The 57,671-nt window shown below is 33.5% G+C and carries 46 protein-coding genes (2 of these 46 cut by a window edge); 25 read left to right on the top strand and 21 right to left on the bottom strand.

Annotation, left to right across the window (positions count from 1 at the left end; all coding sequences use genetic code 11):
• The 4 genes from rpsA to J2W95_RS04755 form a co-directional block, all read left to right on the top strand.
• On the top strand, positions 1-236 hold the final stretch of the coding sequence (gene rpsA, locus J2W95_RS04770) for a 30S ribosomal protein S1 (RefSeq protein WP_310004478.1). Its footprint begins 1,543 nt before the window's first position; only the last 236 of its 1,779 coding nucleotides appear in the window; the start codon falls outside the window, past its left edge; it ends in the stop codon at positions 234-236.
• Positions 237-418: 182 nt separating this feature from the next.
• The gene (locus J2W95_RS04765; RefSeq protein WP_310004477.1) at positions 419-3,931 is read left to right on the top strand and encodes a T9SS type B sorting domain-containing protein; all 3,513 of its coding nucleotides are present in this window, start codon (positions 419-421) and stop codon (positions 3,929-3,931) included.
• Between the two features lie 29 nt (positions 3,932-3,960).
• Positions 3,961-4,896 carry a PorP/SprF family type IX secretion system membrane protein gene (locus tag J2W95_RS04760; protein ID WP_310004475.1) on the top strand — a complete coding sequence of 312 codons (936 nt, stop codon included), beginning with the start codon at positions 3,961-3,963 and terminating at the stop codon, positions 4,894-4,896.
• Positions 4,897-4,906: 10 nt separating this feature from the next.
• Complete coding sequence (locus J2W95_RS04755; RefSeq protein ID WP_310004473.1) at positions 4,907-7,129, top strand: OmpA family protein; 2,223 nt, start codon at positions 4,907-4,909, stop codon at positions 7,127-7,129.
• A gap of 84 nt (positions 7,130-7,213) precedes the next feature.
• Here the strand turns inward: J2W95_RS04755 and pheT are convergent, their stop codons facing one another.
• The 6 genes from pheT to recG form a co-directional block, all read right to left on the bottom strand.
• Complete coding sequence (gene pheT, locus J2W95_RS04750; RefSeq protein WP_310004470.1) at positions 7,214-9,634, bottom strand: phenylalanine--tRNA ligase subunit beta; 2,421 nt, start codon at positions 9,632-9,634, stop codon at positions 7,214-7,216.
• A gap of 133 nt (positions 9,635-9,767) precedes the next feature.
• On the bottom strand, positions 9,768-10,631 hold the full coding sequence (locus J2W95_RS04745; protein ID WP_310004468.1) for a bestrophin family protein: 864 nt from the start codon (positions 10,629-10,631) through the stop codon (positions 9,768-9,770).
• Positions 10,632-10,657: 26 nt separating this feature from the next.
• A complete protein-coding gene (locus J2W95_RS04740) occupies positions 10,658-11,968 on the bottom strand; it encodes a TolC family protein (RefSeq protein WP_310004465.1) in 1,311 nt (436 codons plus the stop codon).
• Positions 11,969-12,119: 151 nt separating this feature from the next.
• Positions 12,120-15,218: an efflux RND transporter permease subunit gene (locus J2W95_RS04735; RefSeq protein WP_310004462.1), complete on the bottom strand. Its 3,099-nt coding sequence runs from the start codon at positions 15,216-15,218 to the stop codon at positions 12,120-12,122.
• Positions 15,219-15,286: 68 nt separating this feature from the next.
• Positions 15,287-16,345 carry an efflux RND transporter periplasmic adaptor subunit gene (locus J2W95_RS04730; RefSeq protein ID WP_310004460.1) on the bottom strand — a complete coding sequence of 353 codons (1,059 nt, stop codon included), beginning with the start codon at positions 16,343-16,345 and terminating at the stop codon, positions 15,287-15,289.
• Positions 16,346-16,606: 261 nt separating this feature from the next.
• Positions 16,607-18,715: an ATP-dependent DNA helicase RecG gene (recG, locus tag J2W95_RS04725; RefSeq protein ID WP_310004458.1), complete on the bottom strand. Its 2,109-nt coding sequence runs from the start codon at positions 18,713-18,715 to the stop codon at positions 16,607-16,609.
• Positions 18,716-18,905: 190 nt separating this feature from the next.
• On the opposite strand from recG, the gene J2W95_RS04720 reads away from it, so the two are divergent.
• From J2W95_RS04720 to J2W95_RS04710, 3 genes are all read left to right on the top strand, one after another.
• A complete protein-coding gene (locus J2W95_RS04720; protein ID WP_310004456.1) occupies positions 18,906-19,352 on the top strand; it encodes a NanQ anomerase/TabA/YiaL family protein in 447 nt (148 codons plus the stop codon).
• Positions 19,353-19,410: 58 nt separating this feature from the next.
• Positions 19,411-19,956, top strand: coding sequence for a DUF1697 domain-containing protein (locus tag J2W95_RS04715; protein ID WP_310004454.1), 546 nt, complete (start codon positions 19,411-19,413; stop codon positions 19,954-19,956).
• 83 nt (positions 19,957-20,039) lie between these two features.
• Complete coding sequence (locus J2W95_RS04710; protein WP_310004452.1) at positions 20,040-21,524, top strand: aminopeptidase P N-terminal domain-containing protein; 1,485 nt, start codon at positions 20,040-20,042, stop codon at positions 21,522-21,524.
• Between the two features lie 62 nt (positions 21,525-21,586).
• On the opposite strand, the gene J2W95_RS04705 is transcribed toward J2W95_RS04710, so the two are convergent.
• On the bottom strand, positions 21,587-22,324 hold the full coding sequence (locus tag J2W95_RS04705) for a Dph6-related ATP pyrophosphatase (RefSeq protein ID WP_310004450.1): 738 nt from the start codon (positions 22,322-22,324) through the stop codon (positions 21,587-21,589).
• Between the two features lie 101 nt (positions 22,325-22,425).
• On the opposite strand from J2W95_RS04705, the gene J2W95_RS04700 reads away from it, so the two are divergent.
• Positions 22,426-24,489 (top strand): M1 family metallopeptidase, encoded by a 2,064-nt coding sequence (locus J2W95_RS04700; protein ID WP_310004448.1) that lies wholly within the window; start codon positions 22,426-22,428, stop codon positions 24,487-24,489.
• An 83-nt stretch (positions 24,490-24,572) separates the two neighbouring features.
• Here the strand turns inward: J2W95_RS04700 and J2W95_RS04695 are convergent, their stop codons facing one another.
• Positions 24,573-25,094: a DUF7935 family protein gene (locus tag J2W95_RS04695; RefSeq protein ID WP_310004446.1), complete on the bottom strand. Its 522-nt coding sequence runs from the start codon at positions 25,092-25,094 to the stop codon at positions 24,573-24,575.
• 130 nt (positions 25,095-25,224) lie between these two features.
• Between J2W95_RS04695 and J2W95_RS04690 the strand changes: the two genes are divergently transcribed.
• Positions 25,225-25,992, top strand: coding sequence for a sulfite exporter TauE/SafE family protein (locus J2W95_RS04690; RefSeq protein ID WP_310004444.1), 768 nt, complete (start codon positions 25,225-25,227; stop codon positions 25,990-25,992).
• A gap of 39 nt (positions 25,993-26,031) precedes the next feature.
• Here the strand turns inward: J2W95_RS04690 and J2W95_RS04685 are convergent, their stop codons facing one another.
• Entirely contained in the window at positions 26,032-26,514 is a 483-nt protein-coding gene (locus tag J2W95_RS04685) for a hypothetical protein (protein ID WP_310004442.1), read from the bottom strand.
• A gap of 263 nt (positions 26,515-26,777) precedes the next feature.
• Between J2W95_RS04685 and J2W95_RS04680 the strand changes: the two genes are divergently transcribed.
• The 9 genes from J2W95_RS04680 to J2W95_RS04640 all read left to right on the top strand — a co-directional run bounded on the left by J2W95_RS04680 (position 26,778) and on the right by J2W95_RS04640 (position 36,280).
• Positions 26,778-27,317 carry a lipid-binding SYLF domain-containing protein gene (locus J2W95_RS04680; protein ID WP_310004440.1) on the top strand — a complete coding sequence of 180 codons (540 nt, stop codon included), beginning with the start codon at positions 26,778-26,780 and terminating at the stop codon, positions 27,315-27,317.
• Positions 27,318-27,666: 349 nt separating this feature from the next.
• Complete coding sequence (locus tag J2W95_RS04675; RefSeq protein ID WP_310004439.1) at positions 27,667-27,957, top strand: hypothetical protein; 291 nt, start codon at positions 27,667-27,669, stop codon at positions 27,955-27,957.
• Between the two features lie 135 nt (positions 27,958-28,092).
• The gene (locus J2W95_RS04670; RefSeq protein WP_310004437.1) at positions 28,093-28,512 is read left to right on the top strand and encodes a DUF1801 domain-containing protein; all 420 of its coding nucleotides are present in this window, start codon (positions 28,093-28,095) and stop codon (positions 28,510-28,512) included.
• Positions 28,513-28,566: 54 nt separating this feature from the next.
• The gene (locus J2W95_RS04665; protein WP_310004435.1) at positions 28,567-29,385 is read left to right on the top strand and encodes a glycoside hydrolase family 16 protein; all 819 of its coding nucleotides are present in this window, start codon (positions 28,567-28,569) and stop codon (positions 29,383-29,385) included.
• A gap of 284 nt (positions 29,386-29,669) precedes the next feature.
• Positions 29,670-30,536: a hypothetical protein gene (locus J2W95_RS04660; RefSeq protein ID WP_310004433.1), complete on the top strand. Its 867-nt coding sequence runs from the start codon at positions 29,670-29,672 to the stop codon at positions 30,534-30,536.
• Positions 30,527-31,108, top strand: coding sequence for a hypothetical protein (locus J2W95_RS04655; RefSeq protein WP_310004431.1), 582 nt, complete (start codon positions 30,527-30,529; stop codon positions 31,106-31,108). Before J2W95_RS04660 ends, J2W95_RS04655 begins: the two co-directional genes overlap by 10 nt.
• 442 nt (positions 31,109-31,550) lie before the next feature.
• Complete coding sequence (locus J2W95_RS04650; RefSeq protein ID WP_310004429.1) at positions 31,551-33,056, top strand: MltF family protein; 1,506 nt, start codon at positions 31,551-31,553, stop codon at positions 33,054-33,056.
• Between the two features lie 184 nt (positions 33,057-33,240).
• Positions 33,241-35,574: an ATP-dependent helicase gene (locus tag J2W95_RS04645; RefSeq protein WP_310004427.1), complete on the top strand. Its 2,334-nt coding sequence runs from the start codon at positions 33,241-33,243 to the stop codon at positions 35,572-35,574.
• Between the two features lie 85 nt (positions 35,575-35,659).
• The gene (locus J2W95_RS04640) at positions 35,660-36,280 is read left to right on the top strand and encodes an L-threonylcarbamoyladenylate synthase (protein ID WP_310004425.1); all 621 of its coding nucleotides are present in this window, start codon (positions 35,660-35,662) and stop codon (positions 36,278-36,280) included.
• A gap of 277 nt (positions 36,281-36,557) precedes the next feature.
• Here the strand turns inward: J2W95_RS04640 and J2W95_RS04635 are convergent, their stop codons facing one another.
• The 3 genes from J2W95_RS04635 to J2W95_RS04625 all read right to left on the bottom strand — a co-directional run bounded on the left by J2W95_RS04635 (position 36,558) and on the right by J2W95_RS04625 (position 39,018).
• Entirely contained in the window at positions 36,558-37,421 is an 864-nt protein-coding gene (locus J2W95_RS04635) for an OmpA/MotB family protein (RefSeq protein WP_310004424.1), read from the bottom strand.
• Positions 37,422-37,493: 72 nt separating this feature from the next.
• Entirely contained in the window at positions 37,494-38,489 is a 996-nt protein-coding gene (locus J2W95_RS04630; RefSeq protein ID WP_310004422.1) for a glycosyltransferase family 2 protein, read from the bottom strand.
• 55 nt (positions 38,490-38,544) lie between these two features.
• Complete coding sequence (locus J2W95_RS04625; RefSeq protein ID WP_310004420.1) at positions 38,545-39,018, bottom strand: type I restriction enzyme HsdR N-terminal domain-containing protein; 474 nt, start codon at positions 39,016-39,018, stop codon at positions 38,545-38,547.
• Positions 39,019-39,096: 78 nt separating this feature from the next.
• On the opposite strand from J2W95_RS04625, the gene holA reads away from it, so the two are divergent.
• The 4 genes from holA to ettA all read left to right on the top strand — a co-directional run bounded on the left by holA (position 39,097) and on the right by ettA (position 44,122).
• Positions 39,097-40,101 carry a DNA polymerase III subunit delta gene (gene holA, locus J2W95_RS04620; RefSeq protein ID WP_310004418.1) on the top strand — a complete coding sequence of 335 codons (1,005 nt, stop codon included), beginning with the start codon at positions 39,097-39,099 and terminating at the stop codon, positions 40,099-40,101.
• An 11-nt stretch (positions 40,102-40,112) separates the two neighbouring features.
• Positions 40,113-42,131: a type I pullulanase gene (gene pulA, locus J2W95_RS04615; RefSeq protein WP_310004416.1), complete on the top strand. Its 2,019-nt coding sequence runs from the start codon at positions 40,113-40,115 to the stop codon at positions 42,129-42,131.
• A gap of 69 nt (positions 42,132-42,200) precedes the next feature.
• Positions 42,201-42,383 (top strand): CAL67264 family membrane protein, encoded by a 183-nt coding sequence (locus J2W95_RS04610; RefSeq protein WP_310004414.1) that lies wholly within the window; start codon positions 42,201-42,203, stop codon positions 42,381-42,383.
• 47 nt (positions 42,384-42,430) lie between these two features.
• Positions 42,431-44,122 (top strand): energy-dependent translational throttle protein EttA, encoded by a 1,692-nt coding sequence (gene ettA / locus J2W95_RS04605; RefSeq protein WP_310004412.1) that lies wholly within the window; start codon positions 42,431-42,433, stop codon positions 44,120-44,122.
• Positions 44,123-44,458: 336 nt separating this feature from the next.
• Here the strand turns inward: ettA and J2W95_RS04600 are convergent, their stop codons facing one another.
• Together J2W95_RS04600 and J2W95_RS04595 are read right to left on the bottom strand one after the other, a co-directional pair.
• Positions 44,459-44,875: a thiol-disulfide oxidoreductase DCC family protein gene (locus J2W95_RS04600; RefSeq protein ID WP_310004410.1), complete on the bottom strand. Its 417-nt coding sequence runs from the start codon at positions 44,873-44,875 to the stop codon at positions 44,459-44,461.
• Between the two features lie 53 nt (positions 44,876-44,928).
• Positions 44,929-47,094 carry an endonuclease MutS2 gene (locus tag J2W95_RS04595; RefSeq protein ID WP_310004408.1) on the bottom strand — a complete coding sequence of 722 codons (2,166 nt, stop codon included), beginning with the start codon at positions 47,092-47,094 and terminating at the stop codon, positions 44,929-44,931.
• A gap of 180 nt (positions 47,095-47,274) precedes the next feature.
• Here J2W95_RS04595 and ung point away from each other — a divergent pair, with 180 nt between their 5' ends.
• Positions 47,275-47,946 (top strand): uracil-DNA glycosylase, encoded by a 672-nt coding sequence (gene ung, locus J2W95_RS04590; protein WP_310004406.1) that lies wholly within the window; start codon positions 47,275-47,277, stop codon positions 47,944-47,946.
• A gap of 67 nt (positions 47,947-48,013) precedes the next feature.
• Here the strand turns inward: ung and J2W95_RS04585 are convergent, their stop codons facing one another.
• The 6 genes from J2W95_RS04585 to J2W95_RS04560 form a co-directional block, all read right to left on the bottom strand.
• Positions 48,014-48,946, bottom strand: a complete 933-nt coding sequence (locus J2W95_RS04585) for a transglutaminase-like domain-containing protein (RefSeq protein WP_310004404.1) — start codon at positions 48,944-48,946, stop codon at positions 48,014-48,016.
• A gap of 126 nt (positions 48,947-49,072) precedes the next feature.
• Positions 49,073-50,197 (bottom strand): SDR family oxidoreductase, encoded by a 1,125-nt coding sequence (locus J2W95_RS04580; RefSeq protein WP_310004402.1) that lies wholly within the window; start codon positions 50,195-50,197, stop codon positions 49,073-49,075.
• A 77-nt stretch (positions 50,198-50,274) separates the two neighbouring features.
• Complete coding sequence (locus tag J2W95_RS04575; RefSeq protein WP_310004400.1) at positions 50,275-50,745, bottom strand: DUF4265 domain-containing protein; 471 nt, start codon at positions 50,743-50,745, stop codon at positions 50,275-50,277.
• Between the two features lie 3 nt (positions 50,746-50,748).
• Complete coding sequence (locus tag J2W95_RS04570) at positions 50,749-51,618, bottom strand: nucleoside phosphorylase (protein WP_310004398.1); 870 nt, start codon at positions 51,616-51,618, stop codon at positions 50,749-50,751.
• Positions 51,619-51,725: 107 nt separating this feature from the next.
• On the bottom strand, positions 51,726-52,055 hold the full coding sequence (locus J2W95_RS04565; protein ID WP_310004396.1) for a translation initiation factor: 330 nt from the start codon (positions 52,053-52,055) through the stop codon (positions 51,726-51,728).
• 71 nt (positions 52,056-52,126) lie between these two features.
• A complete protein-coding gene (locus tag J2W95_RS04560) occupies positions 52,127-53,077 on the bottom strand; it encodes an isopenicillin N synthase family dioxygenase (RefSeq protein ID WP_310004394.1) in 951 nt (316 codons plus the stop codon).
• Between the two features lie 178 nt (positions 53,078-53,255).
• Between J2W95_RS04560 and J2W95_RS04555 the strand changes: the two genes are divergently transcribed.
• Positions 53,256-55,232: an alpha-ketoacid dehydrogenase subunit alpha/beta gene (locus J2W95_RS04555; protein ID WP_310004392.1), complete on the top strand. Its 1,977-nt coding sequence runs from the start codon at positions 53,256-53,258 to the stop codon at positions 55,230-55,232.
• A 65-nt stretch (positions 55,233-55,297) separates the two neighbouring features.
• Here J2W95_RS04555 and J2W95_RS04550 read toward each other — a convergent pair whose 3' ends face one another.
• Positions 55,298-56,998: a putative transporter gene (locus J2W95_RS04550; RefSeq protein WP_310004390.1), complete on the bottom strand. Its 1,701-nt coding sequence runs from the start codon at positions 56,996-56,998 to the stop codon at positions 55,298-55,300.
• A gap of 286 nt (positions 56,999-57,284) precedes the next feature.
• Between J2W95_RS04550 and pckA the strand changes: the two genes are divergently transcribed.
• A protein-coding gene (gene pckA / locus J2W95_RS04545) for a phosphoenolpyruvate carboxykinase (ATP) (protein ID WP_310004388.1) crosses the window boundary here: on the top strand, positions 57,285-57,671 show its 5' portion. Its footprint extends 1,233 nt past the window's final position; 387 of the gene's 1,620 nt are visible here — the first part of the coding sequence; its start codon is at positions 57,285-57,287; its stop codon lies off the right edge, out of view.

Here is a 57,671-nt window from a genome sequence, read left to right as displayed (position 1 = left end):
AATTGAAAAAAGGAGATTCTGCTGATTTCAAAGTAATTGAATTCAACAAAGAATTCAAAAGAGTAGTTGCTTCTCACACTGCTATCTTCCGTGAAGAAGAAGAGAAAAACGTGAAAGCTGTTACTGAAAATACTTCATCTGCATCTACTACAAACGCACCAGCTGCAACTTTAGGAGATAACAATGATGTATTAGCTGCATTAAAAGCTAAAATGGAAAAATCAGAGAAAAAATAATTTCTTGATTTTTTTGAATATAGAAAGTCCCGCAATTTGCGGGGCTTTTTTTGTTATGACAAATACTATATTTTCATAATTTTTACTTATTCAACTTTTTTAACATTTTTCCCCAAACAAAAGATCAAAATTATGTGAAACTGTATGAAAATGTTTATATTTGGCGAAATAAAATAAAATTTATGGTTCCAAAACTACATTTTCCTACACATTTTGCATTTTATTCTTTTCTTACAATTTTCACTCTATTTTTCTGCTCCATTAATATTAATGCTCAATGTGCAGGTGATGACAATGTAATGCTTACTGTATGTGACATTACGAATCCTGCTAGCCAAGTTATTAATTTGTATACCGAATTAGGCGGAACTCCAACACCTAGAGGAACATGGAAAGATGATGATAGATCTGGTGGGTTGGACAAAACTACCGGTGTTTTAAATGCACAACAAATCAAAAAAAGCGGAATTTATCATTATATATATACCGTTGCAGGTGTTTCTGGTTGTGCTGATAATACTGCAGTTGTAACCGTAACTATTGGTGGATATACTGGAGTTCCTGGCCCCAATTCTTCAATTTGTAATACCGAAATTGCCTATAACTTATATCAGACTTTTAATGGTAATTTTTTGGCTCCCCAAACTGGTGGAACTTGGGTTGGAAATACGTCTAGCGTCGGATTAACTGATAACTTTTTGAATACAACTACTTTATACAATGGGCCTCCACCGCCTACTTACGAATATACATATTCAATAGCTGCTATCGGTACTTGTGCAGCACCCCCAGATGCTAAAGTTTTTGCTACAGTTTATCGTTCCCCATTACCCGGAACTCCTTCTGATTTACGCCTGTGTTCCAACGAACTAAGTGCTTATACCAATTTAAATTTAAATGATCAATTATCAGGAGAAGATGCTGGTGGAGTTTGGACTGAAATATCAACAGATGAAATCGATAATAATGATGATACTGATTCAACTATTAATATCCAAAATATTTACAATACCTCAGGCCCTGGAATGTATCATTTTATCTATACAGTATTCTCCGATAATAATGTTTGTTTTGATCAAACTTCGGATGTGTTTATAACTATAGAGAAATTACTTGATTACACAGGAGCAACTATAGCAATCAATCCGTCACTGCCTATTTGCGAAAATGAAGTTGCGACAACTACAGTTACTGCCACCATACAAAATGTTACAAATATTCCAGACGGAAGCTATAATGTGACATATACGATATCAAGTAATGGATTATCAAGAACGACTACCTCTAGTTTTGTGAATAATGTTTTGACGTTTTCAATAGCTTCAAACAATTTTACTCTTCCTAGAGATTATACTATAACTGTTACCAATATTGTCAGCAGTACAACACTTAATATTTGTAACAATATAATTCCTTTGATTTCGGGAGTTTTTAAAGTTAATCCAATTCCTAGAATCAATAGTGCTACAGTTACTATCGGTACCGTTTGTCAAACAGTAGAAGATGCCACTGTTACATTGTCGGATAATCATAATCTTACTGATGGTAATTATGATATTTTATACAATTTAAGTGATCCAAATTTAGCAACTGGAATTCCTGCTGTTATCAATGTTGTAGGAGGGATTCCTTCTTTTAAAATTCCGACGTCTTTAATTCCTAAATCTGGAAAAACAACCATTACCATTACAAATATCACCAATTCGACAACAGGATGTACCAATACATCGACAGCTAATAAAGAATTTACCATAAATCCTGCCCCTGATATTTCCAATTTAGCAGTGGCTATAAAAGATGTATGTCAAGGCAAACCAACAACCGTTGAATTAACTGGATTAGGTACTTTAACATTTATCGAGATAACGTATACTATTTCTGGGTTTAACACTATGGCTGCTCAAACAATTCCATTGGCAGTAGTGGCGGGTAAAGTAAGTTTTCCAATTCCTGTTACTGCTATTCCGAATGTTGGATTAACGACTTTTATCATTACAAATATTACCAATGCTTTAAACGGATGTCCAATACCAACAATAATTCCAAAAGATTTTACGGTAAATCCTATTCCTGCAACTCCAATTGCAGACGATGTACAATCTTTTTGTACATCTGACAATGCAACAGTTGCCAATTTGCAGCCACAAGGAAGTCAATACCAATGGTTTGATTCGGTATCAACTGTGCCTTTAATTAGTACAAAACCTTTGGTCACAGGAAATTATTCTCTCAAGGAAGTAAACGCATTGACGGGATGTGAATCGGCATTGAAGACGATTAGTGTTGTGATTAATGCTATTCCGCAAATAGATAATGCAATAGCTGTAATCGACCCAATTTGTCAAGGATCTAATGTTATTGTCAATTTTACAGCAGGTATTACGAATCTAACGGATGGTAATTATGATATCCTTTATAACCTAAGTGGCAGTAATCTGGCGGCAGGAGTTTCTACAATTTTAAATGTTGCAAATGGTATACCTAGTTTTACTATAAATTCAAACTTAATTTCAAATGCTGGAAATACTACAATCGTAATTACTAATATTACAAACACATTGACACATTGCACCAACACCTCGACATTCTCAGAAGTTTTTGTTGTAAATGCCATACCTGACGTCAGTAATATGATTGTCACTGTTAAAGATGGATGTTTGGGTCAGGACTTAAATGTTGAATTAACAGGATTAGTAAATTTAACCAATATCACTGTGAGTTATGCGGTATCTGGAGCTAACACAATAGCTTTGCAAACAATTCCTTTGATCGTAAATACGGGAAAAACCAGTTTTTTAATTCCAGGATCATCCCTTTCTGCAACAGGTGATAACACATTGGTCATAACAAATATAACAGGAAATAGTTGTTCTACCAGTATCAATACTATTTCCGAAGATTTTGCTATTAATACCATACCAAGTTCCCCAACTGCAGGGGATCAAAATTTTTGTGAAACCGATTTGAAAACGGTAGCAAACCTAGTTCCAAGCGGAAGCCAATACAATTGGTATGATACAACTACAAGTACAACACCTTTGGCATTGGACAACCTTTTGGCGACAGGAGATTATTTTGTCAAAGAAGTGAATACAACTACAAGTTGTGAATCAATAGTAACTCCAATAAACGTATTAATAAATACTGTCACAATACCCGTTTTAAAACCTAATGGAGAAGAATTTTGCGGAGTTGACAAACCAACTATTCTAAATTTATCAAACAATACCACTGCATCAACGAATTTAGCTTGGTATGATGCTGCGATAAATGGGGCCATATTTACAAACACTGATTTACTTTCAGAAGGTGTAACTTATTATGGTCTTGATTATGATACAACAACACAATGTTATTCCAGTCCATTGCCAGTAACCGTTTCTTTAACCGATTGTACTGCTACTTCTGACAATTTTTTTATTCCTGATGGATTTTCTCCAAATGGAGACGGGGTGAACGAAACTTTCCAAATTATTGATATCGAATTTCTATTTCCAAATTATACACTAGAAATTTTTAATAGATACGGAAATGTGTTATTCAAAGGCGACATCAACAAACCAGATTGGAATGGAAAAAATTCCAATTCAAGCTTTATAGATGGTGATGCACCAACTGGAGTTTATTTTTATATTATCAATTATAATAAAGACAATTTGCCTCCTAAACAAGGCCAACTTTATTTGAACCGATAATTCATTTTTTACCCAATAATTTTATTCTAATGAAAAAAATAATACTTTTTGTGTTTTTTTCCCTTTCCATACTAAAGGCAACAGCTCAGCAAGACCCACATTTTACACAATATATGAACAATATGAGTGTTGTAAATCCCGCCTATGCAACAGGAACTCCAGCAATACTAAATTTAGGAAGTTTGTATCGTTACCAATGGGCAGGAATCGAAGGAGCTCCAAAAACCCTAACCTTATTTGCCCACACACCAATAAACCAAAAGATTGAAGGTGGTTTCTCTTTAGTATCAGACAATATTGGTGATGGTGCCAAAAAGGAAACTAATTTCTTTGCCGATTTTGCCTATATTTTACAATTGAATGAAAAACAAAAACTTTCGTTTGGATTAAAAGCAGGTTTTTCATCAATAAGCACCAACTTTAATGGCTTTCGATTAAATAGCGGCGATATATCAACAGATAAAGCATTTGCAGAAAACATAAATGAAACGGTCCCAAATATTGGAGTAGGGGCTTACTATTTTACCGATAATTATTATATTGGACTTTCAGTTCCAAACTTACTTTCGTCAGAACACATCAAATCTAGACCTGACGTTAATTCCTTCGGGCCTCAAGAAATTCATACTTATTTCACAGGAGGTTATGTTTTTGACATTAACGAAGCTTTCAAATTTAAGCCTGCAGCTATGGCCATATTTGTAAAAGGAGCACCAGTTTCCGTGGATTTAACAGCTAATGTTTTGTATAATGAAAAATTTGAACTTGGAGCTGCTTATCGATTTGGTGATTCCGCAAGTTTATTAATGAATGTAAATGTAACTCCAAATTTGAGAGTTGGATATTCCTATGATTACGTCACTTCAAATCTAAGTCAATTTAGTTCTGGCTCACATGAAATTGTATTATTGTATAACTTGGATTTATTGGGTAAAGGATACGACAAATCACCTAGATTCTTCTAAAAAAGTAAACATGAAACGAATATTAATACTCCTTATCGTATTTTCAGTCCAATTTACACATGGCCAGCAGCAGGATTTACAAAGAGCAAACCTTTTGTTTGGTAAGACCTATTATAGTGCCGCAATTCCTTTGTATGAAAAAATTAGCATCAAAATCCAAACGAAAGAAGTAATTCAAAATTTAGGAGATTGCTACTTTTACACCAATGATTATGATAAAGCCCAAGCTCAATATGCTTCTTTAATCAGTAATAAAGAACTCAATGAGGACTTTTATTTTCGATATGCACAAACATTAAAAGCTAGAGGTAAATATACCGAAGCTAATGATGTTTTACGAAATTTTTATTTAGTCTCAAATAATACAGTTGCAATAGAAAAATTAGACAGAGACATCAAAAACTTAAAAAATGTCACAGCAATTGGAGAAAGATTTGAAATTCATAATTTAGCATTAAATACAATAAATTCAGAGTTTGGAGGAGTAGTTTTTGGTGATAATTTAGTATTTTCAGCTGTCAAAAAGAAACCCAATTTATTTGATAAAACCTATAAATGGAATAATGAATCATATCTAAATCTGGTTAGTATAGCATTAAAAAATGTGATTCAAAATGATTCTATTACAGCCTATTTTTCAAAAGATTTAAAATCCTCTATGCATGAATCAAATGCAATTTTCACAAAAGATGGCAAAACTATGTATTTTACCCGAAACAATTCAAACAATGGTAGGAGAGGAAAGAATACAGACAAAATATCAAATATTCAAATTTTTAGAGCTGAGTTTGTAAAAAATAAATGGACTAATATCGTCGCATTGCCTTTCAATAACCCAAATTATTCTGTAGAACATCCTGCTTTAAGTCCAGATGAAAAAACACTGTATTTTGCATCGGATATGCCAGGAACATTTGGTTCATTGGATATTTATAAAGTTTCCATAGACGGAATAACTTATGGAACACCAATAAATTTGGGAGATAAAATAAACACCTCAAAAAGAGATCAATTTCCGTTTGTTTCCAAAGACAATAAATTATATTTTTCTTCTAATGGACATGAAGGTTATGGCGGTTTAGATATTTTTGTTTCAGACATTAATGACAATTCTTATTCAAAAGCTGCTAATGTGGGAATTCCTGTAAACTCTGGTTATGATGATTTTGCTTATTATATAGATTCTGATATAAAGGAAGGTTATTTTTCTTCGGATAGACCCGGTGGAAAAGGGAAAGATGATATATATTCTTTGAAAGAAACCAAAGAACTACTTATCGAAGATTGCAAACAATATATTGCCGGTATAATAACTGATGTCGATTCCCACCTTGCACTAGAAAATGCGATTGTAATCTTGAAGAATGCTTCCAATCAGGAGCTTGAAAAAGCAATTACAAAAACCGATGGGAAATTTAGTTTTACAATAGAATGTGAATCTGATTATTCTTTATTCGCTACCAAAGAAAATTATACCGAAAATTCTAAATCATTCCATATTTCGGGAGAAAGAAATAAAACGAATGATGGTTCTATGGAAATTCGATCTATCGAAATTATCAAAAAGGAAGAGCAAGCGGCTATAGATAAAAAATTAGCAGCAGATTTGCTGGTAGCTCAACAATTGAAAGCAACCGAATTAGCTGCTTTGGAACAAAAAAAGAAAGACGATGCTATTGCGTTCCAACAAAAGAAGAGAGACGATGCCAATGCTCTTGAGGCCAAAAGATTGGCAGACAAGGAAGCAGCTGAGCAATTGAAAAAAGACAAACTGGCTGCTGACAAGAAAAATGCAGCAATAGCAGAAGCCAAGAAAAAAGAAAAAGCCGCCGCCATTGTGGCCGCCGAAAAAGATGTGATAAAAGACAAAGACCGATTAATCATCAAGACGGAACCTATCTATTTCGATTACGACCTGTGGTACATTCGAAAAGATTCCAAAAAGATATTGAATCGTGTCGTTGAATTAATGAACAAATACCCTGAAATGGTAGTAGAAATTGGTTCACACACCGACAATCGCGGAAACACAAAATACAACGCGGATCTTTCCCAGAATAGAGCCGATGCCACCAGAAATTACATTTTGGAACAAGGAATTCCTAAAAATAGAATTCTTGCCAAAGGTTATGGAGAGTCTGTTCCAATTATAAAATGTATTCCAGAAGATTCTTGTGATGAAGAACAACATGAATTAAACAGAAGAAGTGAATTCGTAATTAAGAATTTGTAAATTGTTAAACAAATTTACTTTCTAAACCAAAAAAAATCCTAATTCGTAATGAATTAGGATTTTTTTGTATCTACTAATAAAAGATTATCTCAAACTTGCTCCAAGTTCAGTTTCAAAATTCTTTATTAGTTTATTCATTATTTTATCAATCTGAGCATCTTCAAGTGTTTTGGCTGTATCTTGAATCATAAAGCTCAAGGCATATGATTTTTTACCTTCTGGTAAATTTTGTCCCTCGTACACGTCAAACAAATTCACATTTTTTAACAGTGATTTTTCTGTTTGTCTAGCAATGTTGTAAATCGCGTCATAAGTTACATTTTGATCTACCAATAAAGCTAAATCTCTACGAACTTCTGGAAATTTTGGAATTTCAGTGTATTTTATTTTGCTTGACATTAATTTTAAAACCGTAGCCCAATTAAAATCAGCGTAGAAAACTTCTTGTTTAATTCCGAAATGTTTTAAGATTGATTTCTTAACCACACCAAACTCCACTAAAGTTTCACTTCCCACACCAAATGCAATTCCCTCTGAAAACACATCCGAATTTACTGTAACACTTTTGGCATTTGATATTCCCAATCTTGAAAATACTCCTTCAACGTATCCTTTAAATAAAAAGAAATCAGAAGGTTTTTGGGTATTTGTCCAGTTTTCTTGGTTTCTATTTCCTGTTTGAAATAAAGTTAAATGCTTGATTTCCTCGTACCCCGAAAGAAATTTATGGTATGATTTTCCAAATTCAAATAATTTTAAATCGGAATTTTTACGGTTAATGTTGTACGATATTGCTTCTAATCCAGAAAACAATAAAGACTGACGCATTGTTGCCAAATCACTACTCAACGGATTTAACATCGTCACATTATATTCTTCTTTTAGCATTTCTGAAAGTTGCACATAAGAAGCTGTAGTCAATGAATTGGCCATCATCTCATTAAATCCTTGAGAATTCAATTGTGTTGCCACACTATTTTGCACTTTATAATCTTCATTTCGAGGAGAATTAGAAACTGTGGCATTCAATTTTTTAGAGAATACAATATTATTATATCCATAAACTCTCAAAATTTCTTCGATCACATCAATTTCTCTTTGAACATCAACTCTATAAGCAGGAATTACTAATCCTAAACCAGCATCCGAAACACTATTAATTTTAATCTCCAAAGAGGCTAAAATTTGTTTGATTGTATCTTTTGGTAATTCCTGACCAATAATGCGTGCAACATTTTTGAAATTTAAAAATACCGCAAAGTCTTCAATTTTCTTTTGATAAATATTTACAATATCAGATGTAATTTCTCCACCAGCTACTTCTTGTATTAATAAAGCTGCTCTTTTTAAAGCATATTCCGTAATCGTTGGGTCAATTCCTCTTTCAAATCTAAAAGAAGCATCTGTATTCAATTGATGTCTTTTGGCTGATTTACGAATACTTACTGGATTAAAATAAGCACTTTCTAAGAAGATTGAATTGGTTGTCTCTGTTACTCCTGATTTTTTCCCTCCAAAAACACCAGCTATGCACATTGGTCCTTTTTCGTCACAAATCATTAAATCTTCTTCATGCAAAGTTCTTTCCACGTCATCCAAAGTGGTAAATTTTGTACCAGCAGGAAGTGTTTGAACAATAATTTTTCCATTGATTTTGGCTGCATCAAATGCATGTAGAGGCTGTCCTAAATCATGCAATACATAATTAGTAACATCCACAATATTATTTTTAGGATTTATCCCTACTGCTTTTAATCTGTTTTTCAACCACTCCGGTGATTCTTTTACAGAAATACCAGAAATAGTTACTCCACAATATCTTGGCGCAAGATTGATATCTTTTACATCAACATCAATTTTCAAAGTTCTTTTGTCAACTCTAAAGTTACTTACTGATGGTGTTATTAATTCTACATTAATTCCAGTTTGGATCAGTCCTGCTCTTAAGTCACGCGCAGTACCTAAATGACTCATGGCATCGGCACGATTTGGTGTTAAGCCAATTTCAAAAACTTCGTCATTTTCTATTTTAAAAACGGTAGAAGCCAATGTTCCTGCAGCTATAGAATCATCCAGAATCATAATTCCGTCGTGACTCTCGCCAAGTCCTAATTCATCTTCTGCACAAATCATTCCATGACTTTCTTGTCCTCTGATTTTTCCTTTTTTTATGGTAAAAGAATTTCCTTCTTTATCAAACAAAACTGTTCCAATGGTTGCAACAGGAACTTTTTGTCCTGCATCAACATTACTGGCACCACATACAATTTGCAAAGGAACTCCATCACCTAAATCAACAGTAGTAATTTTCAATCGATCAGCATCTGGATGGGGAATGCAAGTAAGAACGTGTCCTACAACAATACCTTCTAATCCGCCTTTTACAGATTGGTATTTCTCAACGATTTCAACTTCTAGTCCTAAATCAGTTAGCAATCCAGCTGTTTCCTCAGATTTCCAATCTATTTTAAGAAACTGCTTTAACCAGTTATACGATATTTTCATATTTCATTTTTTTCAAGATTACTTCGTCCGTTCGTCCTACGGGCTCAGGCGCAAATATAATCAATGTTTCTCGAGGGTCAAAGTTAGTGAGCATCAAAAATTGATTCAATTGTAACAAATTTTGATACTGTTTTTATAAAATTTCTTCAATGTATTTTTTAATATTTTCGGCAATTTTTGTAGTAGGTAAATCATTTTCATCGTAGCCAAAAGGCTCCTCTATTTCTTCGGAAATTAATTCAATACTAACCAAAACATAAAAAATAAAAGACACAACAGGTATTACATAATAACCCAATGTAAAACTATAAGCATAGGGTAGTGTCAAAACAAAAATAAATATAAATTTTTTAATAAAAGCGCTGTAGGAGTAGGGGATAGGAGTGTTTTTTATTCGTTCACAAGCGCCACAAATATCTGTGAAAGATTGGAATTCGTTGTTCAAAATAATCAACTGGTCACCCGATATTTTATGGGTAATATATAAGTCGTTTATTTTTTGGAATATCATCTTCGCAACTTGATTTGGCCTGTGTTTATGATGATCAATTACTAAATCAACCTGCTCAAACAACTGCATGCTTGTTTCCTCATCTTTCAAATGCTTGTTCAGCATTGAAGCGTAACTTGGAATCAATTTCCTGAAATAAGCCAAATCTTTTTCATCTTTCAAAATAACAGACAGTTTAATAGCTAAATTTCGACTATTATTCATCAAAGAACCCCATAATTTTCGACCTTCCCACCATCGATCATAAGCCGAATTGATTCGGTAGGCTAATAACAAAGAGATTACAAAACCTAAAGTGGTATGAATTACAAAAAGGTTTTTGACATGGCTTGTGTCGTCTAATTTAAAATATTCAATTTCCAGATAAGCGACGATACCCGAATACAAAGCGATAACCAATATACTTGGTAATAATTTTCTAAAAGAGTCGGATTTATGAAAACGAAAGATGTAGGCGAACCAAATTTTTGGATTGTATGAAATCATTCTGTCTTTTTTGATTTTAAAAATACTTAAAAATTAAGATTTCCTGCTAATTCTCTTAATGTAATTTCAGATAATTTTGCTTGGAATTGCGCATTACTCAAACGAATCCTTGAATTGATGTAATTCAATTGTGCTGCTCTGAACTCAACAGAAGTAATAGTTCCAATTTTGAATTTTTCGGCGGTAATCTCAAGGTTTTGTTTTGAAATAGCAGTGTTATTTTCCTCTAAATCAATTAAATCCAAATTGGTCAAATATACTTGAAAAGCAACTGTCAAATTACTGCGTAATTGAATCAATTGCTGATCAATTACCAATTTAGAATTATCAATTTGCATTTTGGCAATTTTCTCATTTCTGTTCTGAGCATCTCCATCAAACAAATTCAAAGACGCCGAAAATCCATAATTCAAGCCGTGTGCTGAAGATTCTGTCGTAAAACCAAGGGACGATTTTGTGTCATTAAAATTATATCCCGTATTTAATTTAACTATTGGATAACGTTCTCCTTTGATTTGCTTCAATTGAAGTTCTGTAACTTTTTTATTGATAATTTGCATTGCTAACTCTGGATTTTGCTTTTCTGCCAAAACTATTAGATCAACAAGTTTCAAATTTCTATCAACATTTATTCCTTCAGAAACTTTAAAATCGGTGTTCAAATCTCTGGCCAATATCTGGTTCAAAAGTGTTTTTGCATTGGCATAAGTTTGTTTTTCTTTTAATAAATTACCCAAATCTGTATTCAAATCTACTTGGGCATTCAACACATCCAATTTAGAACCTTTTCCAATAGTGTATCTATTTTTGGTAAACTCCAATCTTTTTTGCGAAATGATAATTGTAGAATCCAAATCGGATAATTTTTGTTGTTCTTGTATCAAATCATAATAAACAGAATTGACACTGCTCACTTTGTCGATAATAGTCATTTTCAATTGGGCATCACTCATATTTTGCAATTCCTTCAATTGATCATATTTGGCAAACATTTTTAAACCATCAAAAATGGTCCAATCCAAAGCCACACCATAATTCAAACTATTATTTTTTGCATTTTGTAACTCTACCGTCGTTCCGTCTGATCGAGTTTGGGAAGTATTAAGAATGCTATTATTGTCTGTAGCTACAGCACTTATAGATGGTAACATTCCAGCATTTCCGATTGCCACATTCGTTTTGTCTATTTTTAAATTATTATCGGCAATTTTTATATCATAATTATTGTCCAATGCAATTTTAACAGCATTTTCAAGAGTAAGTATTTCTTGTGCATTTCCAATTGCAAAGCAAAAGAAAGACAGTAGGAGACTTTTAAAAAAAAGTTTAGTATTCATATTATTTTTTTAAGGTAGATTCTAAGTCACTAAGTGGCTAAGATTCTAAGTTAAGTTTGTATTTTTATCTAAACACTCGTTGTTAATATTCCCTTTTGCGGATATATATTCTCAAAAGGCTTCCTAAATCTTAGTAACTTCGAGTCTTTGATTACTTTTTTCCTTCGTTTTCATATTCATCAATATGGTCAAATTCGGGATAATGTTTACGAGCCTTAGACCACATTAGATATAGAGCTGGAATTACAAATAAAGTAAGTATCAAAGAGAAAATAGTACCTCCAACGATAACAACTCCCATTCCAATTCTACTTGTAGCTGCAGCACCAAGTGATAATGCAATTGGTAAAGCTCCTAACGAAATTGCCAAACTAGTCATCAAAATTGGACGCAACCTTGATTCTGAAGCTTCCAAAATAGCTTCTAATTTTGGTTTTCCTTGTTCTCGCAATTGATTAGCAAATTCAACAATCAGGATTCCATTCTTCGTAACTAATCCAATCAACATAATAGTCCCAATCTGACTGAAAATATTCCAGGTCTGATTAAACAACCAAAGCGAGAATAAGGCTCCAGCAACTGCCATTGGTACTGTCAAAATGATGATAAAAGGATCTACAAAACTTTCAAATTGAGCTGCTAATATTAGAAAAATCAACAACAAAGCCAATCCAAAAGCAAACGAAGTATTCGAACTACTTTCGACAAAGTCTCTGGATTCACCTCCTAAATCTGTGGTAAATGTATCATCTAGCACTTTGGCTTTTATTTCATTCATTGCATCAATTCCATCGCTAAGACTTTTGCCTGGAGCGAGACCTGCAGAAACCGTTGCTGACATGTATCGATTATTATGATACAATTGAGGAGGATTACTTTGCTCTTCAATGGTAACAACATTATCCATTTGAATAAGTTCTCCTTTATTGTTTTTGACATACATTGAAGTCAAATCCAATGGTTTGGAACGATCATCTCTTTCAAACTGACCAATTACTTGGTATTGTTTTCCATTTCTAATAAAATAACCAAAACGCTGACCACTCAAGGAAAGTTGTAAAGTTTGAGCAACATCTTTTACCGAAATTCCCAAACTTTCAGCCTTTGCTCTATCAATAGAAACGTTGATTTCAGGTTTATTGAATTTTAAATTTACATCGGTTACAGAGAAAACATCACTTTTTGCTGCTTCATCCATAAATAATGGAATTTTTTCTCTTAACTTCTGAAAATTAGGAGCTTGAATAATATATTGAACCGGTAAACCACCACGTCTGTTCACCGCGATAGTAGGCTGTTCTATAACTGATGTTTTTGCTTCGGAATATTGACTGGTCCATTTGGTCAATTTATCAGCAATTTCCTTTTGAGAAGTTTTTCTTTTATCTGGTTCAACCAAGGATACACGTATAAAACCACTATTAACAGATGAAGATCCAAAACCTGGGGAAGTAATCACCAAGCTTACTTTCTTCTCTGGAATGGAATCATCAACCAATTTGGAAACTTCTTGCATGAAACGATCCGTATAATCATAGGAAGCTCCTTCGGGCGTTGTCATACGCATCACGAAACCACTTCGGTCATCATAAGGCGCTGTTTCTTTTTTCAAAAGATTAAAGAATAAATAAATTAATGCAAAACAAACAATTAGGATAGGGAAACTTAACCATTTTCTTTTCATAAAACGTCCCAATGCTTCTGCGTAACCAGTGTTTAGTTTTACAAAATAGGGTTCGGTTCTAATATAAAATTTTGATTTTTTTTGTTCTCCACCTTTCATCAAATAGGCGTTTAACATTGGGGTTAATGTCAAAGACACAAAAGCCGAAATCAATACCGCAGCTCCAATGACGACACCAAATTCTCTAAATAATCGCCCCACAAAACCTTCCAAAAAGATCACTGGCAAAAATACCGCTGCCAAAGTGATAGAAATAGAAATTACCGCAAAGAAAATTTCATTTGATCCTTTAATTGCCGCTTCGATGGGTGACATTCCTTCTTCTACTTTCTTAAAAATATTCTCGGTTACCACAATACCATCATCTACTACCAATCCGGTTGCTAGAACAATTGCAAGTAACGTAAGTACATTTATCGAAAAACCAAAAAGCCACATAATAAAGAATGTTGCTATCAATGAAACAGGAATATCTATTAAAGGTCTGAAAGCAATAGCCCAATCTCTGAAAAACAAAAAGATAATTAAAATCACTAATATGATTGATATTCCCAAGGTTTCTGCAACTTCAATTACCGATTTTTTTACAAAAACAGTATTATCTATAGCTATGTTTAATTTAATATCACTTGGTAAATCCTTTTTTAAACGTTCAAATTGTTTGTAAAATTCGCTAGCTATATCCAAATAATTTGCTCCTGGAAGCGGTACAATCGCAACACCAACTAGGGGAGTACCTGATTGCGTCATTTTGGTCTCTACATTCTCAGGTCCCAATTCTGCAGTACCCACATCACTAAAACGAACTACTTTTTCGCCATCTGATCGTATTATGATATTGTTGAAATCATCAGGTTTAGACAGATTCCCAACTGTTTTTACAGTCAATTCAGTATTATCACCCGTAATTTTTCCAGAAGGTAATTCTACGTTTTGACTGTTTAGGGCATCGCGAACTTCTGCAACTGTACAACCGTAAGCAGCCAATTTTTCTGGATTAATCCACAATCGCATCGCATATCTCTTTTGTCCCCAAATTTGGATTCCGCTAACTCCCGGTATGGTTTCAAGTCGTTGACCAATTACATTTTCAGCATAATCGCTCAATTCCAATGCGCTTCTAGTATCACTTTGTACTGTCATCGAAATAATCGCGTCACTATTGGCATCAGCCTTAGAAACTACTGGTGGTGAATCAATATCTTGTGGCAAATTTCGAATCGCTTGTGATACTTTGTCACGAACATCATTGGCGGCTTCTTCAAGGTTTTTGTCTAAATTAAATTCGATAGTAATATTACTACTTCCTTGCGCACTAGAAGAAGTTACATTTCGAATACCATCAATTGAATTTATTGCTTTTTCTAAAGGTTCGGTGATTTGGGATTCAATAATATCCGAATTGGCTCCTGTATAATTCGTTCGAATCGAAACTTGAGCTGGATCTATTGATGGGAATTCTCTAACTCCCAGATAAGTGTAACCTATAATACCAAATAAAATAATCGTTAAGTTCATAACGATGGTCATTACAGGTCTTTTTATGCTTAAAGTGGATAAACTCATTTAAGTAATTTTAGATTTTAAAGTTTAGATTTTAGATTGAATACTAGAACCTAAAATAAATAGGGATTTTATTTAATGATTACTTTAACAGGAGCTTCGTCTTTTAACGACATAACTCCACTTGTCAATAAAGTATCTCCAGCTTTCAAACCAGAAAGAACCAAGATAGAAGCATCCGTTCTTGTGGCAGTTTCCACCATAATTTCTTTGGCCATTCCATTTTTGGAAATATATACTTTCTTACCGTTTTGAACTGGAATAATCGCTTCCGTAGGCACGACAATTGCATCTTTTATAATACTCAAAGGCAATACAACATTTGCAAAAGTACCAGGTAATAATTTTCCCTGACTGTTTTCTGTAATTGCACGTACTTGAAGTGTCCTAGTTGCAACAGCCACTTCTGGTTCAATAGCATAAACTTTAGCCGTAAATTTTTCGTCAGAACCTTCAACCGTAAAACTTAAAGGAGTATTCGTCTTTACTTGAGAAGCGTATTTTTCAGGAATTGAAAAAGTAATTTTCAAATTACTGCTGTTTACTAATTTGGCCACCAAAACCGTCGGAGTAATATAGATTCCTGGCGAAATAGAGCGAAGTCCAATTTTCCCAGAAAAAGGAGCACGAACCGAAGTTTTTGCAATTTGGGCTTTGATTAATTGACTTTGTGCTTGAGTTGATTTATGATCAGCTCTGGCGATATCATATTCTTCTTGACTAATAGCTTCTTTTTGTAGCAATAATTTAGCTCTTCTTTCATTTTCGGCAGCCAAACCTTCTTTCGTATTCGCTTGTGCCAATTGAGCTCTTAATTCAATATCATTCACTTTGAACAATAATTGTCCTTTAGTTACATTACTTCCTTCTTTAAAATAAATCCCCTCAACAATTCCAGAAACTTCCGAACGAATTTCAATTTGCTCGTCGGCCTCAATTGAACCCGAAAGAGATAAATTATTATCAAAAGTCTTAGGATCAACAACAATACCTGTTACGGTCATTGGTTTATCCTTACCATCTTTTTCTTTTGGACCATTATTTTTCGCATTGTTGGAAGAAATTCTGTAAGCTACAAATCCACCAAACCCTATTATTAATAAGGCATAAACAAGATTTTTTATTTTCATTTTTAAAGGTAAAAAGTTTAACGTATCCTATAATAAGGAATAAACAAAATTAGGGTTTAGAATTGTGAAAAATTGAATTGTTAATTTTTATTTAACGTTTGTACATACAAATATTAAAATTTAGCCAAAATCATAATTTGACTTAAAGATTTAGACTTATAAAAAAAGGAAAGGTTTAATTGGGAAAGAAATAAGTTTCTAAGAAACTAAAATAATTAAGTTTTCATCATAGATACTCAGAGAATTAGTGATTTACAAAAATCAACTAATATAATTCCAGATATTTTTCTTTTTGGTCAATTCTATAAAAACTGCTTTTAGGATGGCGTTTTCCGGTTTTTGCATAGAAGCATCATCCTTTAGAATTTTTATGGCATAATTTCGTGCCAACATTAAAATATCTCTGTCCCGAACAATATCGGCAATTTGAAGATTTAGCACACCACTTTGTTGAGTTCCCATCAAATCTCCTGGACCGCGAAGTTTTAAATCAACTTCGGCAATCTCGAAACCGTCATTGGTACTCACCATCGTTTCCATACGGGTTTTGCTGTCACTGGATAATTTAAAAGAAGTCATCAAAATACAATAGCTTTGATCGGCGCCACGTCCCACACGGCCTCGTAACTGATGGAGTTGAGACAATCCAAAACGTTCTGCACTTTCTATAATCATCACACTCGCATTGGGCACATTTACACCAACTTCAATAACAGTTGTGGCAACCATAATATTGGTTTTACCTTCAGCAAAGCGTTTCATTTCTTCGTCTTTGTCGGCGGGTTTCATTTTTCCATGAAGAATTGAAACAGAATACTGTGGCATTGGAAAATCGCGAGAAATACTCTCGTAACCATCCATTAAATCTTTGTAATCCATTTTTTCGGACTCCTGAATCAGCGGATAAACGATATAAATCTGTCGTCCTAGCGCAATTTCGTCCCGAATGAATTTCCAAACTTTTAATCGATTTGAGTCAAAACGATGAACGGTTTGAATTGGTTTTCTGCCCGGAGGCAACTCGTCAATAATCGAAATATCCAAATCACCATATAAACTCATCGCCAAAGTTCGAGGAATTGGGGTAGCTGTCATAACCAAAATATGAGGAGGAATTGTATTTTTCTTCCACAATTTGGAACGTTGTTCTACTCCAAAACGGTGTTGCTCATCAATAACTGCCAAACCTAAATTTTGGAATTTGACTTTATCTTCCAATAAAGCGTGAGTACCAATAAGTATTTGTAAAGAACCGTTTTCCAACTCTTCGTGAATGATTCTTCTCGCAGCAATTTTGGTAGAACCCGTCAATATTTTGATGTTGATATTTAAAGATTTAGCCAATTCGGATAAACCTATAAAATGCTGATTGGCTAGAATCTCCGTCGGCGCCATTAAACAGGCTTGGTAACCATTATCCAAAGCCAATAGCATGCTCATAAATGCTACTATGGTTTTCCCTGAACCCACATCACCTTGTAGTAATCGGTTCATTTGAGCGTTACTGCCCATGTCGGTTCTTATTTCCTTAATTACCCGTTTTTGGGCGTTTGTCAATTCAAACGGTAGATGATTTTGATAAAACTCATTAAAAAGTTCTCCTACTTTTTCAAATGGCAATCCTTTAATTTTATGTTTCCGAACCAAATTCTTCGTGATCAATTGCAACTGAATAAAGAACAATTCCTCAAATTTTAATCGGAATTGGGCTTTCGCCAAAATTTCGGCACTTTTTGGAAAATGAATGTTGAATAAAGCAGCATTTTTTGGAATCAGTTTGAGTTCACTAGTCAAATAGGAAGGTAAAGTTTCACTAAATAATGCTTGTGTTTCGAGAAACAATTGTTGCATCATTTTGTTCACCACACGATTCGTTATTCCGCGATTGGCCAATGTTTCGGTCGAAGGATAAATGGGCTGCATGGCGGAACGCAAACTTTTCTCGTGCTCACTCAACAACTCAATTTCAGGATGAGCCATACTATATTGGCTTCCGTATTGCGCGCATTTTCCAAAAATCACAATGACTTCGTTTAGCTTTAAACTCTCTTTAATCCATTTGTGTCCTTGAAACCAGTTGAGATCCATTTGTCCAGTATCGTCAACAAATGTTGCCACCAATCGTTTTTGGTTACGACCAAACTCCACCGTTTTGATATTGATTATTTTCCCAATAATCTGTACTTCGGCAATATTATTCTGCAACTCATTAATTTTATAATAACGAGTGCGATCAATATAACGATTTGGAAAAAAATTGACTAAATCTCCATATTTAAAAATTCCCAATTCTTTACGCAACAACGCGCCCCGATTGGGACCAACGCCTTTGAGATATTCTATTGGAGTTTCTAGGAGGTTATTGGACATTTTTTAGATTACAGATTTTAGATGGCAGATTCTAGAATTTAGATTTTTCGAGTCTATTCTCTTTGTTCTATTTTCTTTTCTCTTTTTAAGAAAGCGAAGATAGTTTTTTGTTGGGAAATTTGGAAATGGGATTGTTTAGGAAATTCTTATAATTCACAATACCTTTGAAATCAAATTTAAAAAACATAAAATGGTTATCGATAAAATTGAAAATTACAGACTATACAGTAAGCTTACAAAAAGATTGGCTAAAGGATTTGAGTTTATTACTGAAACTGATTTAGTCGCAATAGAATCAGGGAAACACCAAATCGATAATGACGATGTTTTTGCTATTGTTCAAGAATATGACACCAAAGAAGAGAAAGATTGCATTCTTGAAGGACATCATAAATACATTGATATTCAGTATGTCATTCAGGGAGTTGAATTAATGGGATTTACTCCGTTGACTAATCAGGTTTCTGTTGAAGAAAACTTAGAAAAAGATTATACTTTCTATAATGGAGAAACTTCAATGATTAGAGTAGAGGAGGGAATGTTTACTATATTTTTTCCAGAGGATCTTCATAGACCATGCGTAAAAGCAGGACAAATTTCGAAAGTAAAAAAAGTGGTTGTTAAAGTAAAAATTTAATAAACACTTATTTACCGTAAATAAACACAATACTTTTGCTGAAACAAAAAACTTAAAAATGACAACTCATCTAGCTCTTCTTCGTGGAATCAATGTTTCCGGTCACAATATGATAAAAATGGAAGCTTTGAAAACTGCTTTGGAAGCCATTGGTTTTCAAAATGTACAAACGTATATCCAATCCGGAAATGTTTTTGTAGATACTGAGGAGGAAAATGCTCCAGCAGTAGGTTTTAAAATAAAACAAGAAATTTTCAAGGTCTTCGGACATGAAGTTCCTATTGTTGTTATTGGAAAAACTGATTTGGATAACTGTCTCAAAAACAATCCATTTTTGAAAGAGAAAGAAATTGATACTAAAAAATTATATGTTGCTTTTGTTTCAATTGCATTACGAAACGATAGTATCAACGATTTAAAAATGAGCCAAGTAAAACCCGACGAGGCACATATCGACGAAAGTAGAATCTACATCAAATATTCAGTGGGAGCAGGAAAAACGAGGTTTGATCAAAAATACATCGAGAAAAAACTAAATGTAACAGCAACCATTCGTAATTGGAATACCGTGACGCAGTTGTTGAAAATGTATGAGGAAAGATAAATTTATATTTTCAAAAAATATCTATATTTACTTTCTAATCTGTCAAAAATCAAAACGACAACTAATCCTTAAACCAAATAAAAATGAAATTTAAACTTTCTATTATTCTCACTCTAGCGCTGATTTGCTCTACAATAGCTCAGAATGGAAATCCTAATGATTATTTATCAGCACAATTTCACAAGGAGCGTAGAGAGGCTTTACGTAAAAAAATGCCAAAGAATAGTGTCGCGGTATTTTTTGGAAATGCAATTAGAAATAGAGCTAATGATGTCGATTTTATATATCACCAGGATCCAAATTTTTATTATTTGACAGGATATAAAGAACCAAATTGTGTTTTGGTAATTTTCTCGGATAATCAAACTAATAAAGAAGGAAAAACATATAACGAAGTACTTTACGTTCAAGAAAAAAATCCAAGAGCAGAACAATGGACAGGTGTACGCTTGGGAGTTGAAGGAGCTCAAAAAACTCTCGGTTTTGAGAATGCTCTCAATGGAAAGGAATTTCTAAAGTCTGGTATTGATTTTTATAGTTTCAGCAACGTATTTTTTACAGATTTCAAAGATGATTATCGCGACTTTAAGAAAGAAGAGGCAGATTTGTACAAATTAGTCGGTTCATTTAAAGTTCAAATTGGCTACAATACAAAAACAGAAGTCAAAACCGATTCTAAAGTTCAAAATGAAATCAATACAACCAAAACTATCGCAGCTAAAAAAGCAAATATAGACACAAAAGCCATCAATACCTATATGGCTAGTTTACGTGAGGTTAAGTCCAAAGAAGAAATGGTTTTATTGACCAAGGCCGTTCGTATTTCGGCAATGGGACAACGCGAAACCATGAAAGCAATGCATCCGGGAATGTCTGAATCAGAGATTCAAGGAATTCATGAATTTGTCTATAAAAAGTATGGTAGCGAGTACGAAGGATATCCTTCCATAGTTGGCGCTGGAAATAACGGTTGTGTTTTACATTATATTGAAAACAGTAAAATGAAAGTCGAAAATGATTTGGTTTTAATGGATTTAGGGGCTGAATATCACGGTTATTCTGCCGATGTAACCCGAACAATTCCTGCCAATGGTAAATTTTCTCCAGAACAAAAAACAATCTATGATTTAGTTTATGAAGCTCAAGAAGCAGGTATTGCAACAGTTAAAATTGGAAATAGTTTTACTGCTCCAGATAAAGCTGCTCGTGATATCATTACGAATGGCTTAATGAAACTAGGAATTATAAATAAAGCAGAAGAATCCAGAAAGTATTTCCCTCACGGAACATCTCATCATATCGGACTGGATGTGCACGATCCTGGAATGTACAACACATTTGAAAAAGATATGGTGGTGACAGTGGAGCCAGGTATTTATATTCCAAATGGCAGTGAATGTGATAAAAAATGGTGGGGAATTGCTGTACGAATCGAAGATGACATCTTGGTAACCGATAATGCTCCAGTAAATTTATCTGCAGATGCACCTAGAAAATCAAATGAAATAGAAACTCTTATGGCTGAGAAAAGTCTTTTTGATACTTTTAATTTACCAAAGCTAGACTAGAGAATTTATTTTAAATAAACCTAAAAGCTCAGTTGCGATTTTCAACTGAGCTTTTTATAGACTTATTTTACCAGCAAATCACAATACCAAAATCCATAATCAAATGCATCCGAAGCTGAAGTATCACAAGCAGTATCTGATGAATCTTCCTCTTTTGGTTTTTCATATTTTCGATAGACTACTTCGCCAACTTCAAAATCAATTGGTTTACTGAAAATTGGTCCATTAAAAGTAAACGTATGGAATTCTCCATTTTCGCCACAAACATCTACATTTTCTGGTAAATCATTAATAAAATCCTGATCAATCACGCATCCTACAAAACTTTTATCCAAAAACCTTTCATTGACGCAAACCACAATTGTTTTGAATCCTAATGCAATAAATTCCTGAATCAAATCTTGAGTTGGTATTTTCCAAAGTGGAAACACACCATCAAAACCTATTTCTGATAATTTATCTTCTCTGTATTTTCGCAAATCTTCGAGAAAAATATCTCCGAAAACAGAATGAGTTACTCCTTGTTCCTTTAATTTGGATAGTGTCGTTTGCATAACAGCTTCGTACACTTCCATTGTGGGCATTTCGGGAATTTGCATAATTTCAAGCGGTAATCCAATACTTTGAGCTTGTTGTTCTAACAATTCTACACGAACGCCATGCATCGAAATACGCTGAAACTGCTGATTTACACTAGTTAACAAACAGCTAATTTCGTATTCATCTTTTTGTAGAATTTTATACAATGCCAATGCAGAATCTTTGCCACTGCTCCAATTAAATAGGGCTTTCTTTTTCAATGGTTTTGTCTTAATTTATTCGGGTTTGATATGCAAATTTAGTACGATTTGTTGGTTAAACCTTTGTAACTTTGGATAACTTAGCTTCAAATTTAATATTAATGAAATACCTTTTCCTATTTCTATCCACGTTTGTATTCGCACAACAAAGTAAATCAGTTGATTTTAAAACTGTGAATGGTCATATTGCCATTGATCCAAACAGTAAAAGTATTAGTGGAAATGTTAACTATACATTTGAAGTATTGAAACCTATTGATACCATAAAGATTGATGCACAGAACATGACCTTTTCAGAAGTGGAATTAAATAACAAAAAAATCCCGTTTACCACAAATGGAAAAGAATTACTTTTGATTTTTCCGTTTCAAAAAGGAAAAAGTTCCGTTCAATTTTCATACGAAGCAAAACCCAAGCAAACAATGTATTTTGTAGGTTCCGAAGCCACAAATAATTTACAAATCTGGACACAAGGACAGGGAAAATACACTAGTCATTGGTTTCCGAGTTTTGATGATGTAAATGAAAAAGTGATTTTCAACATGGATGTTACTTTTAATTCAACTTATCAAGTGATATCAAACGGCGTATTAAAAAACAAAACAACAGATAAAAACAATACTCATTGGAAATATCTAATGCAAAAGCCTATGAGTTCTTACTTATTAATGATTGCCATTGGAAAATTTGAAAAAAGTGCACTACAAGCAGAATCAGGAATTCCACTAGAATTGTATTTAGAACCAAAAGACATAAATAAACAAGAGCCTACCTATCGTTATTCCAAAGAAATATTTGATTATTTAGAAAAAGAAATAGGAGTAAAATACCCCTGGAAAATCTATCGTCAAGTTCCAGTTTCTGAATTTCTGTATGCAGGGATGGAAAATACAAGCACGACATTATTTACAACTCGCTATGTAGTTGATAAAATTGGATTTGAAGACAGAAGTTATGTCAATGTAAATGCACATGAACTAGCACACCAATGGTTTGGTGATTTGGTTACAGCTCAAAGCGGCAAAGACCATTGGCTTCAGGAAGGTTTTGCAACCTATTATGCTTTGTTGGCCGAAAAGGAAATCTATGGTGATGACTATTTTTATTCAAAGTTATACGAATCGTCATTACTGCTTAAGCAGGCCTCCAAAACGGATACCATTCCCGTGATGAATGCCAAAGCCAGTTCCTTGTCTTTCTACCAAAAAGGAGCTTGGGCATTACACGTTTTACGTGAAGGAATAGGTGAGAAAGCCTTCAAAAAAGCGGTAAAGAATTACTTAAAGAAATATGCTTACCAAAACGTGACAACAGAAAATTTCTTCGACGAAATCAAGAAATTGTCCAATTATGATTTAGTAAATTTCAGTAAAGTATGGTTGGAATCATCTGCTTTTAATAGCGAAATTGCGAATGGTTTATTAGCAAAAAATAAATCGATGCAAGTACAACTTGAAGTAGCTAAACTCAGAAACAAGCCATTGACAGAGAAATACGCTTTTTTCGAAAAAACACTGCAATCCGATGTGCATTCTTCTGTAAAAGCTTCAATTGTTGGTCAACTAATGAAAGAGAAATTTGAAGATAAAAAACAGTTATTGCGGTTGGCATTGCAAACTCAAAATATCCAAGTTCGCCAAGCTCTTGCAAGCACACTTCAAAAAATACCAGAAGAATTTAGAATCGAGTATGAAACATTATTGGATGATGAATCATATCAAACTCAAGAGTTGGTACTGTATCATTTATGGAATAATTTTCCAAATAAAAGGAATGACTATTTAACAAAAACGAAAGATTGGATAGGATTCAACGATTACAATTTGCGAATTCTGTGGTTATCATTAGCCGTTTCTACTCCAGACTATGTTACCAATAAAGAATCCTATATTCAAGAATTAGTAGACTATTCCTCTGCTAAATATGAAGCAATAACAAGACAAAATGCTTTAGAATATTTGCTAAATTTTAATATTATTAACGATTCTATTTTAAAAAATTTGGTCAATACCACCACACACCATATGTGGCAGTTTTCAAAATTTGGAAGAGATAACATTCGGGGTTTATTAAAAAATCCTGAGATAAGGCGTAGTTTTCAAACCATCTTGACTAGTTTGAATGAAATAGAGCAATTTCAATTGGATAGATTACTCAAAGAATAGATTCAAAGATTCTGAGAGACTAAGATTCTAAGAAAAAAAACTCAGAATCTTAGCTTCTTAGAACCTTAGCAACTCAAAAAAAATTACCACATCTGGCTTACTTCTTTTTTTATGTACCCTAGAGCTGCATTACTAGGAGTTTGTTTTTCAAGCAAATCGTTCAATAAAGCTTCTCTCAATTGATCGGCATTGTTCACCACAGGACTCAAAGCTGCTTTTCGAATCATCTGAATTGTAGCATTTTTGGCAGTTGCGATAATTGTCCAACACTCATCGGTCATGTAAATTTGTTGTGCCAAATTATGCTCAAATTCTTGATCGATTTGGGCAATAACAAAATTAGCGTAATCATTCTTATCAGTCGAGATGGGAGAAATTCTAGTGACTAAATTACCCAAACTGATACGTTCTAAAAACAAAGTCATACGCTCATATGCCTGTAAACGCAAGGGCATAGAGTTTTTTTGACCTTCTTTCATCAATAAATAACGACGTCTTCCTTCCTCATTTTTGGTGTGTAAATTAAAAAAGTAATAAGCAACCATCCCAGTAATTACTGCTGGCAAAGTATAACTCAATAATTCTAGCAATTTTGATAAATCCATTTTGTTTTCGTTTTAAAAAAGGCAAAAATAATGTTTTTGAAACTAAATCAATCGATAATTTTTCGCAATAATATAAAGGGGATTGGTATTTTTGCCATTCAAGATTCAAAACTAAAATAGCATAACCCAAATGGAAACCTACATCATCGTATTACTTTGTATAGCAGCCTTTTTTGCTGGATTTATAGATGCCATAGTAGGTGGCGGCGGACTAATACAAACACCGGCTGGACTCGTACTGTTACCCAATCTTCCAGTATCTACCGTGATAGGTTCCCTAAAAATACCTGCTTTTAGCGGTACATCGTTTGCAGCTTACCAATACATAAAAAAAGTCACTGTAAATTGGAGAATACTAATTATTATGATGTTGTTGGCTTTTCCGTCAGCATTTTTGGGATCGACATTATTGACCTACGTGAGCAATGATTTCATGAAGCCATTATTACTTGTAGTCCTTTCGTTGTTAGTAATTTACACTTACGCTAAGAAAAATTTTGGCCAAAATCAAGTCAGAGATATTTCTGCAAGAACCCAAATTTTGAATGCTGTGGGAATCAGCTTTGTAGTTGGTTTTTACGATGGATTCATTGGCCCTGGAACGGGAAGCTTCTTGGTTGTTGCCTTTATCGCAATAATGGGATTTGACTTTCTACATGCCTCAGCCAATGCCAAGATGGTCAATCTCGCGACCAATTTTGGTTCCATCTGCCTTTTCATACTCAAAGGCAAAATCATTTGGGCCATCGCTTTACCCATGGCCGCCAGCAACGCAATAGGAGGGTGGATAGGTGCCAAACTCGCCATCAATCGAGGAAACAAATTCATCCGAATCTTCTTTTTGGTAGTCGTTGTAGGCACATTGATTCGTTTTGCCTATGATGTCTTTTTTAAGTAATCAGAAAATTTTAATCATCACTTAGAATGAGATTATATATCATTTATCGACACAATCCACAGTTCTAAATTTATATTTAACTTTTTCAAAATCTATAGGTGTGTCTTTAGCAAAATAAGAACGTCCCAAATAGGTTTCTATTTTTCCACTGCCAAGGATAAGTTCGCTTTCTTTCTTCAAAATTGCCATTGGATTTTTGAAAACTTTCTTGTCATAAGTTCCCTGAATAAAGGTGTAATCTACAAATAAAGTATCTCCATGAAATTTCCCTTCAATTTTTCCTTTTTTTTCAGGCATCTCAAAAATTTTCATCACCATATCACCGGTTATTTTATCACCTTTTAGTGTATTGATTTTTAATTCAATTGTATCATTTTCATACAACGCCCTGTAACATGCAATACTTATAGGTTTTTCAGCTTCAACTTTGACAGTTTCAATATCCTTTGAGTTTTGATCCTTTTTACAGCTTTCAAGTCCAACACAAGCCAACAGCAAAAAAAATAGACCTAGATTTTTCATAGTAGTAAATATTTAATTAGAAATATAGTAATAGTATTGCTAATTTACGAATAAAAAACCCGTATCAGACAGATTAACTGTTTTAAAATTTAGTAGACAATTATCTCACTAAAAAAAGTAGATTTAAGCAAATAATTATATTATAATCCAAAAAAACAACACCTATATATTACTGACAATCAGATTAATTATGCAATTATTTAAGAAGTTTGTATTAACTTTGATAAAAGAAATTTCACAAACAATTTAATATACTTACTACTATGAAAAAATTAAATGTTCTTTGGATAATGATGATAGCTTTTGTTATAAGCACAACATCTATATTCGGGCAATCAGACTCTAAAAAGGATAAAATTATAGCTGACAGCAATACATCAAAAGCTGAGTTTATTAAAACAGACCCTCTTATGAAATCAATTTTCGACAAAGCTTATGGTTATGTAATCTTTCCAAATGTTGGTAAGGGAGGAGTTGGAGTTGGAGGAGCAGCTGGCAATGGAGCTGTTTATGAAAGCCATCAATTGATAGGCATGGCAAAATTATCTCAGGTGAGCATTGGTTTTCAAGCTGGAGGACAAGCGTATCGTGAAGTAATATTTTTTGAGTCAAAATCGGCATTGGATCGATTTAAAGACAGTAAATTCGAGTTTGCAGCACAAGTATCAGCAGTAGCTGCAAAAGCTGGCGCCTCAGGTAATGCAAAATATACTGATGGTGTTATGGTATTCACCATGCAAAAAGGTGGACTTATGTATGAAGCTTCCGTTGGAGGACAAAAATTTAAATATTCTAAATTATAACATTCTTTTTACTAGTAAAATCAATGACGGAGACTTAATGGTTTTATAAAAAAAGGGCAATACTTAAAAGCTAAAAGCTGTGATCTTAAAAAGTCATAGCTTTTTTTATTTTCCTTGAACTATTTATTTTTTTGTTTGACACGACTCCTTTTTTAGAAATATTTATTTCGCAATAAATCAAATAGTTAAAAAACGACTGATGTTAATTTTAATCTAAATGTTTTATTAGTAACCATTATCATAAATGTTTGGCATTATACTTGCAATTACTCGAAAAATAGATATATACATCTGAAGACAGTAGATATAAATTAAAATAATGCCTTATAATTTATAAATTAAGATAATCATGAAAAATATAATTTCTAAAAACATTACAAATCAAACAAAAGAGCTTGTAAATCAAACAAGGAATACATTTACAAATGAGAAAAAACAATTCAAGATAACGTCTTCTAAACTAATTAAAGGAAAAGTCAAAGTATATACTAATAGCAGACCAAAACTTAATAATAGTGATTATCTTGACGATGAATCTGAATTATACTTAGTTTCTGAAAGAATGTTGCTTTTTTTAAAATTCGCCTTAGTTTTTTTAACACTAACTGCTTTATTTATTTTGTTCAAGAAAAATGGTTAAAAAACTGAATATTACAGGCATTTGCTAAAAGCTAAAACATATAAAATCTAAAAGCTACGATCTAAAAAAGTCGTAGTTTTTTTTTATCTTTAAATATCTGACATGAAATAACTGTAGAAATCTTAAAATAACTGAATGGCTAAAAATAAAACAATTGAAAACGAAAATAGTGTCGACGACTTTTTAGTATCCATAAACGATTCAAAAAGACGTGATGACTGTATGTCGCTAATCTATTTGCTAAGCAAACTATCGGGTTTTGAACCCAAAATGTGGGGAACAGCTATTGTTGGTTTTGGAATTTATAATTACAAACATGAAAGTGGACATGAGGGAAATGCTCCTCTTGTTGGGCTTGCCTCGCGAAAAAGTGCTATTACAGTTTATCTCGCTTCCACTTTTGACGAGAAAGAAGCGTTCCTTTCAAAATTAGGAAAACATAAAACCAGTAAAGCTTGCTTGTACATTCAAAAATTAGAAGATATTGATATTGATATATTAAGCCAATTAGTGCAAAAATCAATTGACCATATTAAGGAATTATATCCGAATTGATGTTTTGTCTATTTTAGCAACTTCTCTTTTACTTCAAATAGCATTTAACGCAGTATGAAACTACAATTTTCTAAAAATGATTTTCCGCCTAATTCCAAAATAAAAGAAAATTTTATTTTGGAATTCAATGATGAATTTGAAAAAGATGCAATTAATATCGAGAATTGGTTACCATTCTATTTACCTCAATGGAGTTCTAAGAAAATGTCTCGACCACAATATGAAATAAATAATAGCAATTTGATTTTACAAATTACTAAAGAGCAAAGGCCTTGGTGTCCAGAATTCAATGGAGACATAAAATGTTCTTCGATCCAAACGGGAGTTTTTTCGGGAGAAATTGGAAGTGCTATTGGACAACACAAAGTAAACCCAAATTGTTTAGTAAGAGAAAAACAAAACGCAACTAAAACCTATTTACCGCAATATGGCTTTTTTGAAATTAGAGCCAAATCATTAGATACACAATCGAATGTTGTGGCTCTATGGATGATTGGATTCGAGGATATTCCTGAAAAATCGGCGGAGATTTGCATTTTTGAAGTTAAAGGTTGTAATGTTCAGAAAAACAAAGCGAAAATTGGTTATGGAATCCATAAATTCAATGATCCAAAAATTAAAGAAGCCTTTTATGAAGATGATTTTGATATTGATGTCACCCAATTTCATATCTATTCTGCTGAATGGACTCCTGAAAAAGTGATTTTTTATATCGATAACCAAAAAATTAGAGAAATTATTCAGTCACCCAATTATCCGATGCAATTTATGTTAGGTATCTATGAAATTCCCACAGAAATTGAGGATGAAAAAGATAAAACCTATCCTAAAAACTTTGTAATTGACTATGTTAGAGGATATAAGTATAAATAGTTTTATTGCTATTTCTTTCAAAGCATAATAAAAATTTAACAGATTATTGCTGACTTTAAATAATATTCTGTACATTTGAAATATCTGATTAACAAGATATTAAGTGTTATTTATTTCAAAATCTCAAATTTAATACCCCAACAGCAATTAAAAACTCCTATTATCCAATAAATTGCTCTTGAATTTTCATAACCTACTCTTTAAAAATTAATTAAGCAGTCAAGTCATTCGAAAAATTGATTCCAATTTATCGTTTATTTTTTAATTCATTTAAAGTAGAATTTATGAAATTAAAATTAACCATCGTTTTATTATTATTTTCAGTAATTACTTATTCTCAAACAAAAAACAAAGAAGTAATTAATTTATTTGATAGTATAAAATCTATTGATCCATATGGAGAATTATATTCTCAAATAGATAGATTGGAGGAGGAAAAAAACCAGATCTATCAAAAAGGACTAATTTTAAAACAAAAAAACAAAGTACTAAAAGAATTTTATCTTCGACAAGATATATATAGAAAAGTATTTGACAAATTGGAATTAGGAATTACTCCAAACCAATCAGAATTTGCATATGATTCTTATAATGTCCCAGGTGATGAAGGAAACTGGCTTATGGTAGATTGGCAACTCTTTGAATTTACAAATTCAACTGACAAATATCCAACTATTGTTTATTATCAACCTGCTACTGATTATGAAGCAAACGGATTGTTATCTTCTGGGGGATATCCCTTTAAAGATTTTGGCTTGGCCTTTTTTGAAGGAGATACTATACTTAAAAAACGCTATCCTTATGTACATTCTATGATAAAAAAAGGAAAAATTATTTTCAAACCCCAGAGCTTTATTTTTCCACTTATTACGATGGCACAAGCACCAAAACTAAAATTTCCTACTCATTTATTTGCCCATACGAATAAATCGACTGTAAGCAAGGAAAAATTAGCCCATGATTTACTTTCATGGCTTACTTATATAGTAGAACCTGCTATTAGAAACAGTAATTTAAAAGGAGATATAGTAGCTGATTATTTAAAAATGGAAGATGAAAAGCTCGTTAATCCTACAATCGATGACAAAATTCAGTCAAGAATAAAATTTATAGAATATCTCAAAAAAAATTATCAAAGCTTATGGAACTAAAGTTATTAAATTCTTGGATAATACTCCTATTATTTAGCCTAAGTTCAGTTTGTCTAAATGCACAAAAAACGTCTTCGACAACTGAATTAGCAAAAGGTTTTTTTGCTTCAGAGGATTCAATAGAAAAAGATCAGTCCAAAATAGTAAAATCCCCTCAACAGACACAAGAATCACTTGTAACTGCTGAAAATCCACTTTACAACTCTATCAAATTTGACAGAGAACTAAAACAATATGATTTTACGGCCATGCACCAACAACGCAGTTTTGCCTGGCAGTTTTATAGTGGTATTTGCATTTTCATCATGGTTGTGTTTATTGTTGCGATGGGACTTGTGCTCTCGTACAAACAATTTAAGCTCACGGAGATTCAAGTAAAAGCAAATATTTCAAAACCAAAATCGGAAACCACAGTAATAGAATCTGAAGAAACAAATATCGAAATTTCACAAACTGGTCTGAAAATAAATACTGGAGTTATAGGGCTCGCTATATTATTCCTCTCGCTTGCCTTTTTCTTTTTATATCTCAAATATGTTTATCCAATCGATATTATTGATGTCGGAGATTAGAATTTGTCTACAAGAACTGTATGATTATTCCCTTTTTAAAAACTACTTGTCTTGCTTTGCAGAATCTCGCGTGAGGGATAGAAGGAAGCTACCAAAGTAGCCCGGATAGCCCGACAGCAATAGGAAAAGGAGCGAATAGAGACAATCATTATAAGCTCCTTTTCCTATTGTGGTCACGCCCAGATTATTTTTAGAATTCAGATTGCAGTATTTAGGATTAAGGTTTAACAATCTTAAAAAAATAGACAGAAAATTGTTGTCTGAATTATATCAAGGCTGAGTCATAAATTCCTAAATTTTATTTACTCTTTCGAATAAAATTGCACCAACCCAGAAAAATCATAATGGATTGAAAACAAATAGAATATAATCGAAAATGAGTTATTAATTAGCTTGTAATCATTATTTTTTGTAAATTTAATATGTATAAAACACAAAAAAGATGCGTACAGTAAGAATAATATTCATTTTTTTGATTATTTCTTTGAGCAATTTCTCTTGTGGGAAGGAAAAAGAAAAACCAGCCACAGCCGTAGATTCAACAGGTGTGATTACTACTGCAGAAGATACCACATGGTATGATTTTAATTCCGAGAATGAATTTTTAGGATTGGGGAAACCGCAGTTTGGAGATCTTGATAGCATGGTTGTGCGCAGAAGAATACGAGCCTTGGTACCTTATACTCATCTTTATTATACCATAAACCTAAAAAAGCGAAGTGGTGTCGCCTTTGAAGCTTTGACTCTTTTTGAAAATTCAATCAACAAACAATTGCGTTTGAAACCCCATCAGGTTCGGATTATATTTATACCTGTAAATCGCAGCCAAGTTATACCGCTTTTACGCGAAGGTTATGGCGACCTTGCTTTTGCTGGTATGACAATTACCGAAGAACGAAAAAAAGATGTTGACTTTTCAATTCCTTCCATCTCTGGACTCAAAGAGATCGTGGTGGGCAGTACAACATCACCAAAATTGAAAACCTTAGTGGATCTTTCTGGGAAAGAAATTTATCTTCGTGAAGACAGTAGTTATGAATCTGAGGTCGAAAAACTTAACGATTCATTAAAAATAAAAGGGTTAAAGCCTATCATCATCAAAACTCTTGATCCTTATTTGGAAGCCGAAGACATACTTGAAATGGTCAATTCGGGCGTAATTCCCTTTTCGGCAATGGTTGAAGATGTAGCGGAATTATGGGCGAATGTGATGCCAAATTTAATATTATATGATAAAATTCCGTTGGCTCGAAATGTATCATATGGCTGGGTTTTTAGAAAAGACTCCCCAAAATTGAAAAAAGCTACAGATCAGTTTTTAATAAAAAATGCAAAAGGAACCTTGATAGGTAACACACTTTATAATAAGTATGCGAAAAACGAGAAGCTTCTACCCGAAATATATACAAAAAAAACTTTTTCGAAGGTAAATGTTCTTAAGGCTCCTTTCTTAAAATACGCCGATCGATATCAACTTGATTGGCTGCTTTTGATTGCCCAAGGGTACCAAGAATCAGGATTAGACCAATCTCTCGTGAGTAATAGAGGAGCTGTTGGCATCATGCAGGTTATGCCAAAAACCGCCGCTGGTAAACCATTTTATATCCGAAATATTAATAAGTTAGATAATAATGTACATGCCGGCACAAAATATATGCGCTACATTATTGACAGATATTTTAGCGATCCAGAAATTGATAAACTAAATCGACATCTACTTGCGCTTGCTGCCTATAATGCAGGACCAGGAAGGGTTGCCCAACTACGCAAAATTGCAAAAGAAAAAGGACTGAATCCAAATCTGTGGTTTGATAATGTTGAACTCATTGCTGCCAAGGAAATTGGACAAGAGACCGTACAATATGTAAGCAATATTTATAAATTTTATGCTTCATATAGAGCATTGAGTTATTATGCAGAACAGCGAGGTAGAAAGCTAAGACCTTAAATAGATTTCAGATTTTAGATGGCAGATTTTAGAATTGATATGAGAAATAGTACATCTAAAATTGCATACCAATTCCAAAATCTAAAATCTAATTCTTGTCTTCTAAATTCTGTTATCTGAATTCTATGAAGACTCGTTTATTCATTCTTAAATTCTTATTTTTGCGTCAAACAGAATTTTTTCTATGCAAAAATATATAGAACAACTTAACGAGGCACAACGCGAACCTGTACTACAAAAGGATGGTCCCATGATTATTATTGCGGGTGCAGGCTCTGGAAAGACTCGTGTACTTACCATAAGAATTGCTTATTTGATGCACCAAGGTGTTGATCCATTCAATATTTTGTCGCTTACCTTTACTAATAAGGCAGCGAGGGAAATGAAGAAACGTATCTCGGATATTGTTGGGGCTAGTGAGGCCAAAAATCTATGGATGGGTACTTTTCACTCTGTTTTTGCCCGAATTTTACGTTCGGAAGCGGAACATTTGGGTTACCCTTCTAATTTTACGATTTATGATTCGCAGGATTCTTTGCGCGCCATTTCAGGAATTATCAAGGAATTGCAATTGGATCGTGATGTTTACAAACCAAAACAGGTTTTGAGCCGGATTTCGAATTTTAAGAACAGCTTGATTACGGTGAAAGCTTATTTTAATGATCCCGATTTACAAGAAGCCGATGCGATGAGTAAAAAACCTAGGATGGGTGAAATTTATCAGCATTATGTGGATCGTTGTTTTAAATCTGGTGCAATGGATTTTGATGATTTATTATTAAAAACCAATGAATTATTAACTCGATTCCCCGAGGTTTTAGCGAAATACCAAAACCGTTTTCGCTACCTATTGGTTGATGAGTACCAGGATACTAACCATTCACAATATTTGATTGTTCGCGCCTTGTCGGATAAATTTCAGAATATTTGTGTGGTAGGAGATGATGCTCAGAGTATTTATGCTTTCCGTGGTGCGAATATTAATAATATTTTGAACTTTCAGAAAGATTATGAAGGGGTAAAAACCTTTAGATTGGAACAAAATTACCGTTCGACCAAAAATATTGTGGAAGCTGCCAATACCATAATTGATAAAAACAAAGTAAAACTGGATAAAGTGGTTTGGACAGCCAATGAATTTGGTCCAAAAATTAAAGTACACCGCAGTATTACTGATAATGAAGAAGGACGTTTTGTAGCCGCTACTATTTGGGAACAAAAAATGAACCATCAGTTGCACAATGGTTCGTTTGCCATTTTGTATCGTACCAATGCACAATCCAAAGCCATGGAAGATGCGTTACGAAAAAGAGATATTCCATACCGTATTTACGGAGGCTTGTCTTTTTATCAAAGAAAAGAGGTTAAAGATGCGCTGTGTTATCTACGATTGGTCATAAATCCTAAAGATGAGGAAGCTTTGATACGTGTTATCAATTATCCTGCGAGAGGAATTGGAAATACAACTATCGAAAAACTTACAATTGCTGCCAATCATTACAAACGTTCAATTTTTGAAGTAATGCAAAACATTGAGCGAATTGACTTAAAACTGAACTCGGGCACCAAACAAAAGTTATTGGATTTTGTTACTATGATTCAGAGCTTCCAAGTGATTAATGAAAATCAGGATGCTTTTTATGTTGTTGAGCATGTAGCCAAAAAAACTGGTCTTATCCAAGAATTAAAAAAGGACGCCACTCCAGAAGGAATGGCTCGAATTGAAAATATAGAACAATTATTGAATGGTGTTAAGGATTTCATAGAAGGTCAAAAAGAAGTAGATGGTGCTCGCGGTGCCTTATCTGAATTCATGGAAGATGTAGCTCTTGCAACCGACTTGGACAAAGATACCAGCGATGAGGACCGTGTGGCTTTGATGACTATTCATTTGGCCAAAGGACTTGAGTTTCCACATGTATTTGTGGTAGGAATGGAGGAAGATTTGTTTCCAAGTGCCATGAGTATGAGTACACGAAGCGAACTGGAAGAAGAACGCCGATTATTTTACGTAGCTTTAACTCGTGCGGAGCATCAGGCGTATTTGACGTATGCCCAATCACGCTACCGTTGGGGTAAATTGACCGACAGTGAACCTTCGCGTTTTATTGAAGAAATTGATGGGCAGTATTTGGAATACCTTACACCAGCCGAAAGCAATTACCGTTTCAAACCTATGATTGACAGTGATATTTTTGGAGATGTGGATAAATCCAAATTACGCTTGGCCAAACCGATAGGAAGTACGCCACCAAAACACGTTACAGATAATGAACCAAAATCTGATATTAATTTGCGTAAATTAAAGCCTGTTTCTAGTGGCAATTCAACTGGAAATGCTAATTTATTTGACAATACTCTAGTTCCAGGGAATGTGGTTATGCACGAACGTTTTGGAAAAGGACAAGTCATAAACCTTGAAGGTGTGGGTGCCGATAAAAAAGCGGAAATCAAATTTGAAGTTGGTGGTCTGAAAAAATTATTGCTGCGTTTTGCAAAATTAGATATCATCGGTTAAAAAATGGTTCAAGTTAAGGGTTTCAAGTTTCGTTCAGCAATGCTTTAAACTCATAAACTCTTTTAAATTTTAAACAAAAAATAACATGGCTCAAATAATAAAAATATATCCCGACAAACCAAGTGAAGCCGCTATTGCAAAAGTTGTAAAAGTGCTTCAAGACGGTGGTTTAGTTATTTATCCGACTGACACAGTTTATGGGTTGGGTTGCGATATCACCAATTCGCGAGCTCTTGAAAAAATTGCCAAAATAAAAGGAGTGAAATTGGAAAAAGCCAATTTCTCATTTATTTGCCACGATTTAAGCAACTTATCAGATTACGTAAAGCAAATAGATACTTCGACCTTCAAACTGCTTAAAAGAGCGTTGCCTGGACCTTATACTTTTATTCTCCCTGGAAATAATAATTTACCTAAAGAATTTAAAAAGAAAACAACTGTTGGTATCCGTGTACCTGATAATTCCATTGCTTTAGAAATAGTCCGTCAACTTGGTAATCCAATTGTTTCAACATCAATTCGAGATGAAGATGAAGTAATAGAGTACACCACCGATCCAGAACTTATTTTCGAGAAATGGCAAAATTTGGTAGACCTAGTTATCGATGGAGGCTATGGAGACAATATTGGCTCAACAATCATAGATATATCTGGAGATGAGCCTGTTGTGATTAGAGAAGGTAAGGGAAGTCTTGATATACTTTAAAAAAATATTAAATTTATTATAAATTAATTGGATAATTTAGAATAAAAGCCTTAATTAGTGAAATATTTAAGAAAATAACTCACTGGAAGACATTTATAACATGTAATTCTTAATTTATATTTAATTGGTTGTTAAAAAAATTAGGGATGCATAAAAGCAGGACTTCGGTTCTGCTTTTTTTTGTGCTTATTTTTTAGTTTAAATATTTTCAAAAAATAAATTGCATAAAAAAACGCCTCGAATAATTTCGAGGCGTTTTCTAAAATTTTAAAATGATTTATTTTTGAACTGGTGCTGTTGTAGTTGTCGCAGCAGTTGGTTTTTTCATTTCTTTTTCAACCATATCATAAAACTGATCTATTTTTGGCATAACATAGATACGAGTTCTTCTGTTTTTAGATTTGTTTTCAGCAGAATCATTAGGTACTAAAGGTACGTATGAACTTCTACCTGCAGCAATCAATTGAGCTGGATTAACAGCTAAATCATTTGACAAAATACGGATAATAGCTGTAGAACGTTTAACACTTAAATCCCAATTATCAACTAAACAAGAATTTCCTTTCAAAACATCAGTATCAGTATGACCTTCAACCATACATTCAAAATCTGGCTTGTCATTTACAACTTTAGCAACTTTAGCCAAAACTCCTTTTGCTTTATCGCTTACTTCATAACTACCACTTTTAAATAACATTTTATCAGAAATAGAGATGAAAACAACACCTTTATCAACATTGATTTCGATATCTTGATCATTCATTCCAACAACAGATTTCAAACTAGTAACAACTGCAAGAGTAACACTGTCTTTTTTAGTCAAAGCATCTTGCATTCTTGTAATTTTCAAATCTTTTTCTTTAATAGATTCTAAAGCTTTTTCAATATTTTCTGCACCTTTAGTAGACAGAATTGTCATATCTTTTGATGTACTGATCAAATGTTGATTAGTTTCTCTCAACCCGTCTACAGTCGCTTTAAGACCTGCTTTTTCTTCTAAGCAAGAATTTAGTTTCACTGTACAAGTATTTAATAAATCTTGAGTTTCTTTATTCTTAGCTTCCAAAGCTGCATATTCCTTTTTAGACACACATGATGTCAAAAGAGCTAAGGCCGATAGAGTAATCATTAATTTTTTCATAGAATGCTAATTTTAATTAAACGTGAATTACAAAGTTAGTTTTTAAATGTTAATTTTAAATGTAAATTATTGTTAAATAACGTCAACAAAAACTGTGCCATTTTTAACATAATAACCATAAACGATGCTTTTCGTTTTAAAGTATATTTCAATCTGTTTTTTTTCTCTTTTTTTATAATTTCTTAAAAACAACCCATAAAAAGAAAAATGTGCACGTATAACAGCCCAACAATGAGTGAATTGACCTCCAAATACAAATTTAATCCCAGCAACACCATCCAATACCAACCTAGCCATAAGAACCTGAAAAAGAGCTTTTTGTGGTAAATTCTTCGTTAACATTAACAACGAATTTCTAAAATTTAGAAAAGTTTTTTGCGGGTTGGATTGTTGCAAAGTAGCCCCACCAACATGATAAACAACTGATTCTGAATTATATTTAATCTCATACCCCTTATTAAGAGCACGCCAACACAAATCAATTTCTTCTTGATGAGCAAAAAAATCTTCATCAAAACCTTTCAATTCCTTATAAACAGTAGATCTAATAAAAAAACAAGCTCCAGACGCCCAAAATATTTCAGCTGTATCATTATACTGTCCGTTGTCTTTTTCCAAAGTATCAAAAATACGACCTCGACAAAAAGGATATCCAAATTTATCAATATATCCACCGCCTGCTCCAGCATACTCGAAATAGTCTTTCTTTTTGAAGTCCAATATTTTGGGCTGAACAATTGCTGTTAGGGGTTCTGATTCAAAAGTTTCTAAAATGGGTTTTAGCCAATTTTCAGTCACTTCAATATCTGAATTTACAAGAGCGTAGATTTCTGCATCTATATACTGTAGAGCATCGTTATAACCGCCTGCAAACCCTTTATTAGATTTGTTTTGTATGATTTTTATCGTTGGGTAATTGTTTTTTACAAATGCAATTGATTCATCTGTCGAGGCATTATCGGCAACATACACGGTTGCTTCGGGAGAATATTGAATTACGAAAGGTAAAAACTGTTCTAAAAGTTTTACCCCATTCCAATTCAGTATGACTACAGCTATTTTTTCCAAGGAAGTTTATTTATATTTTTATGAATTCGAAATTAATATTCAAAAGTTTTTTTTTCTATATTCTATTCTCTATATTCTTTTTTGTCTCACTATAATCAGGCAGTTCTTTCAAAAACTCATATTTCTCGTTTTCGAAATCCATTAAACAAAAATAATGATTTAACCCATTGGTGACCATCAAAAATTCGGCTTCCAAAGTCATGTTATATCTTGCAATTTGGTCAAAAGTGGCCTGAGAAATTTTAACTCCAGGAGCTTTACATTCGATTAATATAAAAATAGTGCCATCCGGATTAAAAACCACAACGTCATAACGCTTTCGCAAACCATTGACCATTAAAACTTTCTCAACATTGATCAAAGATTTTGGATATTTTTTTTCTTCCAATAAAAACTGCACTACATGTTGGCGAACCCATTCTTCGGGTGTGAGAATGATGAATTTTTTCCTGATTCCATCAAAAATAGATACTTTATTTTCGCTATTTTTGAAACGAAAAGTATAGAAAGGAAAATTGAGTTTTTGCATTAAGCAAAAGTATTAAATAAGTTTTAAGGTTTTAGTTTTTCAAATCTAAAATCTAAAATTTGAAATCTAAAATTGAAAATGGACGAAGTTATAAAGATTGTTAATGATATTAAGGCAGGAAATATAAAACCTATTTATTTTTTGATGGGAGAGGAGCCATATTATATTGACAAACTATCAGAATATATCGAGACGAATGTTTTATCCGAAGAGGAAAAAGGTTTCAATCAAACCGTTTTATACGGTAGAGATGTTAGTATAGAGGACATTGTATCTACTGCAAAACGTTATCCTATGATGGCCGATCGGCAAGTGGTTATTGTGAAAGAAGCACAAGAATTATCTAGAACAATCGACAAAATAGAAAGTTATGTCGAAAACCCAATGCCTTCAACCGTTTTGGTATTTTGTTATAAATACAAAACTTTAGATAAACGAAAAAAAGTTACCAAACTTCTAGCCAAAAACGGAATCGTTTATGAAAGCAAAAAATTATACGAAAATCAAGTAGGCGATTGGATAAAAAGAGTTTTAGCTGGAAAAAAATACACCATTGAACCCAAAGCTTCTGCAATGTTGGTCGAATTTCTAGGAACTGATTTGAGTAAAATCAACAATGAACTAGAAAAACTGCAAATTATATTGCCTGCGGGAAGTGTTATTTCTGCCAAGGATATAGAAGAAAACATTGGGTTCAGTAAGGATTATAATGTTTTTGAATTGCGAAAAGCCATTGGCGAACGCGACCAACTAAAAGCCTACAAGATTGCCGAGAATTTTGCACAAAACCCAAAAGACAATCCACTAGTAATGACAACTGGTTTGGTTTTTGGCTTTTTCATTCAATTATTGAAATACCACGGATTGAAGGATAAAAACCCTAAAAATGTGGCTTCGGTATTGGGCGTTAATCCTTTTTTTCTAAAAGATTATGATGTTGCTGTCAAAAATTATCCGATGAAAAAAGTGAGCCAAATTGTGGCTTCACTACGAGATACCGATGTAAAAAGTAAAGGCGTTGGTGCCAACAGTTTATCACAAGCCGATTTGTTGCGAGAAATGCTTTATAAGATATTCAATTAAACAATTACAAGATGTTTGGCTACACTAAAAAATTCAATTTCATAATTGGTTTACTTCTTACTGTAAATTTTGCTATGGCTCAAAACTCAAAAATAAACACCATCCGATATGCCTCTTTTGATGCCTATCCCGTTTATTTGAAAGATGATCTAGGTGTCGTTTATTCAACTGACAAAACCACAATCAAATTATGGAGTCCTAATGTTGAAGAAACCAAAATCAACCTATACAAACAAGGTAATGGAGGCGAAGCTATCGCAACTAAAAATTTAGATTACGACCCTAAAACCGGAGTTTGGAGAATTGTTTTAGACGGTAATTATCATAGCACCTATTATACATTACAAGTAAAAAACAAAGGAAATTGGTCTAAAGAAATGCCCGATCCTTACGCAAAAGGAGTAGGGGTAAATGGGAATCGCGGTTTAATATTCGACCCAAAACAAACCAATCCTTTTAACTGGGAAAAAGACAAACAGCCTCCTTTAAAATCATTTTCGGATATTATACTGTATGAAGCACATGTTCGGGATTTTTCTATTGATCCTTCGTCAGGAATAAAAAACAAAGGAAAATTTCTTGGACTAACTGAAAAAAACACCAAAAATACTTTTGGAGAAGCAACAGGATTAGACCATTTACAGGAATTAGGGATTACCCATTTGCACTTGCTTCCTGTATTTGATTACAAATCTGTTGATGAATCAGCATTGGATAAAAAACAATATAACTGGGGTTATGATCCTCAGAATTACAACTCTTTAGAAGGATCATATTCAACCAATCCTTTTGATGGATTAGTGCGCATTAAGGAATACAAACAGATGGTTATGACTTTGCATGAAGCTAAAATTCGTCTAGTAATGGATGTCGTTTATAATCACACCAGTTCTACTGATATTTTTGACCAATTGGTTCCAGGTTATTATTACAGAAGTTGGCCAGACGGTAAACGTTCGGACGCAACGGCTTGCGGAAATGAATTTGCCTCAGACCGAATTATGGCTAGACAATTCATGCTGGAATCGCTAAAATATTGGGTAAAAGAATATCATGTAGATGGATTTCGATTTGATTTAATGGCCGTGCATGATATTGAAACAATGAATATCATTTCTAAGGAATTAAAGAAAATTAATCCGAGTATTTTTCTTTACGGAGAAGGATGGACAGCTGGTGACTCACCTTTACCTATAGAAAAAAGAGCCTTGAAAAACAATGCAAAAAAACTAAATGATATTGCCGTTTTCTCAGATGACATTAGGGATGCCGTAAAAGGACATTGGTCTAATGTTACCGAAAAAGGTTTTGTAAGCGGGAATCCAAATTACAAAGAAGTAATTCAATTTGGGATTGTAGCATCCACGAATCATCCTCAAATCAAATATGATCTTAAAAGAGGTTATGCACAGTTTCCATATTCAGACAGCCCTACAAAAGTCATTGGTTATGTTTCCTGTCACGACAATAACACTTTGTATGATAAACTAAAAATCGCAAACCCAAAAGCAACCGAAAAGGAGTTGGTACAAATGGACAAACTGGCAAATACCATCATTTTAACCTCACAAAGTATTCCTTTTTTACATATGGGCGTTGAAATGAAGCGAACCAAAATGGAAGTAGAGAACTCCTACAAATCACCAGACAGTATCAATAAAATAGACTGGAACTGGAAACACGAAAATAAAGAATTGGTTCAATACTATGAAAGCCTGGTTGCTTTAAGGAACAACCATCCCGCATTCAAAATGACATCTGAAAAAATGATTCAGGAACATTTGGAATTTTTAACAATAAATGATTTCTTATTAGTTGGATACACTTTAAAAAACAATGCAAATGGTGACAAATGGAAGAACATCAGAGTCTATTTTAATGGAGATGAAAAAGAAGTCAAACAAACCATTGAAGGAACTTGGAAAATGGTTTGTAATGGAGAAATTATTAATCAAAATGGGATAGAAACAATTAAAAATCAATCAATAACAATTCCGAGGAGAAGTGCTGTAATTTTGTATCAGGAATAACTATTTTAATTAAAAAATGTTCTAAAAAATACCGATATTTGCACCTTTCTAAAAACAAATACTACAATTATGGGAATGAATAAAAATACTATTTTAGGATGGGCTACCCTTATAATGACACTCATGGGATTGTTGCTTATAGGATTAGGCATTTTTAAATACAGAGATGTTTCTGGCTGGGGGTTCGGCGCAGTTGGAATTGGATTTTTTGCCATTGCTTGGGTATTTAGTTCCCTAAAAGGTAGATTGTAATTTACATTCAAAACAATAATTAATTCACACAATAAATACATTTAAATATGTCAGACGATAAAAAAGTAATTTTCTCAATGCAAAAATTGAGTAAAACCTATCAAGGAGCAGACAAACCCGTTCTTAAAAACATTTATTTGAGTTTCTTTTACGGAGCTAAAATCGGTATTCTAGGTCTAAATGGTTCTGGAAAATCTTCACTTTTGAAAATTATTGCAGGAGTTGACAAGAACTACCAAGGAGATGTTGTTTTTCAACCAGGTTACACTGTTGGTTATTTAGAGCAGGAACCAATTTTGGATGATTCTAAAACGGTTTTAGAAATTGTTCAAGAAGGTGCAGCAGAAACGATGGCCGTTTTGGCAGAATACAACCAAATCAATGATTTATTTGGTCTTGAAGAAAACTATTCTGATCCAGATAAAATGGACAAATTAATGGATCGTCAAGCTGCGTTACAAGACAAAATTGACGCTCTTGGGGCTTGGGAAATCGATACCAAATTAGAAATTGCAATGGATGCTTTGCGCACACCAGATGGTGATACACCTATAAAAAACCTTTCGGGAGGTGAGCGCCGTCGTGTAGCTTTATGTCGTTTGTTATTGCAACAACCTGATGTATTATTACTTGATGAGCCTACCAACCACTTGGATGCTGAATCGGTACTTTGGCTAGAACAACATTTGGCACAGTATGCAGGAACAGTAATTGCTGTAACACACGATAGATATTTCCTTGATAATGTTGCGGGTTGGATTTTGGAATTGGATAGAGGAGAAGGTATTCCTTGGAAAGGAAATTACTCTTCTTGGTTGGATCAAAAATCAAGCAGAATGGCATTAGAAGAAAAAGTAGCTTCTAAACGTCGTAAAAACTTAGAACGCGAGTTGGACTGGGTTCGTCAAGGTGCGAAAGGCCGTCAAACCAAACAAAAAGCACGCTTACAGAACTACGATAAATTATTAAACGAAGATCAAAAACAACTGGATGAAAATCTGGAAATCTATATTCCGAATGGTCCTCGTTTAGGAACCAATGTTATTGAAGCAAAAAATGTAGCCAAAGCTTTTGGAGACAAATTATTGTATGACAATTTAAATTTTACTTTACCACAAGCTGGAATTGTTGGAATTATCGGACCAAACGGTGCTGGTAAATCAACCATTTTCAAAATGATTATGGGAGAGCAAGCTACAGACAGCGGAGAATTTTCAGTTGGTGAAACCGTAAAAATTGCTTACGTAGATCAGGCGCACTCCAATATCGACCCAAATAAATCCATTTGGGAAAATTTTGCCGATGGTCAGGAATTGATCATGATGGGTGGAAAACAAGTTAATTCAAGAGCTTATTTATCACGTTTTAATTTTGGTGGTGGTGAGCAAAACAAGAAAGTATCTATGCTTTCGGGTGGAGAACGTAACCGTTTACACTTAGCAATGACATTGAAAGAAGAAGGAAACGTTCTTTTACTGGATGAGCCAACGAATGATTTGGACGTGAACACACTTCGAGCATTAGAGGAAGGTTTAGAGAATTTTGCAGGTTGTGCCGTAGTGATTTCGCACGACAGATGGTTCTTGGATAGAATCTGTACGCATATTCTAGCTTTCGAAGGAGATTCTGAAGTATATTATTTCGAAGGAGGTTTTACCGAATACGAAGAAAACAAAAAGAAACGTTTAGGTGGTGATTTAACTCCAAAACGATTGAAATACAGAAAATTGATTAGATAATATTTTTTTTATAACTGGAAAGCCTCAAATTTCATTACAATTTGAGGCTTTTTTGTATATCTTTATTTTAGAACTGAACAAAAAAAAGGGTGCTCACAGAAAAGCACCCTTTTTCATTTTAGATAAAAAAACTAATCATTTTTTTTACAAAAATCCATCATCATGTCATAGTTCCTTTTTAAACCAATTATTACAAATACGAAAACAACTACTATACTGACCGCATCATTTTACTATGAATAGAGTGATGAACCTCTTGTAAAAAACAAATATTATGATGTGTCAAAATTAAGGCATCAATATGTGAAAAGAAATGACATTTATCATATAATCGAATTATTCTAAAAATTTCATTTTTAACTCTGGAGTTGGTACCATACAGCTTTCTTTTTTACCATACCATCTATATCTGTTTTTTGCAATGTAGTCGTATAATAGGTTTCTGATTCCGGCTGGGATAATTTTAAAAAAAGTCCCAAAATGCCAAAATCCATCAAGATTTTCTGAAATTTGAATAGCTGCCGAGGATTTGTAATAGTAAGCAACTCCCGGTTCATACAAAACAATGCTATCAATATTTACAGAATTGATTCCGATGTGATTTAAAATTTCTTGCCCTAATTCCGATTGTAATGCCACGAATCGAAACACATCATTCTTATCATGTTCAATTACAAATTGCACTGCTGAATTGCAAAGATTACAAACACCATCAAAGAGAATTATTTTTTTATCGAGAGGGAGGTTTTGCATTATTCTTATTTTATGCTACTTTGAAACTGAATACTAAAACTTTTAATTGAATACTATTTTTTACCTGCTTCTACAAACTCCAAATCATCCAAACTAACTTTCGAAGTAAACAATCCATAATTAACAACCGCTTTGTTTTTCTCAATCTTATCGATACTTCCCACTGATTTACCATCCAGCATTCGTACTCTATCTCCAACTTTTAGAATAGGTTTTGGCTTTTCGATTACAGGTTTTAATTTCTTTTCTTTCTTTTCCTTGCGGATTTCTTCCACAACAACGGTAACTTCCTCGATAATTTCTTTTTTCTTCTGGATTATCGCTTTAGCCTCTTTTGGAGTAGCTTTTTTGCGTTTGGAGTTTTCAATTTCAATGATTTTCAAAAACTCTCCAATCAGGTCTTTTTTATTTTTATTATTGAAATATTTCTCGGCGATATCCTCTATTTTTTGACCAATGTAAATCGTCTTTTGATTACTATCGTACAATTCTTGATAGCTTTCCAGTTTTTGCTTGATTTTGACATTGATATTTTCCATTTTTTTACTCTCTTCACGAGCTCGAGTTTCTTCCTCTTTGAGGTTTGTGGACGTTTTTTCTAATTTCGAGCGTTCCTTTTGTAAATTGGCTATCGTTTTGTCAAAACGAACTTTTCCTATCTCAATTTTCTTTTTGGCACGATTAATTAAGCTAAAAGGGATTCCATTTTTCAAGGCCACTTCAAAAGTAAAAGAGCTTCCCGCTTGTCCCAAGACCAATTTATACATCGGTTCTAATGATTTTTCATCAAATAACATGTTGGCATTGGTAGCAAAAGGTAATTCATTAGCTAGAATTTTTAGATTCGAATAATGCGTAGTGATTAATCCGAATGCTTCACGATGATAGAACTCTTCCAAAAAGATTTCCGCCAATGCTCCTCCTAATTCAGGATCTGAACCTGTACCAAATTCATCTATCAAAAACATGGTTTTCTTATTGCACTTTTTCAAAAAGTAGTTCATGTTTTTCAAACGGTAACTATAAGTACTTAGATGATTTTCAATAGATTGGTTATCTCCAATATCTGTAAGTATCCTATCAAATAAAAACGTTTCACTACGTTCATGAACAGGAATCAACATACCCGACTGCAGCATCAACTGTAATAAACCAACGGTTTTCATCGAGATAGTTTTACCTCCAGCATTAGGTCCAGAAATAACAATTATTCTGTTTTCTTGACTTAATTCAATTGTTTGTGGGTGTGTAACTTCCTTTTTTTGTTTGTTATTTAAATACAAAATAGGATGGTAGGCATCCCTGAAATAAAGTCGGCGCTCTTCGGTAATAGTCGGCAAAATTCCGTTGATTCTATTGGCATACTTTGCTTTGGCTGCAATCACATCAATATCACTCAAGAAATCCTGATACTGAATCAGCAGAGGCAAAAACGGACGAACCGCATTCGATAGTTGTTTTAGAATTCTTGTGATTTCTTCTTTTTCCTCATATTCCAAATTATTTAGTTCGCGAGAATATTTAAGCGTATTTTCGGGTTCTATATAAGCAATACTTCCAGTTTTGGAACTTCCAAGGATGGAACCTTTCACTTTTCGTCTGTACATCGCCAAGACGGCCAAAACACGACGATTTTGCACAAAACTCTCTTTGATATCATCCAGATAACCCAAGCTGTTATACTGAGTTAATGCTGAACCAAAACTCTGATTCAATTTTCCACGAACCAAATTCATTTCACGGCGTATTTCTAAAAGTCTGGGAGAGGCATTGTCTTTTATCTCTCCGTATTTATCCACCACAGCATCGACAAGCGTGATAATTTCTTTGGTAAGTTGAATTCCGGAACCTTTGGCACAAAGATTCGGGTAATAATCATTGAATTTATTTAAAAACGTCAAAAGAACATTCGTCGTTTCTGAAATTGTAGCAATCTTTCTAAAACCACCCACTTCCAGAAAACTGTCTTCGATTGCCAGAAATTTTATTTCGTATGTAATAGCATCAAAGCCGTGATTTGGTATAGCATTGTTATTTTGGAAAGAGGAAACATACTCCGAGGTCTGCAATAATGCACTCATCAAAGTTTCTTTATCTCTAAAAGGAGTTATTTCCAAGGCTTTTTGTTTCCCTATGTCGGTATTACAAATTTCGGAAATCGTTTCGAGAACCGTAGGAAATTGTAAATCTTGTAACGTTTTTTCGGTAATGGAGATCATTTAATAATTTGATTTTACTTTACAAAAATAAGGTTATTTAAGAAAGAAACATAACCTTATTTTGCAGAGATTACAGGAGATAAAATCAAGAAGATTTGATTTCATTTATTGTTTTTAGTTTTAATCATTTTGTAAATCTCTTTAAAATCTTCATGTATCTTTGCGAAATAACTTTTGAATATGAACCTCAACTTAAATCCTTCTTGGCAAACTATTTTATCAGACGAAATAGAGAAACCTTATTTTCATGAATTGATGGATACTGTTGACCAAGAATATCAAAATTCGGTTTGTTTTCCTCCAAAAGAGTTGATTTTTTCGGCTTTCAATAATTGTTCTTTTGCAAATATAAAAGTGGTCATTATCGGCCAAGATCCGTATCATGGTGATGATGAAGCCAATGGTTTGTCTTTTTCGGTGAATGATTCGGTACGAATTCCGCCTTCGCTGCGGAATATTTTTAGGGAATTAACAACCGATTTGGATTCTATTTTTATGCCAAATTCCGGAAATTTGGAATCTTGGGCAAAACAAGGCGTTTTATTACTCAACGCATCGTTAAGCGTGAGAAAAGACAATCCAAACAGCCACAAACACCTCAAATGGAATATTTTTACTGACGCTGTTATTCAAAAAATATCAGAAGAGAAAGAGAATGTAGTTTTTATGTTATGGGGAAGCTTTGCGCAAAAAAAAGGGGCAAAAATAAATCGGGAAAAGCATTTCGTTTTGGAATCAGGGCATCCTTCGCCTATGAGTGCTAACCAGGGGAAATGGTTTGGAAATAAACATTTTAGTCAGGCGAATTTGTATTTGGAACAAAAGGGCTTAGAAAAGATTAATTGGTTGTAATTTCAATTAAAAATAAAATATCTTGATTTGCCGTTCCTTTATGGTGGCGCTCCCAGGTCATTTTTATTTACTCCAATGTCAAGGCTCCTAATATTTCTTCGGACAAGAAGGGACCTCCTGGATATTTTGCTGTATAATCGAGGTTTAACCATACCTGACCACGCTCATCGATATGATAATTGAGCTGTTTTCGATGGCTTTCTTCTGGAAATAATATGTTTTTGATCAGAAAGTTAACTTTTTCAAGATCACTTTTATTTCCGATTAAAATTTCTGGATAGATATGACCTTTAGTATGAATCAATCTAGGTGTGCCTCCGATGGAGCGTATACAAGCGGACATCAAAATGGAATGGTCGTCACAATCTCCCGAAAAATAAAGCAACGATTCGTGAGCCGTAGCGATGTAATCACCATTTTTTGGGTCGTTTACATAGTTCCAACGGCTATTTATTTCTTTGAAAACAGCGAAACACTGAATTAAATTCCTGTAATCAGAATAGCCTCGAATTTGCTTAAAATGCTTGGTCGTTGCCATTATGGCAAAGTTTCTCACTTTTGGACTCTCGTATTCAATTGCTCTTAAAATCTCATTCTTATTGGGAAACGGCAACAATTTGGCAACAATAATATCCTGAGGAAAAGGATTATTGTTCATTGAATACATCATCGAATTGTAGTCCTCGAAAACGGAATTAAAAGTAAAACTGCCGAATAAACTGCCATAAATAAGTACTAAAATATACAATGCCAAACAAATTATCATTATCGTCCTCAATGCATACAAAACTCCATAGACAATGACAAAAACGATAATAAAAAGCAATATTCTATCTAAACTAAGATACCATATAGGATCTATTAAATTTTGATGAAGTACTATAAATAAAGGAATTGTAATGAAGATGCTTAAAAAAAAGATAACAAAACGATCCCAAGGTTTTTTCAACTGAAACTTGGATCTTATTTGATAAAAATTCTCTTTATTAAGTTGTATCATAATACCCAAAAGCTGGGGCTTAAATTGCTTTTTGTAAAAGTAGTTTTTTTTAAGATACTGAGATAGTAAGTTTCTAAGTTTCTAAGAGCCTTAGTAACTTAGAAACTTACTATCTCAGCAACTTACTTACACATTAATATCCTTAAAATCATTCAAAATAGCATAACGAATCATATTGGTAAACGCTTCATTGTCTAATTTTGGGATTTCGAGAATTGAATTCAGCAAAGTGGTGTCGTACTCGTTTGGATTGGTAATAAAATAAGGCTTTAAATGCTTACCAATGCTTTCGTAATAAAGCTTTTCGATAGTGTTTTTGTATTTGAAATCAAGCGGATTTTTGATTAAAGTAAAATTGGTATAACCCACTTCTTTCATAATCAACTGCAAGCCTTTCACAATATTGAAGCTTTTGTCATTTACGATGTTCAGCTGTTCAATATCATCACGTTCGAAAGTATTTACAATCACTTTGGACACATAATCGACCGGAATAATATTCAAACCCGTTTCTTCATTGATAATAAAACGAACATTTTCTTGCTCGCCTTTTCGCTGAGAGGTAAAGTGGAAGAATTTCGCCAAAAGATAAAAAACCATGTATTTTGGAATGAAATATGGGCTTTCGGTTCCTAGCATTTTGCCTCCAATAACACTTGGTCTCAGAATTTGAAAAGGCAATCCCAATCGTTTACATTCTTTTGCAATGAAATTCTCTGAATGAAATTTGGCATCCTCATACGCATTGCGATGCTCTGGTGTAAAATCCAGATTATGAAAATCATTATCAATCAGTCCACCACGAATTCCTGATGAAAACGCAGTTCCTATGTAAATGAATTTCTTTATAAAAGGATGAAAAGTTTTGAAAAGCGATTTGGTAATTTTGGCATTTTCATCAAAAATTTTCTCTTTTAAATTCTCATCCGTAGACAGATTGACATAACCTGCGGAGTGGATAAAGTATGCTCCTTTTATTTTTTCTGAAAAAGTATCTTGAAGATTCGCCAAATCCGAATCTATAATTTCGATATATTGATGCAGTTTTTTCAAACCACTTTCTCGTAAAATTTGTGGGGTGTAATCACTAGTCAAAAGTTCATTAACACGATCTAAAGCGCTAACTTTTCCTTTATTTCTGGCAATAATAAATAATTTTCCGTTATTATTTTGTTTGATAAAAAGCTCCAGAATATCATACATAATATGCGATCCCAAAACTCCAGTTGCTCCAGTAAGTAATATTTTCATTGGTTCATTTTTCGAAATGCAAAGATACTTTTAAAAAAAGGAATCAGGAAGTTTAAAATAAGTACTCAAAAATAGACTTATTTTAATAAATCATCATTGTGTTTCTTAGACAAACATGGTTCAGCAAAATCTAATATTTCTGATTCAAAATATTCATTTAAAAAAAATTTCACTACAGAATAATTGACATCTTTCTTTATTTCTACAACAAAATACTTTTCATTTAATCCTTCAGACAAGCAATCCATTAATTTGAGTTTTTCTCTAATGATTTCCTTATCATAATCATCTTTTAAAATTACAACCTGAATTATTGAGTTTCCTGAAATTGAAATTGTTTCTTTATAAACAACAGCCTCATCATTTTCATCATATTTAGCGTAGAAAATATCATCTGTCGCGATAAGAGGTCCATAAAATGGAATGCTATCTAATTTATAAATTCCTTTTTCTAAATCAATTATTTCCGACCACATAGTTTCAACCACTTCTTCATCTAAAACGTCACTATGATATCGGAATAAAATTTTTGCATGAGTTTCTGCCATCTTTTATTTTTCTGCCAATTTCTCAAGCGTATATTCAATCAATTCATCAACCGCTTTGTATGGATCAGCACTAAAAGTTCCGTTGGCACGATTAGCAATAATGGCATTTAAAGATAATGCTTGATGCCCCAAGAGAGCCGAAAGTCCATAAATAGCAGAGGTTTCCATTTCGAGGTTGGTAATTCTATTTCCTTCGAAAAGGAAATTATCCATTTTGGAATTTAATGTTGAGTCTTGAATATCCAAACGCAAAACACGTCCTTGAGGTCCATAAAAACCTCCGGCGGTTGCAGTAATTCCTTTATGCATTTTATTACTGTCCATTCTTTTTTCCAAAGCCAAAGAACTAGGAACAACAATTGGCCTTCCTTTTACAAAATCCCAATTAGTGTGCTTAATAAATGCGTTTTCTATTTCAATATTTGAAACAGTTTCGACCAAATAGGAGCGAAGCATATTGTCAAGCCCCAAACCAAAACGAGCCATCACAAAACTATCCACAGGAATATCGGCGTGCAAAGACCCTGAAGTCCCTATTCGGATAATGTTTAATGAGGTGAGTTTTTCTTTTGGTTTTCTGGTTTCCAAATCAATATTGACAAGCGCATCCAATTCATTGATGACAATATCAATATTATCTGGACCAATTCCGGTAGACATTACCGTTAAGCGTTTACCCTTGTATATTCCTGTTTGAGTTTTGAATTCTCTTTTTTGGGTAGAAAATTCAATAGAATCAAAATGTTTGGTAATTTTTGCCACTCGATCTTGGTCGCCCACAAAAATAATATCTTGAGCAATATCTTCGGGTTTCAAATTAAGATGATACACACTCCCGTCAGGATTGAGTATCAATTCGGATTGTTGAATCATAATTAGGTCCTCTAGCCCCAAAAGGGAAAAATTCTATTAGAGGTAAAATAGGTTAAGTTTATATATTTTGTTATCAAATTTTGGGGCTTCCTTCAAAGGTTAAAGCCTTATCCACCAACGCGCTTTACCTTAAATCCTTTTTCTTTTAAAATTGCCATTATTTTGTCGCGGTAATCACCCTGAATAATAATGGAATCCTCTTTAAAACTTCCTCCAACACTCAGTTTGGTTTTGATTTCTTTGGCCAGAATTTTAAAATCCTCGTCCGTTCCTTCATAACCTTCGATTATTGTTGTCGCTTTTCCTTTTCTTTTTTCGAATTTGCAAATCATAGGTTCTTTTTGAACATATAATTCATGCGCTTCCTTTTCAACTACCTCCTCAGGAGTAATTTCGTGGTCTGGAAAAAGATTTTTTAATTGATCTTGTAAATCCATTTTTTTTTTAATTATAAAAGCTAAAATTCCTAATTCCAAAAAGTATGCCATTGGAATTAGGAATTAGGAATTTATTTTTTGATTAAACCTAAATCAACTAGGCGTTCGTATAAATAGTCTCCCGCTGTAATATCCTCAAATTTCTTAGGGTTTTCTGCATCGATGCAGTTCTCTAAACAATCTAATTTCATATCACTCACTGGGTGCATAAAAAACGGAATAGAATAACGGGAAGTTCCCCATAATTCTCTTGGTGGATTCACCACTTGATGAATCGTCGATTTCAGTTTGTTATTAGTATGACGCGATAACATATCACCAACGTTTATTACCAATTCATCTGGCTCAGCAACAGCATCAATCCAGTCACCGTTATGATTTTGAACCTGCAGTCCTTTACCTTGAGCTCCCATCAATAGTGTAATCAGGTTGATGTCACCATGTGCAGCAGCCCTAATGGCATTCTCAGGCTCTGATGTAATAGGAGGGTAGTGGATAGGTCTTAGGATTGAATTCCCATCTTTGGCGTATTCATCAAAATAGAATTCATCCAATCCAAGATGTAATGCTAAAGCTCTCAATACATAAACACCTGTTTTTTCAAGCATTTGGTAAGCTTCCTTACCTACAACGTTAAAACGTGGTAATTCTTTTACCTCAACATTTTCTGGATATTCCGAAGCATATTTTGAATCTTCATCCACATACTGTCCAAAATGCCAAAATTCTTTTAAATCTCCTTCTTTACGACCTTTGGCATGCTCTTTTCCAAAAGAAACATAACCTCTTTGTCCGCCAATTCCAGGAATTTCATAGCTATGTTTTGTTTCTAATGGCAACGAAAAGAAATTTCGAATTTCGCCATACAACTCATCAACTAATTGATCGTTTAAAAAATGCCCTTTGAGCGCTACGAAGCCTATATCTTCGAATGCACTACCGATTTCATTTACAAATTTTTGTTTACGTTTCGGGTCGTCCGAAAGGAAATCACGCAAGTCAACACTAGGAATGTTTTGCATATTATGTCTGTATTTAATACTTTAGAAGTTTTAAAGTTTTAAACTTCTAAGGCACAAAGATAAAAAATAAAATAGATAAGTTATTTTAAAAAATATTGACGCTTTAAAATAATATAACAATTTTAAATTAAACTGTTGTATTTTTCTATCTTTGAGATACTCACCAAATAGTACTAAAATGATTTTTGATAAAAAAAACCTATCTAACGAAACCTTATTAGATCTATATAAAAGAATTCTGAAACCAAGATTGGTTGAGGAAAAAATGTTAATCCTTATTAGACAAGGAAAAGTCTCCAAATGGTTTTCCGGAATAGGACAAGAAGCCATTTCTGTAGGTATTACAGCGGTTTTGGACACCGACGAATACATTTTACCCATGCACCGTAACTTAGGTGTATTTACAGGAAGAGATATTCCATTGCATCGTTTATTTTCTCAATGGCAAGGCAAAGCCAATGGTTTTACAAAAGGTAGAGACCGAAGTTTTCACTTTGGAACACAACTTTATAAAATTATCGGAATGATTTCGCATCTGGGGCCTCAAATGGGTGTTGCCGATGGAATAGCATTAGCTAATAAATTGCAGAAAAATGGAAAAGTAACAGCGGTTTTTACTGGTGAAGGAGCAACAAGTGAAGGAGATTTTCATGAAGCCTTGAATATCGCTGCAGTTTGGGATTTACCGGTTCTTTTTATAATTGAAAATAATGGATACGGATTATCTACTCCAACCAACGAACAATACCGTTGCGAAAACCTTGCCGACAAAGGAATCGGTTACGGAATCGAAAGTCACATCGTTGATGGAAATAACATATTGGAAGTTTTTAATTTATTAACTGAATTAAAAGCATCGATGATTGAGAATCCACGTCCAATTTTATTGGAATTCAAAACATTCAGAATGCGGGGGCATGAAGAGGCGAGTGGCACTAAATATGTTCCCAAAGAATTAATGGATTTATGGGCCGCAAAAGACCCTGTAGACAATTACAGAAGCTTTTTGTACCAAAACGGTATTCTTACCAAAGAACATGATGACGAAATACAACACGAAATCAAAAAAGATATTGACGAAAGTTGGGCTATAGCCAATGCCGAACCAGAGATAGTTCCCACTTACGAAGGAGAATTAAATGATGTTTACCAACCCTATATTCATGAAGAGTTCCATCCGAATGCAGAAGTAGAAAATATTCGTTTTATAGACGCTATTTCCTGCAGTTTGCGTCAATCGATGGAACGACATGAAAAATCGGTTATCATGGGACAAGATATAGCCGAATATGGTGGTGCTTTCAAAATAACAGATGGCTTTGTAGCGCAATTTGGTAAAGATCGCGTTCGAAATACTCCCATTTGCGAAAGCGCAGTAGTTTCAACAGCGATGGGATTATCTATTAATGGATATAAAGCGATTGTAGAAATGCAATTTGCCGATTTTGTATCCACTGGATTTAATCCAATAGTAAATTTATTGGCCAAATCTCATTACCGTTGGTTGGAGAAAGCCGATGTTGTGGTTCGAATGCCTTGTGGAGGTGGAACTCAAGCAGGACCTTTTCATTCCCAAACCAATGAAGCCTGGTTTACCAAAACTCCTGGTTTAAAAGTGGTTTATCCAGCTTTTCCTTATGATGTCAAAGGTTTGCTGAATGCTTCAATCAATGACCCAAATCCTGTTCTTTTCTTTGAACACAAACAATTGTACAGAAGTTTATCGCAAGATGTTCCAACTGATTATTATACCATTCCATTAGGGAAAGCCGCTTTGCTAAAAGAAGGAAATGATATTACTATCATCTCTTTTGGAGCTGCAGTACATTGGGCTTTAGAAACTTTGGACAAAAACCCTGAAATAAAAGCAGATCTATTGGATTTAAGAACACTTCAACCTTTGGACACCGAAGCGATTTACGCCTCGGTTAAAAAAACAGGAAAAGTGATTATCTATCAAGAAGATTCTATGTTTGGTGGCGTTGCCAGTGATATTTCGGCTTTGATTATGGAAAATTGTTTTGAATACTTGGATGCTCCTGTAAAACGTGTGGCAAGTTTGGATTCACCAATTCCTTTCACAAAAGTGTTAGAAGATCAATATTTGCCGAAAGGCCGATTCAAAACCGAATTAAAAGCTCTTTTAGAGTATTAATCCCAAACAATAAATAAAAAAGGATGTCATTACAGACATCCTTTTTTTATGAAATTAAATAAAAATCAACTAGCAAACAGTAGAATCAGCAACTGCGCCACCAATATTCTACTTATGGTTACTAACGGATAAACCGTAGCATACGATTGATTAGGGATGTCAGAATCTAAATATTTGGTACTAAAAGCCAATGCGGCAGGATCGGTATAGGAACCGCTCATAATACCAACCATTTGATAAAAATTAAGTTTGAATACAAATCGACTAATTATTACCAGTAACAACAATGGTATAAAAGTGATGTAACAGCCATAGTAAATCCACATCCATCCATTATTTGCAATAAAGTTATCATAGAAACCATGTCCCGCTTTAATTCCCACAGCTGCAAAGAATAAACAAATTCCAAAGTCTTTCATAAAATGAATTGCCCCATTATTGATATAGGAATGAATTACTCCGACACCACCATATCTACTGATAAATAGAGCAGCCAATAGTGGTCCCGCAGCCAATCCTAATTTCAAAGGAACTGGCAAGGAAGGAATCATTATCGGAATTGAACCGATGATAACCCCAAAAATCAAGCCTCCAAAAAGTGAAAGAAAATCAGGCTCTAAAAGTATTTTTTTGGAATTTCCGATTATTTTTTCAGCTTCTTCGATTGCTTCTTTACTCCCTACGACCATTAAGGTGTCTCCATAATAAAGCTCCAATGTAGGCTGTGCCAAAATTTCTAATCCAGAACGGACTACACGGGTAACTTTTAATCCAAATTGGTTATATAAATCCAATTGTGCCAAAGTTTTATGTGTGGCTGTTTTTTTAGTAACGCTAAGAATTTTGGTTGTAATATCATCTTCCGATTCAATAAATAAATCTGTAGAAACTTTACCAAGAATATCAATGAATTTATTGATATCTTTCTGCTTTGCAACAACCATCAAAACGTCTTTTTCTTTTATTGTGGAATCCAATGAGGGAGAAAAAACAACCTTGGTACCACTTTGTTTTTGTCTCGAAATAATTACGTCTTCAATGTGAAATTCTTTGAAGACTTGGCGTATTGTTTTTCCAACAACTTCAGGTTGAGTAACTCTACATTTTTGGCGGACAATTTTGTTTTCAGAATCTTTATTTTTTTTATTCAGTAAAACAACTTCATTAGCCAAATCAATTTTTAAAAAGTTTTTGGCTAAAATTATAATCATAATAATCCCAAAAACTCCGATAGGGTAAGTGATAGCATAAGCGATGGCAGGATCTGAAAAGTGATCTGAAGGAAGATTTAATTGTTTTTGAATTTCTATCAAAGTCGACTTTGCTGCCCCCAAACCTGGAGTGTTTGTAACCGATCCAGACATTAAACCAACTGCATTTTCAATTTTAACATTCGCCACTAAGTAAAGTAACCAAGTAATAATACCTCCCAAAAAGACGGTTCCTACTCCTAAAGCATTAAAAATCAAGCCTTCTTTCTTGAATGAAGAAAAGAAAGTGGGACCAACCTGGATCCCAATTCCATAAACAAACAGAATTAATCCAAACTCTCTCACGAATTGAATAAGTTCCGCATTCATGCTAAAACCCAAATGGCCTAAAAAGAGGCCTACAAACATTACCGCGGATACCCCAAGCGAAACATTGCCGATTTTGAGTTTTCCTGCAAAAAAACCTACACTAATTGCCATAAACAATACAATCAAAGACTGCGTCATCTCTGGTTCATCAGTCGGTGTAAACAATATTCTAAACCACTCAAACATAATACTACATTTTAACTGTGAATAATGATGTAAATGAATCAATAATTTTAGTAATTTTATATGACAAAAATCAGATTTATTTCGTTTTTTCACTTTCAATTTCGTCGTTCTTCCTAATTAGTTATTAAAGACAAAATAATCCTGTAAAACACTGTAAAACAATACAAAAGAACGAAAACGTTTGAGCAATTTTTCTTGCAAACATGATAAAAATCAGCTTTTTTCTTTATTTGTTAAAGTAAATTTGAAGTAGAAATTAACACAACAAACTAGTAAATAGAAAACCATGAAAAACATCAAAATTATTCAAGAATTACACAACTTAGGAATCACAGGATATCATGAAGTTGTATACAACCCTTCTTATGAAGAATTATATCAAGCAGAAGTTTCAAATAAAAGAAAAGGATATGAAAAAGGCGCTTTAACAGATACAGGTGCGGTAGCTGTAAAAACAGGGGTTTTTACAGGGCGTTCTCCTAAAGACAGATATATTGTTAAAGACTCCGTTTCAAAAGATACCATTTACTGGGATGACAAAGTAAACTTTCCAACAACTCAAGGAATTTATGATGAATTGAAAGGACTGGTTCTAAAACAGCTTTCAACATCTCCAAAATTATACGTTGTTGATGCATTTTGCGGAACAAATAAAGACACTAGACTTAAAGTG

Source organism: Flavobacterium granuli, from assembly GCF_031456055.1.
GTDB classification, from domain to species: domain Bacteria; phylum Bacteroidota; class Bacteroidia; order Flavobacteriales; family Flavobacteriaceae; genus Flavobacterium; species Flavobacterium granuli_A.
This window is presented reverse-complemented; position numbering and strand designations above follow the sequence as displayed.

Bases quoted from the DNA above. Each gene is read 5' to 3' on its own strand.
- J2W95_RS04730 (WP_310004460.1), bottom strand. From the start codon at position 16,345: ATGAAAATAAAAAATCTTGTTTATGCCTTATTAATAATAGGGTTTGGT.
- holA (WP_310004418.1), top strand. From the start codon at position 39,097: ATGGACGAAGTTATAAAGATTGTTAATGATATTAAGGCAGGAAATATA.
- J2W95_RS04570 (WP_310004398.1), bottom strand. From the start codon at position 51,618: ATGATTCAACAATCCGAATTGATACTCAATCCTGACGGGAGTGTGTAT.
- J2W95_RS04600 (WP_310004410.1), bottom strand. From the start codon at position 44,875: ATGCAAAACCTCCCTCTCGATAAAAAAATAATTCTCTTTGATGGTGTT.
- J2W95_RS04655 (WP_310004431.1), top strand. From the start codon at position 30,527: ATGGAACTAAAGTTATTAAATTCTTGGATAATACTCCTATTATTTAGC.
- J2W95_RS04755 (WP_310004473.1), top strand. From the start codon at position 4,907: ATGAAACGAATATTAATACTCCTTATCGTATTTTCAGTCCAATTTACA.
- J2W95_RS04675 (WP_310004439.1), top strand. From the start codon at position 27,667: ATGAAAAATATAATTTCTAAAAACATTACAAATCAAACAAAAGAGCTT.
- J2W95_RS04745 (WP_310004468.1), bottom strand. From the start codon at position 10,631: ATGATTTCATACAATCCAAAAATTTGGTTCGCCTACATCTTTCGTTTT.
- J2W95_RS04585 (WP_310004404.1), bottom strand. From the start codon at position 48,946: ATGATACAACTTAATAAAGAGAATTTTTATCAAATAAGATCCAAGTTT.
- J2W95_RS04555 (WP_310004392.1), top strand. From the start codon at position 53,256: ATGATTTTTGATAAAAAAAACCTATCTAACGAAACCTTATTAGATCTA.
- ettA (WP_310004412.1), top strand. From the start codon at position 42,431: ATGTCAGACGATAAAAAAGTAATTTTCTCAATGCAAAAATTGAGTAAA.
- pulA (WP_310004416.1), top strand. From the start codon at position 40,113: ATGTTTGGCTACACTAAAAAATTCAATTTCATAATTGGTTTACTTCTT.
- J2W95_RS04610 (WP_310004414.1), top strand. From the start codon at position 42,201: ATGGGAATGAATAAAAATACTATTTTAGGATGGGCTACCCTTATAATG.
- J2W95_RS04550 (WP_310004390.1), bottom strand. From the start codon at position 56,998: ATGTTTGAGTGGTTTAGAATATTGTTTACACCGACTGATGAACCAGAG.
- J2W95_RS04765 (WP_310004477.1), top strand. From the start codon at position 419: ATGGTTCCAAAACTACATTTTCCTACACATTTTGCATTTTATTCTTTT.
- J2W95_RS04580 (WP_310004402.1), bottom strand. From the start codon at position 50,197: ATGAAAATATTACTTACTGGAGCAACTGGAGTTTTGGGATCGCATATT.
- pheT (WP_310004470.1), bottom strand. From the start codon at position 9,634: ATGAAAATATCGTATAACTGGTTAAAGCAGTTTCTTAAAATAGATTGG.
- J2W95_RS04625 (WP_310004420.1), bottom strand. From the start codon at position 39,018: ATGCAAAAACTCAATTTTCCTTTCTATACTTTTCGTTTCAAAAATAGC.
- J2W95_RS04690 (WP_310004444.1), top strand. From the start codon at position 25,225: ATGGAAACCTACATCATCGTATTACTTTGTATAGCAGCCTTTTTTGCT.
- J2W95_RS04740 (WP_310004465.1), bottom strand. From the start codon at position 11,968: ATGAATACTAAACTTTTTTTTAAAAGTCTCCTACTGTCTTTCTTTTGC.
- ung (WP_310004406.1), top strand. From the start codon at position 47,275: ATGAACCTCAACTTAAATCCTTCTTGGCAAACTATTTTATCAGACGAA.
- J2W95_RS04715 (WP_310004454.1), top strand. From the start codon at position 19,411: ATGACAACTCATCTAGCTCTTCTTCGTGGAATCAATGTTTCCGGTCAC.
- J2W95_RS04665 (WP_310004435.1), top strand. From the start codon at position 28,567: ATGAAACTACAATTTTCTAAAAATGATTTTCCGCCTAATTCCAAAATA.
- J2W95_RS04760 (WP_310004475.1), top strand. From the start codon at position 3,961: ATGAAAAAAATAATACTTTTTGTGTTTTTTTCCCTTTCCATACTAAAG.
- J2W95_RS04595 (WP_310004408.1), bottom strand. From the start codon at position 47,094: ATGATCTCCATTACCGAAAAAACGTTACAAGATTTACAATTTCCTACG.
- J2W95_RS04575 (WP_310004400.1), bottom strand. From the start codon at position 50,745: ATGGCAGAAACTCATGCAAAAATTTTATTCCGATATCATAGTGACGTT.
- J2W95_RS04660 (WP_310004433.1), top strand. From the start codon at position 29,670: ATGAAATTAAAATTAACCATCGTTTTATTATTATTTTCAGTAATTACT.
- J2W95_RS04685 (WP_310004442.1), bottom strand. From the start codon at position 26,514: ATGAAAAATCTAGGTCTATTTTTTTTGCTGTTGGCTTGTGTTGGACTT.
- J2W95_RS04640 (WP_310004425.1), top strand. From the start codon at position 35,660: ATGGCTCAAATAATAAAAATATATCCCGACAAACCAAGTGAAGCCGCT.
- J2W95_RS04645 (WP_310004427.1), top strand. From the start codon at position 33,241: ATGCAAAAATATATAGAACAACTTAACGAGGCACAACGCGAACCTGTA.
- J2W95_RS04560 (WP_310004394.1), bottom strand. From the start codon at position 53,077: ATGCAAAACATTCCTAGTGTTGACTTGCGTGATTTCCTTTCGGACGAC.
- J2W95_RS04735 (WP_310004462.1), bottom strand. From the start codon at position 15,218: ATGAGTTTATCCACTTTAAGCATAAAAAGACCTGTAATGACCATCGTT.
- J2W95_RS04650 (WP_310004429.1), top strand. From the start codon at position 31,551: ATGCGTACAGTAAGAATAATATTCATTTTTTTGATTATTTCTTTGAGC.
- J2W95_RS04700 (WP_310004448.1), top strand. From the start codon at position 22,426: ATGAAATACCTTTTCCTATTTCTATCCACGTTTGTATTCGCACAACAA.
- J2W95_RS04565 (WP_310004396.1), bottom strand. From the start codon at position 52,055: ATGGATTTACAAGATCAATTAAAAAATCTTTTTCCAGACCACGAAATT.
- J2W95_RS04670 (WP_310004437.1), top strand. From the start codon at position 28,093: ATGGCTAAAAATAAAACAATTGAAAACGAAAATAGTGTCGACGACTTT.
- J2W95_RS04720 (WP_310004456.1), top strand. From the start codon at position 18,906: ATGGTTATCGATAAAATTGAAAATTACAGACTATACAGTAAGCTTACA.
- J2W95_RS04695 (WP_310004446.1), bottom strand. From the start codon at position 25,094: ATGGATTTATCAAAATTGCTAGAATTATTGAGTTATACTTTGCCAGCA.
- J2W95_RS04635 (WP_310004424.1), bottom strand. From the start codon at position 37,421: ATGAAAAAATTAATGATTACTCTATCGGCCTTAGCTCTTTTGACATCA.
- recG (WP_310004458.1), bottom strand. From the start codon at position 18,715: ATGTCCAATAACCTCCTAGAAACTCCAATAGAATATCTCAAAGGCGTT.
- J2W95_RS04680 (WP_310004440.1), top strand. From the start codon at position 26,778: ATGAAAAAATTAAATGTTCTTTGGATAATGATGATAGCTTTTGTTATA.
- J2W95_RS04710 (WP_310004452.1), top strand. From the start codon at position 20,040: ATGAAATTTAAACTTTCTATTATTCTCACTCTAGCGCTGATTTGCTCT.